The sequence below is a fragment of the Bradyrhizobium sp. USDA 4449 genome (assembly GCF_054056275.1).
On the sequence record NZ_JBSRYD010000001.1, the window covers coordinates 5566694 to 5623015 of the forward strand.

Sequence of the window (56322 nt, forward strand, 5' to 3'; positions counted from 1 at the left end):
GGTGCGGACCAACCTAAGCTTCCTGGAAGCGCTCGTGCGCGCGGCTCGCTCTCGCTTGGCCATGTTGCTGGACCGACTTACTGAATTGCAGGCCGGGACAAGCGCCCCGAGCGGCGGGAATTCTCGTGACTTCAATCCAGGCGACCGCGGGTATGTTCTGGCTGGTGCAGCCGAGGATTTGATCGCCATTGTCACGGTGATGGACCGGATGGTCGGCGAGCTGCTGTTGGAGTCGACGCGATCTCCGGCATCTGCCGGACATTTGTCCAGCAACGTCCTCAACGTCAACTTTCGACAACGGCGATTGCCGGGCGGGCGAAAGCAGAGCAATCCGTCGCCCGCCGCTGCCGATGAAACCGTGAGGCGGACGACATGCTTGATGATTTCGTTGCTGGAGGTCGTAACCGCATTGGAAGAAGCGGTTGCGCAATTGCATCCGCTGAATGCCGCAGAAAGGGCGGACAATCGATAGCAACCGCTGCGTTGGTGCCAAGGCCGCGCCAATCTTACATGCGCGTTCGGTCGAGCGCGCATGTCGGGGCGGGTATGCGAGCGCCGCCCGCGTCGCTGTCGCTCAGCGGAGATGGACGTCATTCGCCCGTCACCTATGCTCTCTCTCTCTCTCTCCAAGGTTGCACCATGCGAGGCGATCGGGCCCGCGCAAGCGACATGTTGCCCTATAACGATAGATAAAATATTTTTTACGATCGGTAAAGACGTTTTACAAGCATGTTTTCACGATCCCGAACGGAGCTCGGCCAACTCTGCGAAGCAACTCAAAGTAGAGTTTGCGGTCGAGCCCGAGCGCCAGGAAAGTTCAGGCTGTTCGGCTCGCTGGAAGCTAAGAGGGCAGGAAAAAGCGCGATCGAAAAATGGGCTAGGCGCCTGATCTGGTGGGGGGCCGGATCGTCGGCTGATCGGTGGCTTCGAGCCCAAGTCCGCCAAAAACCAGCTGTGCGATCGTCGCTTTTGCAGAATCGAAATCTGCCTCTTCCAGCTGCCTTTTGCCCTTCATGATGATCATCTGGCTCGAGAAGTCGGCATAAGCCTGGGTCATTGCCCAGATGCAGAAGAAGAGATCCACCGCGCTGATCGAGCGAATGGACCCGCTCGCCGCCCATTGCTCCAGCGTCGCGACCTTGTCGAGCAGCAATGGAGTTGAGACCTTCTCGATGAAGCTGCCGATGAATTGTGCGCCGCTGATGATTTCGTTTGCATAGATGCGCGACAGATGAGGGTGATCTCGCGAAAAATCGAGTTTTTTATGGATATAGCGCATGAGGATGGTCTTGATGTCGGACGTCGTGTCCAGATTATCCATGTCCCGCGCCCACATATTCATCGCGCGTTCCAGCACTGCGCGGTACAGATCCTCCTTGTCCTCGAAATAGTAGTATATGTGCGGTTTTGCGATCGATGCCTTCTTGGCAATCAGAGCAGTCGTCGCCCCGCGGTAGCCGAAATGCCCAAATACGAACTCGGCCGCATCAAGGATCTTTTCTTCGACGTCAGGGCCCGGCGCAGCAGCCTTGCGGCCGCCTTTTGGCGTGCGGCGGATTCGAAAGAGCTTGAGCTTGTCGGAAGGCGTGGCAGTCATAGGGCCTCGTCGGGAGCGTAGCCTCCGGAAGGAAGGCTGAAAGGCAATGTTTGGATCGGGACCGGCGATTCCCAACGCAGGTTGCCCTTGCCGTCCAGTATTTTCAAGCGGTTAGGCTGGGTGATGGTAGGATCGAACAGCTTTCGAGCACACCGTCGGCAGCGCCATATCAGGTACTTCGGGCCGAGCGCCAACGTCCTGGAGTTGTTCCCACCCTGGCGGAGAAGGCTCTCGTGAAGTGACTTTGATCGGCAAAACCGCACCTGATTGCGATTTCAGTGAGCGACAATGTCGATCCGATCAGCAAAGCCTTGCTTTCCTCAATGCGCTGATCGATCAGCCAGCGATGTGGCGGCGTCCCTGTGCTGACCTTGAAAGCGCGGGAAAAATGCGCTGCCGACAGACCGCATTCGCTGGCGATGCGCGCGAGAGAGACCTCTCCATCGAGATGGGAGCGTATCATATCTTTCGCGATCCGAAGTTGCCACGCCGTCAATCCGCTGCGGCGCAAGCGATCAGGCGCCAGGATGCTGGTGTACGTGCGAAGGAAATGGGTGTTGAGCGCCATCGCAACGTAGCCGACAAACAGCTCGTTCGCCTCATGCGGCCTCTCGAGCGCTGGCAACAGGCACTTGCCAAGATGCGTCACGATGGGATCGCGGATGTTTGTACCGCTCTCAACGTCGAACTGGACGCGAGCCGCATCGAGCTCGGCTGCAACGCCACTCAAGGCGCTATGCGGCAAATAGAGATAAATAAAATCAAATGGATCCTGGAATCGAACCACGGTCTCGCATCGCAAATCGTAGATGCTGGCTTCATCCATCAACGATCCTTTGGGTGCGTGGCGCCCGTCAATCCATGCCTCTGCCCTTTGATTGCGCAGTCGCAGACAAAGTGCAAATGCCTCATCTGGAGGAGAGGGCAGGGTTGGATCGCTATCTCGGCCGAAATGGGCCATGCGCACCGCCGCGAACGTTCCCTTTTGCAGGGATTTCACGAGTCCCGTTCGGGGCTGCTCGATCATCCCGAATAGTTTGGCGAGTCGGTCGCCGTAAAGTCCAACGTCATTCATGCTTTACACTCAATACGTCACCGGCAATGATTCCTGTTCGCCGGCCTCTCCGAATAGCAATTTTAGGTTGCGGTGAGTCGGACACGGCAGACGATGACGTTCCCGCGAATCCGACAAGCTCGGGCCGGCTTTGTAGTCGGCAACATGTGATTTTTGTTGGCTTATCTTTGCCCGATCGGCTTTCGAGGCGCGCATTGATCAATCGTGGCTCAAGACGTTCAAGCGCATTGTTTGAGGCGCACCTAAAGTTGCGTTGCCATTATCGCATGGCGGCCTCTGGAGCAAATGATGTACTTCACACTCATCAGGTCGAAGGCTGCATCGGAATCGATGCAGGCCAACCTGTCATTGCTGGAAGCGCTTGTTAGAACCGCTCGATCGCGGTTCTCGACGTTGGTGGCTCAACTTTCCGACCTGCACAATCAATCTTTGCACTTCGTGCTTAGGGAGAGCGTCGACCCCGGCAGGCACAATGGTCATGGAGATAGCCTCGCCTGTGTCGCGCGGGATACGATCGCCGTCATCAAGGTTATGGACCGGATGGCCGACGAGCTCTTGGGCGAGTCAAAGCAATCCTTGTCGTCAGTTGGATACCTCTCGGGCAATGTCCGAGAGATCGCCTTCGGGGGGTGGCGCCTGCTTTGTGGGCAGACGTCGAACGATCTCCGCGCGGTTGCCGTCGAAGAGAAACTTCGGCGGATGCCGCGCCTGGTGATCTCACTGTTGGAGGTGGCCACGATCCTGGAGGGGACCGTCACAGATCTTGTGGCAATCGTGGAGAGCAAAACGACCGAGGGGGAAAATCGGGTCTTGAAAGACCTCTGTTTCATTCGATCATCTGCCGACTGCAATCAGAGCGATCCAGCTCGGCCCCGCGGAAGCATTCCGGCCTGACCGAGAGTCAGTGCGGTTTCCTCGAGTTGGCCATTGGATCTGGCTTGGCGTGACCTCCCGCCATATTGGCATCTCATGTGACTGAGTGTGTGCATGCAAAGGGGGCGTTCGAATACTGTGCGCGTCGGGAAAGACAACACCTGACGTCGACTTTGATGCGGCGGGTGCCGAACCAAAAGCTTTGCGATTGGATCCGCCGGCATTGCCCGAGCTCTGGATGTCGGGAGGTGGAGGTCTCGCGCCATCGGACTCATTTCCAGCCGCAGACGGATGCACCCGTGCGCAACGCCTTCGATCTCGCCGCGATCTGTTGGCACGATCATTCAGCGCTGGCCGAGATCGCGCAATCGCCTGCCATTGCCGATCATGTCGTGTCGTCTGCGCTGAACCGGCTGAATCTCGCCAAGCACCAGTATCAGGCCGACATCAGGAGCCTGATCAATGCGAGTCCGCGGGGCGAGGAAATCATGGACAGGGCTTGTGGGATTGCGTTGGAGGGGCTTGCGGAAATCAGCGGATTTGATCCCCCGAAAGTGAGACCGGCCGAGCGTTGAGTGCACTGTCATCGTAATCGCAACCGCCACCAAGGAAAGGTTGCGCGACGATCAATCGCTCATCGTTGCGTGCGGCGTCAGTAGTTGGGAAAAAATGGCAAAGCTGCGGCTGTCAACGATTCATCGAGGTAGAATGCCACTTACCCCCGTAATAAACACAATACTGTTTTGGGGTTCTGGGTGCGTATTTGGAGGACCATCATGGCAAGTGTCGAACAATTGCACAGACGGCAAGGCGTAAACCTGGTTCAGCTCGAAGCGGACATTGCCTCGGTACGCTCGGGAAGTTCTCTGACATCCATTGCTTTACCTGATTACGTCGAGCACACCGAAGGCGTCACGCGCGTCGGCGCCCTCAGTGCGGAGGCGGTCATCCGCGACTATGAGTCTGCTGCGAAAGAGATCGAGGCCATGGGCAGCGAGTTGATCGACGCCGCGCAAAAGTGCGAGGCGCTGACAGCTCAGGTCCATGATGCCATTGCCTTCATGCGGGAAACGGCGACGGGCTATCGTGAAGAGGGGCGGAAGATCTTCAAGCGCATCGAAGAATGCGCGCTGTTCACCGAGGACGTCCGCAAGACGTGCGAACAGGTGAAACGCAGAATGGCGGCAGGCTCGGTCGGCCCGTCTTCCGATGAGGAGGTTGCACCGGAAGGCTCCGAGTTGACCGGGATCGCCGCGAAGGTGACGATGAGCGAAGTCCGGTGAGACGGTCATAGGTCCGTCGGGTGGGCATGGCGCATGTGCGCCTTTGCCCACCCCGCGGCGCTAATGGCGTGCGTTATGCGGGCTCACCAATCCAGATCGCCGTAGGGGTCGCCCATATAGGGCGGCGGCATCCAGGGTCCTCGCGGCGGTCTGGGTCGCCGTGGTGGTGAGGGCTCTGGCACGTGCGGCCGTGCACGCGCAGCCGCATCATTGGTCGCACTGCGCACGACGGGCTTTGCGGCCACAGGCGCGGATGACGTCGATGGAGCACTCAGTTGTGTCTGCAGCGCGTGGACCTGTGCGGCGAGGCGCGCATTCTCCGCCGTCTCCTTCTCCTGCGCGGCCTTGAGCTGTTGAATGGTGTCGGCCTGCTCACGCAGGGTCTGTTCGTTGCGGCTTTTCAATTGTTCGAGCTTGCCGTTGATGCTCGCAAGCTCGCTCGTGATGGACTTGAGCGATTGCGCGAGATCGGACGATGACTCCTCGGGCACGGTGGCGGCAGGCTTCGGGGCGCTTTCGGTTTCCTTCGCGACGGGTGCTGCGGGCACCACGCTCGGCTCATCCGCAGCAGCCAGCACCACGGCCGGCGGCTGCGCCGGAGTGTCCGCCGCGGACGCTTGCGCGGGTTGGCTCGCGGCCGGAGCCCATCGTGCCATGAGCGACCTGCTGATCGATTTGGCCTCTTCGCGATATTGCGAAGCGAACGCGGCACCGAGAAGGCCGATCGCCAGCACGAGGCCGACCAAGGCGCGCATCATGGTCCGATCTCCCTTCAAGCCTTGATCGCGCGGCTTGGTCCTCAAGACCTTGGCCTCCGGCGTCGGCGTCTTGTTTCCGGAAGTGGCGGTTGCCGTCGCGCTGGCGCTGGCGTGCGAAGCCCGTGGACCTTCGCTGTTGTGTTCCATTCCGGAAACCAGCCGGTCCAGCCGCGCGAGGTCTTGCTCTGCGCTCTTGATCCGGTCGTAGGCCCGCGTCAGCCCGTCGTCGGCGCGCGCCTCGTCCGGTGTGGCAGTATCGGGATTGGCCGTATCGCGATTGCCGGCATCAGGCTTCACGGTATCAGGCTTCAAGGTATCAGCCTTAGTATCAGGCTTGGCCGTATCAGGCTTGGCAACATCAGCGTTGGGGTCATTCGCGTCAGGCACCGATGCGCTCTCCATCCGGTCGGGCGTCAATGGGATGGCAGTCCCGATCGTGGGAAGGATAGGTCTCGCAGCTGTCCGACACAACGCGCGCGCACAGGAAAAATTATGGCGGGCTCGGCTCCGCGCCGTCGGAATACGCCAGCTGTCGCTAGTGACGTGTCGCGCGGACTTCGAGCGTGGTCTGGGTGGGCCTGGTCACGAATCTCTCAAAGTGCATGAACATTTGTCTGCTCATTTGTTCGTGCAAGCCGGCGATCTCCCGGGATTCAGCGACGAACGAGTCACACGCCTGTTTCGCGTACTCGATCTGAAGCTCGAAGGCCTCGACGGGTGAGCGCGCCGTCGCGAGCTTTCCCAGGAGGGCCCAGGCGCGCTCAAGGGAGTTGCTGATGTAGCGGCTGTAGGCATCGGCAATTGCCTGCGGGCAGGCCTGCGATGGTTCCACAGGTGCGACGGGGGCGCTGGCAACGATCTCCATCCCGGGCGGCAAGGCTGCAGCTGAGGATAGCTCCGCACTCATCTGGTGGGTGGTCTCAACGTCCGGCCTGTCTTCTTGCTCTTGCTTGTTCCCCTGACTGATCTCCGCCGCGGCATCCGGCGATTGATGTGCTGCCGTTGCGTGTTGTTTGTCGGCCTCGGTGCGTTCCGCGGCCTTCTTTTTCCCGCCGCGCCGGCCGGATTTTCCGCCTTGCTTATTTTTGATTGAACTCAACATCGCAAATGGCTCCTCAATATCGCTGAAGCCGCAAGCCTCCGTCGCGTTTGCGCTGAAATCGCGATTATCAGACGTCGCTTGGGTGGCCGCCATGTGGTGAGATTTTGCCTGAGACCGGCGGCTCGGTCGATCGACCATCCGGCGCGCCCATCGCCGTCGTCGCAACAATCAATAGCGGCCGCCGCTGCCCTTTTGCTGCGTGATCCAGGCCGACAATGTTTTCGGGGCCGGTTTCGCAGTCCGGCCCGGCGATGCCTTCGGATTATCGCGGACGCCTTTCATCGGCCGGGTGCGCGGCGCTTCCGTCTGCCTGGCGCCCTTCAAGGCAGCCGCCGATGCCTCTGCGGCTTCCTTCTCAAGGCGCAGCTGTTTCAATCGCGCCATCTTGAGGCGCTCTGCCTCGACTTCGGGTCGTTCGGCGAGCAGGGGCCTGTGTTGAGCAAGCTCGGCCGTAACGAGGACCCCGAGAATGCTCGTCTCGCCGAGCGCCTTGCAGGCCTCCAACCGATGCAGTCCCTCGACCAGAACGAGGCGGTCTCCGTCGAGCCTGACGGAAATGGGTTCCTGTTGTCCGATGTCCAGAATGCTTTGCGCGACCTCCGCGACGGTCTCGGGCTTGATGGCCTTCTTCTGCTTCGTCGGAACGAAGATCTTTTCGATGGGGAAGCTTTCCGGTTTGGGCATAATCTGACTCCGCATCCACCGAGCCCGTCGGAACCCATGCCGGTGATGTCGGGAGTTTAAGGGCGAAGGGCTCGGTCGCAAAGGCAATTTCGGCGCGGGGCGCGTGTGAGGAACGAAATGCGAAAGTGTTCGATTGACTGGCATCATCTCACGCTCAAAGGAGACACCGATGGAACTGTCCGGGAAGAAGATCGCTATTCTGGCGACCAACGGCTTCGAGCAATCGGAGCTCGAAGTGCCGCGTGATGCCCTCAAGGCTGCCGGTGCGACTGTGGAGATCATTTCGCTGCAGCCCGGCGAGATCAAGGGCTGGGACAAGAAAGACTGGGGCCGCCCCGTCAAGGTCGACAAGACTCTCGATCAGGCCGCTGCGGGCGACTATGACGCGCTCGTGCTGCCCGGCGGCCAGATCAACCCTGACCTGCTGCGTGTCGAGCCGAAGGCGCTTCAATTCATCAAGAGCGTCTTCGATGCCAAGAAGGTCGTCGCCGCGGTCTGCCACGCGCCCTGGCTGCTGGTCGAGACGGGGATCGCGAAGGGCCGCAGGATGACGTCCTACAAATCGATCAGGACCGACGTCGCCAATGCCGGGGCGAAGTGGGAGGATTCGGAGGTCGTCGTGGACCAGGGCGTCATCACCTCGCGCAACCCCGGTGACCTCAAGGCCTTCAGCGCAAAGATCATCGAAGAGGTGAAGGAGGGGCGTCACACGCAGCGCAGCAGCGCAGCGTAATCGCGATTGCGGCGACGGTGCATTTGATTGAGGCTTCACCCCCGGTGCCAGATGGGGAGGTGGCGGATTTAGTGCACTGTCACCGTAATGCCCAACCTAATGCTAAGTGTCGGCAGAGGAATTGAAGGCCTCGTGTGTTGCTCTCATCTGAATCACGAGAGCTGCAATCTTGGTCCGCCATATGAGCTCCGAGGTCCTATCAACGAAAAAGGGGGCAGTGAAGCTGCCCCCTTGCTCGATCATGCTGCGGCCAGAGAAAACCACCGCCGTTGAATGAAATCGGATGACTCGGGCGGTATGTTCAACCAAGCAGCATTATTGTTCGTTGAGTCGACGATGTAGATGCTGTCGTTGGCGTCAATTGCCCTGGCGAGGATGTTTCGCGCCTGTTCAGCGGTGTAGTTGCTTCTAACATACCAGAACGAGTAGTGAATTTTCGCCCAGGCGCCAAGGCTCTGAACCGCCGCGATGATGGTGTGATAGTTCCTTCCCGGGTCGTGAAGGTCGTAGGAGATATGCAGATTATTCGCCATATGCGAACCTCGCTGTAGAAAACGCTAAGGCTCCGCTAGACGCCGGAAGAAAGAATCGCTTAACTGCTCGTGCCACGGAGAGGAAGCTCTGCTTTCTCGACGTCCCCGTAAGTACCTTAGCTGGTCTTCACGGGCCCAATGCCGAGGCTTGCCTCGGCATTGGTGTCTCTTGAACTCGAATCACCGTACCGGCACCAATCTAGCCGCGTCGATTCGAGGTAGTCGAAACAGTCCGTCGCTTATCCACGACTTTGTTTTGCGGTCTGAGGTCGGGCTACATCTCGGTGATCTCGCCGCACTCATCGCACTTTAGCAAAACTCCGATATGAAGCAGTGTGAAGCTGCGGCATTTGTCGCAGGCATCCCCCGTGTACCGAGGGAAGAGAGGGTGCTTGCTGGCAAGCGCATCTTTCAAGCGGCGCTTTGCCACCGTGTCGCTAACGACGCAAAGACCTGCAATCGTATCTTCGTCACGCAAGCGGAGCGCTACGTGATCGGGGGCGAGAAACAGGTCTGCAAAGGCATTTGCCTGTGCTTCGGCGGATTCTTCTTCTTCGACAAATTTGAGAACAGCGTCTTTGTCGTTAGAGAATGCGACGGCGCGTCCGTCGTGTAACACGATGTGCCCGATCTCGTGAGCTAAGATAAAGCGCGCATACGGTTCACCCGCCCCGGCGTCATCCCATATCCGTTGCACTATGTGCAGCGTTGGCGGATTGAACGTTACGCAAGCTCCCTCGGGGAGGTCCTCGGGGCTACAAAATTCTACGTGCAGCTTGCCCTTGCCGCGCAAATGCTTGGCGAGGACTTGGAGAACAAAGGTGCAGATGTTGAAGCTGTTGACGCCGTGTCGGTCCGCGATCAACCACCAGCTCAATGCCACGCGAGCGATATCCTCGCGAGATTGATGCCGGACTTTGTGATCGCGGAGCGTCAATTGTTTCGCCTCAGCTACATCCGGTCGTGCTTCCGCAGGTGTCGCACTTCATACAAGTGCCATTCCGCACCAGCGTGAAGTTTCCGCACTCCGAGCACATCTCACCCTCGTAGCCTTTTGCCTTAGCTTCGGCGCGGCGCTCGGCCTTGCTAGGGGCTGCGACGGTTGCAGCACTGCCAGCCTTGCTCCACTTGAGGGCCTCGAGCTTCTCCGTTGGCGACAGATCGGTCTGTGTTCCCTGCTTTAGCGCGACGGCGCCTTCAACAATTCCTTCAGCCCTCGCTTCGGGAGATGAGAACGCCATGCGCGGACCATCCGAAGTCTTGGCGAGTTCGGCTATGCTCGAGCCGCCGCGCATCACGACGAGGTTGTCGGTGCGGGAGCGGGTGAGGCCGCGCGAGACCAGCTTGGTGGCGTGGTTGGGCTCGTCCGGCTCCTTGCCTTCCTCGACGCCCTTGCCGAGCGCGTCGAAGCCGGTCTCGTTCGGATCGACATGGGCGAGATCGAAGCGCGACATGTAGCTCACCGCGAGCTCGCGGAAGACGTAGTCGAGGATCGAGGTCGCGTACTTGATGCTGTCGTTGCCCTGCACGGGGCCCGCCGGCTCGAAGCGGGTGAAGGTGAAGGCGTCGACATACTCATCGAGCGGCACGCCGTATTGCAGACCGAGGGAGACCGCGATCGCAAAATTGTTGATGAAGGAGCGGAGCGCCGCGCCTTCCTTGTGCATGTCGATGAAGATCTCGCCGAGACGGCCGTCGTCATACTCGCCGGTTCGCAGGTACACCTTGTGGCCGCCGACGACCGCCTTCTGGGTGTAGCCCTTGCGGCGATCCGGCATCTTCTCGCGCTCGCGCATCACGATGATGCGCTCGACCAGCTTTTCGACGATCTTCTCCGAGACCTGGGTCGCGCGCGCGGCCATCGGCTTCTCGTAGAGCGCCTCGACCGCATCGTCCTCGTCGTCGTCATCGCTGATGAGCTGCGAGTTGAGCGGCTGGCTGAGCTTGGAGCCGTCGCGATAGAGCGCGTTGGCCTTCAGCGCCAGTTTCCACGACAGCATGTAGGCGGACTTGCAGTCCTCCACAGTGGCGTCGTTCGGCATGTTGATGGTCTTGGAGATCGCACCCGAGATGAAGGGCTGGGCGGCCGCCATCATGCGGATGTGGCTCTCGACCGAGAGATAACGCTTGCCGATCTTGCCGCAGGGGTTGGCGCAGTCGAAGACCGCGTAGTGCTCGGCTTTGAGGTGCGGAGCACCTTCCACCGTCATCGCGCCGCAGATGTGGACGTTGGCGGCCTCGATCTCGCGCTTGGTGAAGCCGACGGCCTGGAGCAGGTCGAAGCCGGGGGCCGCGATCGCCTCGGCACCGATGCCGAGCTGGTCGCGGATGAACTCTTCGCCAAAGGTCCATTTGTTGAAGGCGAACTTGATGTCGAAGGCGGTCGGCAGCGCCTTCTCGACCTTGGCGATGGCTTCATCCGTGAAGCCTTTGGCCTTGAGGGTCGAGGCGTTGATGCCGGGGGCGTTGGAGAGCGAGCCGTGGCCGACGGCGTAGGCTTCGATCTCCGCGATCTCGCTCTCGCGATAGCCGAGCGCGCGCAGCGCCGACGGCACCGCGCGGTTGATGATCTTGAAGTAGCCGCCGCCGGCGAGCTTCTTGAACTTCACCAGCGCGAAGTCCGGTTCGATGCCGGTGGTGTCGCAGTCCATCACCAGGCCGATCGTGCCGGTGGGCGCGATCACCGTGGTCTGGGCGTTGCGATAGCCGTGCTGTTCGCCGAGTTCGAGCGCCGCATCCCAGGCCGCCTTGGCGTGGGTGACGATGTCCTGTTGCGGGCACGAGGCGTGGTCGAGCGGCACCGGGTTGACGGAGAGCGCCTCGTAACCGGAGGACTCGCCATGCGCGGCGCGGCGGTGGTTGCGGATCACGCGCAGCATGTGCGCGGCGTTCTTCTTGTAGCCGGGGAAGGTGCCGAGCTCGGCCGCCATTTCCGCCGAGGTCTTGTAGGTGATGCCGGTCATCACAGCGGTCAGCGCGCCGCAGAGCGCGCGGCCTTCCTTGCTGTCATAGGACAGGCCCATGGTCATCAGGAGGCCGCCGATATTGGCGTAGCCGAGCCCGAGCGTGCGGAACTCGTAGGAGAGCTCGGCGATCGCGCGCGACGGGAACTGCGCCATCATCACGGAGATTTCCAGCACGATGGTCCAGAGCCGGCAGAGGTGCTCATAGCCCTTCACGTCGAACTGTTTTGTCGACGTATTGTAGAAGGTCAGCAGGTTGGCTGAGGCCAGGTTGCAGGCGGTGTCGTCCAGGAACATGTACTCCGAGCACGGGTTCGACGCGCGGATGTCGCCCGAGGCCTTGCAGGTGTGCCAGTCGTTCATGGTGGTGTTGAAGTGCAGGCCGGGGTCGGCCGACGCCCAGGCGGCGTAGCCGATCTTCTCCCAGAGGTCGCGCGCCCTGAGCGTCTTCGTCACCTTCTTGGAGGTGCGGGCGTTCAGGTTCCAGTCGCCATCGGTTTCGACGGCGCGGAGGAAGTCGTCCTTCAGCGAGACCGAGTTGTTGGAATTCTGTCCTGACACCGTGAGATAGGCTTCGCTGTCCCAGTCGGTGTCGTAGACGTCGAACTGGATGTCCTTGTAGCCTTGCTTGGCGAACTGGATGACGCGCTTGATGTAGTTGTCGGGCACGAGGCTGCGGCGCGCGAGCTTGATTTCACGGCGCAGGGCAGGGTTCTTCTCGGGGTCGAAGCAATCGTCGCCGGAGCCTTCGCAGTTGACGCAGGCCTTCAGCACCAGCTTGAGGTGCTTCTGGTTAATCTTGGAGCCGGTGACCAGCGCAGCAACTTTCTGCTCCTCCTTCACCTTCCAGTCGATATAGGTCTCGATGTCCGGGTGATCGACGTCGACGACGACCATCTTGGCGGCGCGGCGGGTGGTGCCGCCCGACTTGATCGCGCCGGCGGCGCGGTCGCCGATCTTGAGGAAGCTCATCAGGCCGGACGAGCGCCCGCCGCCGGAGAGCTTCTCGCCTTCGCCGCGCAGGCGGGAGAAGTTGGAGCCGGTGCCGGAGCCGTATTTGAACAGGCGCGCTTCGCGGACCCAGAGATCCATGATGCCGCCTTCGTTGACGAGGTCGTCGCCGACGCCCTGGATGAAGCAGGCGTGCGGCTGCGGATGCTCGTAGGCCGACTTGGACTTGGTCAGCTTGCCGGTGAAGGGGTCGACGTAATAGTGGCCCTGGCCGGGGCCGTCGATGCCATAGGCCCAGTGCAGGCCGGTGTTGAACCATTGCGGCGAGTTCGGCGCGACCATCTGCATGGCGAGCATGTAGCGGAGCTCGTCGTAGAAGGCCTGTGCGTCCTCGTCGGACGAGAAGTACTTGCCCTTCCAGCCCCAATACGTCCAGCAGCCGGCGAGGCGGTCGAACACCTGCTTGGCGCTGAGCTCACTGACATAGCGCTCTTTCTCAGGCAGCGCTGCAAGGGCATCGGTGTCGGGCACGGAGCGCCACAGGAAGGAGGGGACGGATTCCTCCTCGACCTTCTTCAAGCGCGCGGCGACGCCGGCCTTGCGGAAGTATTTCTGGGCGAGCACGTCGGAGGCGACCTGCGACCATTCGGCCGGGACCTCGACGCCATCCATTTTAAACACGACCGACCCGTCGGGATTCCGGATCTCCGAGGTGGTCAGGCGGAACTCGATTCCCGCATAAGGTGACTGTCCTGCCGTGGTGTGGCGCCGCTCAATCCGCATGGTCTTGCCCCGTCCTTTTCTTTGACCTGACCGCCTCTCGTTGAAGGCGTCCCGGTCGCTATTTCAATTCGCGTTTCCCTTGGGCCCTGTTGGCCCCTCAGGCACCGCAGTTCAGCCGGTGGATCCGGCCTGTTTCTCCCGGGGATGTCGGGTGCGTGCACCTCTCATCCGCCGGCTTGCCTGGACACATCCGCCCCCAAGGGGATGAGCCCGACATGCGTTCAAACGCCCCACACCATCACAACGTCTAACTTCACGCGCGTGCACCGGCGTGAAATTTGCCATCCGAGCCTGTTACCGGCCCGTTCTGGCGCCCGAAAAGTCTGCTCACCAGGGCAGACAAGCCCTTTCCCGCGGCCTTCGTCTGGCTTGGCGGAGTGGCGATTTGCGAGACCCTTGGGGGGAGTGCCGGCGGGACGCAAACTCACTCGCGCCGAACGGATCGAAAGCTAGGACTCTCCAAAGCGCCCGTCAAGAACTAGTGCGAGTTCCTGAATCAAATACTAAATATGGTGGATTACGGGGGATAACAGGGGCAAGGCCGCGCCTGTTGTCGAGCCAAGTATCAGTGAGTCCTCAGGGATTCCCAACCGAAAAAATTTGCATCCCGTGATGATCCAGACCCTTCATCCCGCTGTTCACAGGGCAGCTATATTTTTGCCCGAAAGGATTGCGTCAGCAGGACTCACGTAGTGCTACGGAAGGTAAGGGCAGGCATGCCCGCCGAGGTGGTGGTCCCGTCCCCGAATCCGCGCCAAGCTGAGGGTTCTGATTTGCCGGACTGCCTCCATGCTTGATTCGACCAAACCGGTGCTGCGGCCGCGCATCGCCCCGGCCGGCCTGATGTTCCTCGCGATCACCTCGATCGGATGGGGGTTCAATTGGCCGGTGACGAAATTCCTGCTCTCCGAGCTGCCGCCGCTGACGCTCCGCGGCGTCACCGGCGTGCTCGGCGCGCTGCTGCTGGCCGCACTCGCGCTGGTGCGCGGCGACAGCCTGACGGTCGCGCGCGCGGTCTGGCCGCGGCTGATCACGGCAGCCGTCCTCAACGTCACCGGCTGGATGGTGCTGATGGGGCTCGCGCTGCTCTGGCTGCCGGCGAGCGAGGCGGCGCTGATCGCCTACACCATGCCGGTCTGGGCCTCGCTGATCGCCTGGCCGGTGCTGGGCGAGCGGCCGACGGTGCTGCGCACGATCGCGCTGGTGATGGCGTTTGCCGGGCTCGCCTCGATCATGGGCGGCAACGGTATTGCCGCCAGTGCCGAGAAGGCGCCCGGCATCATCATGGCGCTATCAGGCGCCATCGGCTTTGCCGTCGGCACGGTGTTCTCCAAGAAATACCCGATCCATCTGCCGCCGATCACGGCCGCCGCCTGGCAGATCGGGATCGGCTGCCTGCCGATCTCGGTCATCGGCCTGCTCATCGAAACCTCGCATCTGGACAAGGTGACGCCAACAGGCTGGTGGCTCCTGGTCTATTCGACCGTGGTGCAGTTCTGCATCGCCTATGTCAGCTGGTTTGCGGCACTGGCGCGGCTGCCGGCCTCCGTGGCGGCGATCGGGACGATGGCGGTGCCCGTGATCGGCGTGGTGGCGTCAGCGATCGCGCTGCACGAGCCGCTCGGGCCGGGGCAGATCGCCTCGCTGATCTTTACCCTCGTGGCCGTGGTGCTGGCGACGCGCTAAGGGCAGGATAGGCCCCTGCAAACAGGCCGCGCCTGCTCGCCTGCAGGGACTCCGCGAACAACCGGCTGAGCGGCGGAAGTCCGATGCGCCTTCTTGATCAGCGCGACCGGCCACGAAAAGTTGCTGTCGCTGATCCTGCCGCTGCGCAGCGAGGGTTCGGCGAGGATTTCGTCTCCTCCTGGCTCTGTCGCGGGGAAGAGAAGCGGCTCGGCCTGCAGGCCGGCACGTCGGTCGATCTCGTCGACGATCAGGAGTTCACGACACCGTTTCTCTTTGCCGCTTCGGCGGTCATGACTATAGCTTGCGTTTGTCTCGGCATTTTCCCGCTGTAGCGAGGTGACGAATGCGCACGATCAGATTGGGAGCAGGCGCCGGCTATTCGGGCGACCGCATCGAACCGGCCGTCGAGCTCGCGGAAAAGGGCGGGCTCGATTATCTGGTGTTCGAATGCCTCGCCGAGCGCACCATCGCGCTTGCGCAGGCCGCGCGGCTGAAGCATCCCGACGCCGGGTTCGACCCGTTGCTGGAAGCGCGGATGAAGGCGGTGCTGCCGGCCTGCCGCGCCAACGGTGTCCGCATCGTCACGAACATGGGCGCGGCCAATCCGGAATCCGCCGCGCGGACCACCACGGCGATCGCGCGGCAGCTCGGGGTTCATGGGCTCAAGATCGCCGCCGTCACTGGTGATGACGTGCTGGGCGATCTGAGGAACTCCGATCGTCCTCTCGACATCGGCTGCACGGTCGACAGTCTGGGCAATCGCATCGCGTCCGCCAATGCCTATCTCGGCGGCGCGTCAATCGCGCAGGCCTTGCAAGATGGGGCCGACGTCGTCATCACCGGTCGGGCCGCCGATCCCTCGCTTTTCCTCGGTCCGTTGATCCACGAGTTCGGCTGGGCGATGGACGATTGGCCGCTGCTGGGAAAAGGCATTCTGGTTGGCCATCTCCTGGAGTGCGCGGGTCAGGTCACCGGCGGATACTTTGCCGATCCCGGATACAAGGACGTCAGGGATCTTGCCCGTCTCGGCTTTCCGATCGGCGAAGTGCGCGAGGACGGGGATCTGGTGCTCACCAAGGTGCCGGGATCCGGCGGGCAGGTCACGGCCGCGACGGTCAAGGAGCAATTGCTGTACGAGATCCACGATCCCGCCCGCTATCTCCAGCCTGACGTGGTCGCTGACTTCTCGCATGTCCGGGTGGAAGAGATTGGCGAGGATCGCGTCCATGTCTTCGGTGCGACCGGCACACCGAAATCAGGCGAACTCAAAGTTTCGGTCGGCTACATCGACAGTTATGTGGGCGAAGGCCAGATCTCCTATGCCGGGCCAGGCGCCCTCGAGCGCGGACGGCTGGCGCTCGAGATCGTGCGGGAGCGGCTTGCGATCGCGGGCGTGGAGACCAGTGAACTCAGGTGCGATCTCATCGGCTCGAACGCACTCCATGGCGAGCGCCTATCGCAGCAAGCCCGACCTTACGAAGTGCGTGTTCGTGTGATCGGTCGCACCGCAACGCTGGCCGAAGCCCGGCGTATCGGCGAGGAGGTCGAGACCCTCTACACCAATGGTCCGGCCGGAGGCGGCGGCGCCTGGAAATCGGCCCGTGAAGTCATTGCCGTGGCATCGACCCTGATTCCTGAAGCTGCCGTACGCACGGCCATCCAATACTTCAACACGTGAGCGTGAAACGCGACACGCTCGCGATGAGCAGAGGGTGACAGCATGAAACTGCGGGACATCGCGCACTCGCGCACGGGAGACAAGGGCAACACGTCAAACGTCTCCCTGATCGCGTACGACCCGAATGATTATGGCCTGCTCTGCGACTACGTAACGGCCGAGCGAGTCAAGCACCTGTTCGACGGCATCGTCAACGGTGAGGTGACGCGATACGAATTGCCCGAGATCGCGGCGCTGAACTTCGTCATGAGCGAGGCGCTTGGCGGCGGAGTGACGCGATCCCTTGCCATCGATGCACACGGAAAGTCGCTCAGCTCGGCATTGCTGAACATGGACCTTCCCGATGACGTCAGTTCCACTTCGAACGAGTAGCTCATGATCAGACCCTTTCTGTCGTTTCCGCCATCGGAGGGAGACAAGATCCTCGTCGATCAGGGCCGGGTTCTGATGCCGGATTGAGCTTACGCGGGCCGAACGTGTGCGCCCGCGTTCAAGACGCCGCCATGCCCCCATCGCCGTCCAACGCCTTGCGGATCATCTCGGCGAGCTGGTTGCGGCGATAAGGCTTCGTCAACAGCATCACGCCGTCGTCGAGCTTGCCGTGATGGACGATGGCGTTGTCGGTGTAGCCGGAGGTGTAGAGCACCTTGAGGCCCGGCCGGCGCTTCGCCACCTCGTCGGCGAGCTCGCGGCCGCTCATGCCGCCCGGGATCACGACGTCGGTGAAGAGCAGGTCGAAGGCCTGGCCGTCCTCGATCATCTGCAGCGCCGCCTTGCTGTCGCCGGCCGCCACTGTCTTGTAGCCGAGGCTCTGCAGCTGCGCAGTGACGAAATTGCGCACCAGATTGTCGTCCTCGACGATGAAGATGGTCTCGGCGCCGCCTTCGGCCTGCGCTGCGGCTGACGCTGTCGTTTCGGCCGTGCCGTCGCCTGGCGGCAGATACAGCTTGATCGTGGTGCCGTGGCCTTCCTCGCTATAGATCTTGATGTGTCCGCCGGACTGCTTGACGAAGCCATAGACCATGGAGAGGCCCAGGCCGGAGCCCTTGCCGACCTCCTTGGTGGTGAAGAACGGCTCGAAAGCCTTGTCCTGAACGCTCTGCGGCATGCCGATGCCGCTGTCGCTGACGGCGAGCATCACGTAAGCGCCGGGCCTGACGTCGGCATTGGCCTGCGCATACGCCTCGTCCAGGACGACGCGGCGCGTCTCGAGCAGCAGCTTGCCGCCATCAGGCATGGCGTCGCGGGCGTTGATCGCCATGTTGAGAACGGCGTTGGTGAGGCGCGACGGATCGATGTGCGAGGTCATCGTTCCCTGTTCCAGCACGGTCTCGATCTGGATCTGCTCGCCCAGTGTCGGGCGCAAGAGTTTTGCGATGTCGGTGATGGCGGCGTTGATCTCGATGTCGCGCGGCTGCAGCGGCTGTTTTCGCGCGAATGCGAGTAGGTGCTGAATCAGCTCGGCACAGCGCTCCGCGGCATCGTCGATCAGCCGTGCTGTGCGCTGCAGCTCGGGCTGGCCCTTCAGGCCTGCCACCAGCGTCTCGGTATTGCCGGAGATCACCGTCAGCATGTTGTTGAAGTCGTGCGCGACTCCGCCGGTCAGCTTGCCGATCGAATCGAGCTTCTGCGACTGGTAAAGTTGCCGCTCGGTTTCACGCGACGAGGTCGCGTCATGATACACCAGCACGGCGCCGGAGATGTTGCCTTGCCCGTCGCGCATCGGCCGGCCGCTGATCATCAGATGTCGCGGATTGTCGCCGCTGTGCGGGCGGACGATCATCTCGAGAGCTTCGAACTCGTCGCCGCGCAGGACTCGCACGGAGGGCAGCTCGTCGGCCGTGAGCGGCGTGACGCCGTCGCCCTGGAATACGTCGGATAGCGCACGCAGATTGCGCAAGTTCATGCCGGCGCGATGCAGCAGGATCCGCTCGGCCGCGGGATTGGACAGCAGGACCGTGCCTTCCTTGTCGATCACCAGCACCGCTTCCGCCATGCTGCGGAACGTGCTCTGGAGCACGTTGACCGACAAGCGCAGCTCGTCGTGGGCGGTGACGAGGTGCTCGGTGCGTTCGGCGACGGCGGCCTCGAGCGCCGCCTTGGCAGCTTGCGTTTGCTCGAGCGAGCTCTGAAGCTGCACCGTGGTGCGCCGGCTCTCGCGCATCACCATCAGGACCAGCAACAGGATCACCAGCGCGCCCGCAACGTCGATGCCGAGCAGCACGATGCCGGTGCGGCGCGAATCCATCGATCGCGCGCTGAGCAGCCGTTCTTCGCCCGAACTCAGATGGTCGAGATTGCCCATCACCGTGTCCATCAGGCCGCGGCCTTCGCCCTTGCCATTGAGTGCGGCAATGCCGTCGCCGTCATTGGTGGTGCGCAGCCGCATCGCCTCTGCGGCGATCTCGATCCGACGCAACGCCAGCGGTTCGGTCGCCTCCAGCAACGCGACCTGATCGGAATTATCGTGAACGCTGCGCTTGAGGTCGGCGAGCGCGGGCGCGATCTGGGCCCGCGCCGCCTGAAACTCGTCGTTGAAGCTCTGGCTGCGATAGATCTCGTAGCCGCGCGCGGCGCTCTCGGCGCGCCGCATCAGCAGGCGCAGGTCGGAAATCTTCTTCAGCACCTCGACGGTGTGATTGACCCAGGCCGCATCGGACCGCGACTCGACGTCGAGGCCGATTGAGGCGGCGGTGATCAGCAGGAGGATGGCAAGTCCAGCACCGAGAATGACGCGCTGCGAAGGGATCAAGGTGCTTCTTTCTTGTCCTTCGGCGGCGCGGCCTCACCGAGGGTTTCCCGGATCGTGGTCAGCAGGACCTCGGGCGTGAACGGCTTGCGCAGGCAGCGCGTCGCGCCAAGCTCCAGTGCCATGCGGAGAAAGTCCGGAGAGGGCGAGGCGGATGAGGCAAAGGCGTAGCCCGACATGGCAATCAACGGGATGGCAGGCGCGCGCTCATGGAAGATGCGGATGGATTCGAAGCCGCGCATATGCGGCATGAAGATGTCGACCAGCATCACATCGAACGTCTGCGCTTCGAGCGCAGCAAGCCCTGTCTCGCCACCGTCGGTGAGCGTGACATCGAAGCCCTGGCGCTGCAGGAGGACCTCGATGGTCGCGCCGACCATCGGATCGTCATCGACCACGAGAATACGCGGCATGACCCTTCCTAGTAGATCGAAGTCCCCACAGCGATTGGTGATATAGGCGAATCGTGCGCCGGGTCAATTTTCGATTGGCCAGGAATCGCTATGCATCGCGGCATGCATAGCGCCCCGTTTGGGTTCCGATCGCTGCGAGGTGTTGCAGCTGAATCTCGAAGGAATTCAATGACAGGTTGAGGCAAATCCGCGCGATCAACGAAAGCTGTTTCGTCACATGGCAAAGATAGCGACCGATGCCGTGTGCTGTGGGCGATCGATATTCGCTCTCATTCCCCCGCTTGCCGGCGCCGACCAAAAGCCTGCGCGGCACCCATGACCGGCGCCGCGCAGGACTGACATGCGTCAGGCCGCGTTACGGGCAGGGATGGCGCAGGCCGTCATAGCCGAGATAGGTGCCGGACGCCGGGTCGTAGGACCGGTAGCGTTGCGCGCAATAGGCCGCCGCATCGCCGCCGCCGTCGGGGACCACAGCGACGGCCGCGCCGTCGTCATAGTATCCGTCGTCGTAGTAGGAATCGTCGTAATACGGACCGCCGTAATAGGCATAGGAGCCAAGGCCGCCGACCGCAGCGCCTGCCGCGAAGCCCGGCCAGAAGCCACCACCGCGATGGTGATGCCAGTCGCCGCCGCGCCAGTTGCCGCCATTCCAGGTGCCGCCGGCCGCCGCGAAGTTGCGGCCGCCGCCGTTGAAGGTGGTTCCACCACTATTGAAGGTGGCTCCCCCGCTCGGGCGCACCGCCGTGCTGGCTGCGAAATTGCCGCTGCCACCACCTAACCGGGCGGCGCCGCCAAAGTTGCCACCGCCCACGTGGGCAGCGCCACCGCCGAAATGTGCTCCGCCGCCGCTGAAATGGCCGCCGCCGAAGCCGCCGTGGCCGCCACGGCCCTGGGCAAAGCTCGGGGTTGCCATCGGAATAACGAGTGCCAGCGCCGCGGCCGCACCCAAAACTCTCAGACTGTTCATGTTCAAACTCCTTTCCCGCGAAGCAAATCCCTTGAAAGGGCACCGGTTCCTTGGGATCACGTCGGTTTGCGCATGGGCGTAGATTTCCCCTCCACGCTGGCCCGGCATGAATGGATCGCGATCGATTTGCGGCAGCATGGATTGCCGCTGCCACCGCGTTTGGGCTGGGCACCGCCGCGCCGGTCGAACTGGACATTTGGCCGTCCGGATGGCATCAGGACCTCACGAAGCAGGGCCCTTGCCGCATGAAACAATTCTTCCTGAAGCTCTTCACCTGGTGGAACGGCCAGACCTTTGGCACGCAACTCTGGACCTCCAGGTTCGGAGAACTGGTCGGTCAGGACGAGCAGGGTAACCGCTACTACCGCACGGCCGGTGGCAAGATCGACCCCACGCTCGGCTTCGAGCGGCGCTGGGTGATCTATAACGGCTATGCCGAAGCCAGCCGCATTCCGCCGGCCTGGCACGGCTGGATCCATCACGTCGTCGATGTGCCGCCGACCGAGCTCAACTATCAGCCGCGCGAGTGGGAAAAGCCGCACCAGCCGAACCTCACCGGCACGGGGAAGGCCTACCGTCCGTCGGGCTCGACCTTGGCCAGCGGCAGGCGGCCGAAGGCCACCGGCGACTACCAGCCCTGGACGCCCGGCTAACCGCGCCTTCCTTGGTCAGCGGATCGGATGCACGCGCATCCGCATCGCGTCGCTGTGGACAACGGGAACAGCGGGGATGCCGGCTGCGCGGGCGTTGCGTCTGCGCGAGCGATGCGGCTCAATGAACCCATCTTACGGAGATGGGAGACCATCGCGTTCGGTTCGGGCAACAGTTCGCGACTGTCCCGAAATGCAGCGGCCGCCGAGGAAGGACTCGATCGGGAGATAGGCCCCCGGTCTGGGAGTTCCGACATCGCCCGATGAGAATGTGCGCCGCCGTGAGACAGGAAAGGCCGCTTGGGAAACCGAGCGGCCTTTTTCTGTCGTCACATCACCCGCGCCGCTGCGCGCTTCACCGCATCGAGACGGCGGGCTTGGAATGGCGCGACGCGCTCCTTCATGAGCGCGATCACCTCGGCCGGAGCGGTCTCCGGCGAGCCGGCGTTGAATGGCGGCGCGGGATTATATTCGAGGCGGAGCTGGATGGCCTCTGCGGTGGTGCGATCGACGAGCAGCGACACCAGCGTCAGTGCGAAATCGATTCCCGCTGTCACGCCCCCGCCGGTCACGCGGTTGCGATCGATGCAGACGCGCGTCTTCGTCGGCGTCGCGCCGAACAGCGCGAGCATCTCCATCGCGCTCCAATGGGTGGCGGCGTTGTAGCCCTTCAAGAGTCCGGCTGCGCCCAGCACCAGCGATCCCGTGCAGACCGACGTGACGAATTTGGCGCCCGCCGCCTGTTTGCGGATGAAGCCGAGGGTCTCCTCGTCATCGAGGAGCGCGTCGGTGCCGAAGCCGCCGGGAATGCAGATCACGTCCAGTTGCGGGCAGTCCGCGAACGTCATGCTCGGTGTCAGCATCAACACGGAATCGCTCGGCACGGGCTCCAGCGTCTTCCAGATCAGGTGCACGGTCGCGCCGGGGACGGACGAGAACACCTGCAACGGGCCGGTGAAGTCGAGCTGCGTGACGCGCGGGAACACCAGAAGGCCGATCTGGAGCGGTGCCGACATGAGAACCTCCGAACAAAAGCTTGACGTGCGCAGGATGGCATGATGCCTTCATGTCAAAAATGGCGTATTTCCCTCAGATTCGGACATGACCATGATCGGCATCCTGATCTTCCCGGACTTCCAGCTGCTCGATGCGGCCGGCCCGATCTCGGTGTTCGAGATCGCCGCACGCGCTAGCGGCAAGCCGCTTGCGCTGCGGGTGCTCGCGCTGAACCCAGGAGCCGTGCGCTCGTCCTCCGGCGTCGAGATGATGGCGCGCGATTTCAAAGCGGCGAACGCGATCACGACGCTGGTCGTGGCGGGCGGTGCGGGCGTCTCGGCTTCGGCGCGCTGTCCTGTGACGCTCGCCTTCGTGCAGCGGCTGGCCAGGCGCGGCGTGCGGATCGCCAGCGTCTGCTCGGGCGCCTATGTGCTTGCGGAGGCCGGCCTGCTCGATGGCCGCCGCGCCACCACGCATTGGGGCCGTACGCGCGAATTCGTGGCACGCTATCCGAAGGTGAAGTTCGAGCCGGACCAGATCTTCACACGCGATGGCAATATCTGGACGTCCGCCGGCATCAGCGCCGGCATCGATCTCGCCCTCGCGATGGTCACCGAGGATCATGGCGAGGAGATCGCGCAGGCGACCGCACGCCAGCTCGTGCTCTATCATCGCCGCAGCGGCGGCCAGTCGCAGTTCTCATCGCTCCTCGAACTGAAGACGCCGAACGGCCGCTTCGGCGCGCTGTTGTCGTGGGCGCGGGAAAATCTCGACGCGCGGTTGACGGTGGAAAACCTCGCCGATCGCGCCGGCATGAGCGCGCGGCATTTCGCGCGCGCTTTCGCTGCGGAGACCGGTACGACGCCGTCCAAAGCGATCGAGCGGTTGCGGATCGAGGTCGCCCGCGAACGCGTGCAGTCCTCGCGCGAGGCGATCGAACGCGTCGCCGAGACCACCGGCTTCGGCGACCCCGAGCGCATGCGCCGCGCCTTCATCCGCGCCTTCGGCCAGCCGCCGCAGGCACTGCGGCGCGCGGCGCGGGCGGGGTAGGGGGCGCGCGGTCGTCAGGCCAAGGCCTTGCCGACCTCGCGACCGACGGCTGCGATCACATCGTTTCGTCCATTGGGATCAAGCGATGCGCCGGTGAGATAGACCGCGATGACGAGCGGCGACCGCTCGGGCGGCCACACGATGGCGACGTCATTGGTGGTGCCATGTTCGCCTGCTCCTGTCTTGTCGCCAACACGCCAGCCTTGCGGCAGGCCGGCACGCAAACGACTATCGCCGGTCTTGTTTGCGATAAGCCATTTGCCGAGTTGCTCGCGCCCCTCCGGGAGGAGGACGTCGCCGATCAGCAGGCGCCTGAAGTTAGCGGCCATTGCATTCGGCGTCGTGGTGTCGCGAAGATCGCCCGGGGCCGCTTCGTTCAGTTCGGTTTCAATCCGGTCCAATCTTGTCATCTGGTCGCCGAGGCTTCGCGCAAAGCTGGTCAAGCCGGCGGGACCGCCAATGTTTTTCAGGAGTGCGTTGCCGGCGGTGTTGTCGCTCATGGTAATGGCCGCCTCGCAAAGTTCGCGAAGCGACATTCCGTCGCCGCCGACATGCTTGCTCGTGACGGGCGAGTACTCGACGAGATCGGCCTGCTCGATACGAACGCGCCGCTCGAGTCCTTCCAGCTTGCTGCCCACGTCCTTTAGTATTGCTGCCGCCGCCAGGACCTTGAATGTGCTGCACATGGGAAAGCGTTCGTCCCCCCTGTGATGGAACGGAGTGCCCGTCGTGGTGTCGAGCACGGAGACACCGAGCCGGCCTCCGCTCTTCAGTTCCAGTTGCTTGATGGCTTCGACGAGCGCTGCGGTTCCACCTGGCGCGGCCCCCGAAACATCAGGCAGCAAGAGACTTCCCGCGACCGCAAGTGCAGGTGAGCCGAATTGACGTCGTGTGAGCATCGAGATCTCCCGTGAATTGCGGCAGGTTTTTGCGTCGCGCTCCGGCAATTGACAAACGATGCTTCGTGAGGCCATCCATAAGTAAAACTTGGATCGGAAAACTTGGATCGGAAAACTTGGATCGGACTTGGCCCGTCGCCCTGCCAGTATTTCGAATCTGCCCCTGAACGCGCTTCGCTCATTCGAAGCGGCCGCGCGCCATCTCAGCTTCACCAAGGCCGGTCTCGAACTTCGCGTGTCGCAGGCCGCCGTGAGCCAGCAGGTGCGCACTCTGGAAGAGAGCCTGCGCGTCAAGCTCTTCAAGCGGCTGACCCGCGGGCTTGCTCTCACGGAAGAAGGCGAGGCGCTGCAGCCCGTCATCGCGAGCGCCTTCGGCCAGATCAGTCAGGTCCTGGATCGGTTCGAGAACGGCCGCATGCGCGAGAGTCTGGCAATCGGCGTGGTCGGCACGTTCGCGTCGGGCTGGCTGCTTCCGCGCCTCGGCAGCTTCACCTCGGGCCATCCGCACATCGACGTCAGGATCTTCGCGAACAACAACCGTGTGGACCTCGGCGGCGAGGGATTGGACTACGCCATTCGCTTCGGCGACGGCGCGTGGCACGGGACCAATGCCGAGCGACTGGTCGATGCGCATTTCACACCGATGTGCGCGCCTGATGTCGCCAAGCGCCTCAAAAGTCCAGTCGACCTCCACAAGGAAGTGCTGTTGCGGTCGTATCGACCGGGCGAGTGGGCGCACTGGTTCGAGATGGCAAAATGCAGGCAGCCGCGGATGACCGGCCCGACCTTCGATTCTTCGGTCTCGCTGGCGCATGCGGCAGCGCAAGGCGCGGGAGTTGCGCTCTTGCCGGTCGTGTTGTTTGCGGACGATCTGTCACGCAAGCGGCTGGTTTGCCCCTACGACGCCCGGGTCTTCCTGGGATCCTATTGGCTGACGTCGCTGAAATCAAAACGGCATTCGCAGGCGATGAAGGCCTTTCGCGACTGGATCCTGGCGGAGTGCGACAAAAAGAGGCTCCGCAATCCATGAGACCTACGGGCCGCGCGGGCCAATCTGCAGGCCCTATGTGACGCGGCCTGGAGGCGCCGCGGCGGCGCTTCCGTGCGCCGTCAGCCGCCGCGCGATGGGCATCAGCAGGTAGGGCGCAAGGTGGATCGGAAACTGCGTCATCGCGAAATAGAGCCAGGTGGTGGGCGGCAACGCACCTGCGGTCGCGGCCAGCATCAGGCCGAGATTGCGCTGCGACACCATCAGGGCGAGCGCCAGCGCACGCTCATAGCCGACGCGGCGGAACAGCAAGGTCGTGACGGCGAGTAGCGTGAAATAGGCCGCGAAGGCGAGCGCCGCGATGCTGATCGTGAAGAGCGGATTTGCGACGACATCGTGCGCCACGTCGCTCATGATTGCGGATGCGAAGATCAGGAGAATGATGATATTGAGGCCGTCGATCGGCTGCTTGTGATGCTGGATCGCGTCGGTGCCGAAGACCCATCGGATGAACGTCGCCGCGAGCAGCGATGTCGCGAGAATCCCGAGCAGCTTCAGTCCCAGGGCGAGCGGCGAGATGCTCAGCATGCCGCCGAGGAAGAGGCCTGCAAACAGCGATGCAGTGAAGGGAACCACGGCGGTCGCCGTCACCAGCGTCACCAGCACAAGGGTGGCATCGAGACCCATCAGCGCTGCGAGCGCTGGTGCTGCCATCATCGGCGAGGCGATGCTCTGGAGGATCAAGGCGAGTGACAGGCCGGGCGCGTGATCGGCGAGCCCCGTGAGGTGTGCGGTCAGCCCGACGATGACAGGCACGCCGATGGTGGTCCAGGCCGTGGCGGTCGCCACCAGCGCCGGCCGGCGCAGATGGCCGTACAGCGCCACCAGATCGACCCGCATGAAGGAGATGCAGAGCAGGCACAGGATCGCCTCGGTGATGTAGGGCCGCAGCAGCACACCGAGCGGCGGCACCGCCATCGCGATGAACACGACGGACGCCACCGCGCGCGTCCCCTGGCCGCCAAGCCAGCTCAGGCCGCGGAGCGGAAGGGCGACGATGGTTTGGAGGGCGGAGGGCATGCGGAGGAACGCGTTATCAGTCCGGTGCTGTGGTCAGGATCCCTGGGACTGAAGATCATCCCCCTCGACTATCTCATCCGTGGCCCGGTCTGGCCAGACAGCGGCGGGCAGGGCCGGAATGCCGCCCTTTCCCCGCCGTATTCGGCGTGTTAACCCGGGGCCTGCGAGCGGCGGTATCCCCTGTAGAATGTCCAACAAGCCCGATTCGCTGTTGAAGCCGCGCGAGATGTTCAAAAGCTTTACCCTGACAGGCCTTGCGGTATTGCTGGCCGCTACCGCGCTGACGGTTGCGACGCCGGCCCAGGCGCAGATCGGCACGATCTTCTCCGATCCGCCACCGCGGCCGCCGGGGACGATCCCCCGTGGCGGGCAACCGATGCCGCAGCCGACCCCTGATGACGACGAAGAAGTCCCGGAACTGCCGCCGCAGGGCCGCGTGCTGCCCTCTCGCCCGATGCCGCCGGCTCGCCAGGGTAATGTCATGCCCGGACCGGTCGAGACCCAGCCGCTGGCCCCACCACCGGGCACCAGCGTCGCTCCACAGAACCAGCCGCCGGCCGTCGCGGTTGCGCCGCCGGGCGGGCCTGCTCAGCCGGGACAGCGCCAACCCCAGCAGAAGGGCGCTCCCCAGCAGGGTGCCGTGCCGCAGGCCCCCGCAAGCCTCCAGCCGGGCGACGAGGTCGTCACCGAGCCGCCGGCCCAGAAGATCGTGAACAAGAAAGCCACTTTCTCGGGCCTGGACAAGATCACCGGGCGCATCATCAATTTCGACGAGGAAATCGGCGAGACCGTGCAGTTCGGCGCGCTCCGCGTGAAGACCGACGCCTGCTATACGCGGCCTGCGACTGAAGCCGCAAATACCGATGCGTTCGTCGAGGTCGACGAGATCACCTTGCAGGGCGAGGTGAAGCGGATCTTCTCGGGCTGGATGTTTGCGGCGAGCCCCGGCCTGCATGGCGTCGAGCATCCGATTTACGACATCTGGCTGACCGACTGCAAAGAGCCGCAGCAGACCGTTGCGACCGCTGCGCCCGATCCCGCGACCAAGCCGGCCGCCCCGCCACCGCCGCCTCCGGCGCAGAAGAGGACCGCGCCGAAGCAGGCCGTGCAGCGGCCGCCGCAGCAATTGCCGCCGGTGCAGCAGCAGCCTGCGCCGCCGCCACCTCCTCCGCCGCCGGAGCAGCGGCCCGGTCTGTTCGGCATTCCCGGGTTTGGCCGCTAGAGCATGATCCGGAAAAGTGTGCAGCGGTTTTCCGAAAAGATCATGGCAAACAATAAGCTAAAGTGCGATGACGATTCATCCTAATCTCATCGCGCTTTAGGAGATTGTCGTTTGCCTATTGCCGCGAGGCGATGATCTCGAGCGCGCGCGTGCCTGGAACCGGATCTCCACTGGACAGCCGCAGGAAATCGCCGGGCTCACCGGCGAGCGCCTTGTCGAGCAGCGCGGTGTAGCGCCGTCGGGAAATCTCGGCCGCACCAAAGCTCTTCAGGTGCTCGGTGACATATTGCGTGTCGAGCAGCTCGAAGCCGCCATGGATCAACCGCGCGACCAGATGCACCAGCGCCACCTTCGAGGCGTCGCGCGCGGTGTGGAACATGCTCTCCCCGAAGAAGGCGCGCCCCAGGCTCACGCCATAGAGGCCGCCGACGAGGTCGTCGCCCTGCCAGGCCTCGACGCTGTGACAATGGCCGAGCTCGTAGAGGCCGCCATAGAGGTCGCGGATGCGCCTGTTGATCCAGGTGTCCTCGCGCCCGGCCTGCGGCGCGGCGCAGCCGGCGATGGTCGCCTTGAACGCGGTATTGACGGTGACGCGAAACGCATCAGAGCGCACGGTGCGCGCAAGTCGCGAGGCGACGCGAAAGCCATCGAGCGGGATCACGCCGCGCGTTTCCGGTTCGACCCAGAACAGGGTCGGGTCGTCGGCGCTCTCGGCCATCGGGAAGATGCCGCAGGCATAGGCGCGCAGCAGCACGGCCGGCGTAATTTCAGACGAGGCGGAGTCGCGCGAAGTCATGGTGCGCAATGATAGCAGGATCGCAGCGCGCGTGCGATGGGGATCAGCCCGCAGCGGCCGTGTTCGCCTTGCCTGATACGGCCGGCGTGCGGAGGAACCGAAGGATGATGCGGGTTCCGGAGTGGTCGGGATCGCGTTCGACGGTGGCATCGAGCTTGGTGGCCATGGCCGCGACGATGCGTTGGCCCATGCCGGTGGAACGCGGGTCGGCCTTGACGTTGTCACCGACGCCGTCGTCGCTGATCGACAGCAGCAGATCCTCGCCCTGCGAGGTCAGCTCGACGTGAATGGGCCCGGCGCCGTCGGGATAGGCGTATTTCACCGCGTTCATGACCAGTTCGTTGACGATGATGCCGACCGCAACGGCGCGGTCCGGATCGATCTCGATCGGCTCCGCCTTCACCGTCAGGCGCGACATCCGGTTGCCTTCGGCGGATCGCCTGAGATCCTCGAGCAAGGAGTCCAGGTACTGGTTGAGCACGACGCTCTTCAAGTCTTGTGAGGTGTAGAGGCGGCGGTGCACCTGCGCGACGGCGGCGACCCGACCCATCGCGTTGGTCAGCGCGGCCTTGACCTCGTCCTGGGCGGCAGAGCTCGCCTGCAGATGCAGCAGGGAGGCGATGATCTGGAGCGAATTGCCGACGCGGTGATTGACCTCGCGCAGCAAGAGCTCGCGTTCGGCGGCCAGCGCCGCATAGCGGTCGCGCGAGGCATGGATCTCGGCCTCGGCCTCTTCGCGCGCCCGCTGCAATTCGGCCTGGCGCAGCGCGCCTTCGGCTGCGACATGCAGCAGAGGGATGAAGTCGCCCTTGACGTCCTTGACCAGGTAGTCTGCCGCGCCCGCCTTCAGCGCGGTGACGGCGATGCTGGAATCCTGCGAGGCCGTGACGAACACCACCGGTGGGGCTCCCGGGATTGCCATGATCTGCTCCAGCGTCTCGATTCCGTCGAGGCCGGGCATGTATTGATCAAGCGCCACGACATCGATGCCTCCCTTGGCGCTCGCGTCGCGGATGCGCTCCAGGCCTTCCTCGCCGCTTGCGGCGTGAATGACCTTGTAGCCGCGCCGCGTCAGGCCGCGGTCGACCAGCCGCGCCAGCGCGCCATCGTCATCGATGTAGAGCAGTGTGGGCGTGCGCTGGTTCATGGGGCGGCAGGCGGGACCTGGATGACCGAGAAGAACAGGCCGAGTTGCCGGATGGCATTGGCGAAATTCTCGTAGTTGACGGGTTTGGTGATGTAGACGTTACAGCCGAGTTCGTAGCAGCGCTTGATCTCCTGGCTGTCGTCGGTCGTGGTCAGCACCACCACGGGTGAGGCCTTGAGATATTTGTTCTCCTTGATCTGCCTGAGGATATCGATCCCGGTCATGTCGGGCAGGTTGAGATCGAGCAGGATCAGGAGCGCATTGCCCTTCTGCACGAGACCGCTGCCATCAGGCCCGAACAAGTGCTTCATCGCATCGGTCCCGTTGGAAAACGAGATGATCTCGTTGTTCACCCCCGAACGGCGGATGTTGCGCTCGATCAGGCGCGCGTGTCCCTCGTCGTCCTCGATCATGATGATGCTGACGGGCAGAGTCATTTGTCGGGCTTCCGGTTGCTGACCTTCCAGGCGATAGGCAGCGTGATTGTGAAGGTGCTGCCTGCGTTCAATTCTGACGATACCGACATCGTGCCGCCGAGGCGGCGCACAAGTGCACGCACGTGCGCAAGACCGATGCCCTGGCCAGGCTTGTCCTGGGTTCCCGCACGCCGGAACAGGTCGAAAATCCGCTGATGATCCCTCGCGTCAATGCCGCGGCCGTTGTCGCTGATTTCAAAGATAGCGTAACCGAGCTTGGTGCGCCCGCGAATTCTGATCTCGCCGGGCACCCCGTTCTTCAAATACTTGATCGCGTTGTCGATCAGATTGGAGAAAATCTGCTCCAAAGCAAGCCGGTCGCTGACGATCTCAGGCAGCGGTTCGATGTGGATCTCGGCATGCGCTTCGGCAGCCTGATGGGCCAGCGAGGACACAATGGTCTCGATGAAGTCGCGGGTTTCGATCTTCTCCGGCTGGAACTCGCGCCGGCCCTCGCGGGTGAGGTTGAGGATGGCCGAGATCAGCCGGTCCATTCGCCCGATCGAGGATTTGATGAAGCCCAGCGCTTCGGCAAAATCCTCCGACAGCTGCTTGTCAGGACCGTCGAGCGCGATCTCGGCGGCATCGACCGGCGGTCCGCCCGCCGGCACGCCCGCGAGCCCTCCGATCCGTCGAAAGATGTCCTTGCCCAATTCCTCGAGCTCGCTGGTGAAGCCCATGATGTTGACCAGCGGCGAGCGCAGGTCATGGCTGACGATATAGGCAAAGCGCTGGATCTCGTCGTTGGCTTCGCGCAGGTCTGCCGTGCGTTCGTCGATGGTGGTCTCCAGATTGAGATTGGAGTCCCGCAGTCGTGTCTCGGCCTCGTCACGGGCGCGCGTGGAGCGTCGCACCAGCCAGATCGAAATCAGGGCCAGCACCACGACGAGGCCGGAGCCGATTCCGGTCATCGATGCGGCGAGCGTCTGGCTGCGGTCGGCGTTCTCCGAGCGAAGCCGGAAGAGGCGCTCCTCCTCCTGGATCATGGCGCCGGCGACGGTGCCGATGACGGCGGTGGTATTGGCCGAAGCGGCCTCGCGGACCAATGCCGCGGCCTTGTCCGGCTGGCCCTTTCGGACGAAATCCATTTCCTGGGCGAATTGGCCAAGCCGGATTTCGATTGCCGCGCTCAGTTTCTCGATGTTCTCGCGCTGGGCGGGATTATCGCCGATCAGATGGGTGGCCCTGTCGAGCGCGGGGATGATCGCGGCGACGGCCTTGTCGTGGTCTGCCTTAAAATCCGCCCCCTGGGTCAGGAGAAAGCCCCGCGCACTGCTTTCGGCGCGCCGGATTTCGAGCAGCAACGCGTTGACCTGGTTCTCCACCTCCAGGGTGTGAACCACCCATTTGCTGTCCTGCCGGGCCTTGTTGACGAGATAGACCGATCCGGCACTGATCACGGTCAGCACCAGAAGTCCCGCCGCGAACAGCAGAATCTGCCAGACTGCGCGCCGGCGCCGTTCCCCAGCCGTCACGGTCATGGCTCGTTACGCATCGCGGAGTTCAAAATGCCCCCCTTGGACCTCTCCCAACCGTCGAGAACGCGATTGGGGCCAGAGGGTTCCACGGGTCGGAATTATTTCCCGGAGGGCTCCGTCTTGCCGGCGAGATACTGCTCCAGCCAGTGGATGTGGTAATCGCCGTCAATGATCGAAGGTTGACGCACCAGGTCGCGGAACAGCGGCAGCGTGGTCTCGATGCCATCGACCACCATCTCGTCCAGCGCACGGCGCAAGCGCATCAGGCATTCGGCGCGCGTCTTGCCGTGGACGATCAGCTTGCCGACGAGCGAATCGTAATACGGCGGGATCTGGTAACCCTGATAGACCGCGGAATCGATGCGCACGCCGAGACCGCCGGGCGGATGGTATTGCGAGATCCTGCCGGGCGAAGGGCGGAAGGTCTGCGGGTTCTCCGCATTGATACGGCATTCGATGGCGTGGCCGATGATCTGTATCTCGTTCTGCTTGGCCGGCAGCTCGCCGCCGGCAGCAATGCGGATCTGCTCCAGGACGAGGTCGATATCGGTGATGCTCTCGGTGACGGGATGCTCGACCTGGATGCGCGTGTTCATCTCGATGAAGTAGAACTCGCCGTCCTCGAACAGGAACTCGATGGTGCCGACGCCGAGATATTTCATCTCGCGCATCGCCTTCGCGCAGGTCTCGCCGATCTTGGCACGCGCAGCGGCCGCCAGCACGGGCGAGGGGCCTTCCTCCCAGACCTTCTGGTGGCGACGCTGCAGCGAGCAGTCGCGCTCACCGAGATGGATCGCGCCGCCGCGGCCGTCGCCGAGGATCTGGATCTCGATGTGGCGCGGCTTCTGCAGGTATTTTTCGAGATAGACGGAGGCGTCGCCGAAAGCGGATTTCGCCTCATTGGCCGCCGTCGACAGCGCGATCTGGAGATCGGCCTCGGTTTGCGCGACCTTCATGCCGCGGCCGCCGCCGCCCGCAGCCGCTTTCACCAGCACCGGGAAGCCGATCTTCTTCGCGATGGCCATCGCGTCGTCGTTGGGGCCGACAGCGCCGTCGGAGCCCGGCACCACGGGGATGCCGAGCCGCTTGGCGGTCTTCTTGGCTTCGATCTTGTCGCCCATCAGGCGGATGTGCTCGGCCTTGGGGCCGATGAATTGCAGGTTGTGCTCGCCGAGAATCTCGGCGAAGCGCGCGTTCTCCGAGAGGAAGCCGTAGCCGGGATGCACCGCATCCGCGCCGGTGATCTCGCAAGCTGCGAGGAGCGCGGGGATGTTGAGATAGCTGTCCTTCGATGGCGGCGGCCCGATGCAGACGCTCTCGTCCGACAGGCGCACATGCATGGCGTCGGCGTCAGCGGTGGAGTGCACGGCGACAGTCGCTATCCCGAGCTCCTTGCAGGCCCGCAGGATGCGAAGGGCGATCTCGCCGCGATTGGCTATGAGGATCTTGTCGAACATGTTGTCCTGCAGCGCATGGCGAGTGGCGAATGGCGAGTAGGGAAGGCTGAGGCCAATCGCTATTCGCTATTCCCCAGTCGCGTCACTCAATAATAACCAGCGGCTCGCCGAACTCGACCGGCTGGCCGTCTTCGACGAGGATCTGCGTCACCGTGCCCGCGCGGGGCGAGGGGATCTGGTTCATGGTCTTCATCGCTTCGATGATCAGGAGGGTCTGCCCGACCGAGACCTTCGAGCCGACTTCGATGAACGGCTTGGCACCGGGCTCGGGCGACCAATAGGCGGTGCCGACCATCGGCGAGGTCACGGCGCCCGGATGTTTGGAGATGTCCGCAGCGGCGGCTGCAGGTGCCACGGCGGCGGGCGCTGCAGGGAGCGCGGGCGCTGCGGCTGCGACCGGCATCGGCATGGTCGCCGCGACGCTGAGGTTGCGGGCGACGCGCAGACGCAGGCCGGCACGTTCGATCTCGATTTCGGTGAGGCTGGTCTCATCGAGCAGCAGAGCGAGCTCGCGGACGAGCGCGGAATCCTCGCTGGAAAACTTTGCTGCTGCTTTGTCGTCTGGCTGGCGCGCCATGTTCTATGATCCGAATGTTCTGTGTGAAGAAGGAGCGTCAGGCTTTGGGCTTGATGCCGAGCTTGGCGGCAAGGCCCTGAATCGCAAGGCGATAGCCCTCGATGCCGAAACCGCAGAGCGAGGCGAAGGCCGCGCGCGCGGTGTAGGAGTGGTGACGGAAACTCTCGCGGGCATGGATGTTGGTCACGTGCACTTCGACGGTCGGGATCTGCACCGCGAGCAAGGCGTCGTGCAGCGCGATCGAGGTGTGCGAATAGCCGCCCGCGTTGATGATGATGCCCTTCATCTTGCGCCCATGCGCCTCGTGGATGAAATCGATCAGCTCGCCTTCACGGTTGGACTGCCGGCAATCAGCCTTGAGGCCGAAGCTCACCGCGGTCGCCCGGCAAAGTGCCTCGACGTCCGCCAGCGTGGCATGGCCATACTTCTCGGGCTCGCGGGTCCCCAACATGTTGAGGTTCGGGCCATTGAGAACGAGGATCGTGTCGGTTGCTGGATCGGCCATTCCTGTCCCGGAAAGGTGTTTCGGCGTGGCGGGGTTATAGGTAACAAAGCGCCTGAGGGGAAGCCTTGAAGGGCCTCCCGGCCCGGTTCAGGTACCTCATCCGGCCTGCAAAAACCTGTGCGGAAGCCGCGGAAATTGCTTGTTAACCAGTTCAAAGCATGACTGTCGCCCAACGCAAAGGGGCGGGCATCGCTGCCCGCCCCTGAGCGCGCTGGCTATCGCCTTAGGTGTTCAGGACAGCCACGATCTCGTACGTGTCCGGATTGATGACCACGATCTCGTCCTTGACCAGGACGTACTTGTAGGTCCGCCATTCGGGATAGATCGTCACGACCCGGGACGGCAAGGCGTGCAGCTCGATACCCTCGCGCGGAATACGGGTGCCGACCGAGACCGAGAAGTTCGCGTTGGTCACCGGGCGCACGTGCTCCTCGCGGATCACCGAGGTGATCTGCGTGCGCTGCTCGGTCGAGAGCTTGGCGCCGGCGCCGGCCTGGCCGACGGTCGTGTTGGTGCTGCTCTGGCCCTGCGCATTCTGGTTGGTGCGCGTCTCGGTGCCCTGCTGGTTCTCGGCATTGTTGGTCGAGGCGCCGGTCTTGCTGCCCTCAGCCTTCATGTCCTTCTGGTCTTTGCCGGACTTGCTGATGTCCTGGCTCATGCTCTTGGACTTGTCCTGCTGACCCTGCGCACGTTCCTCGCTGCGCTGGCCCTTCGCGGCGCCGGACTTCTCCTCGGCCGCGTTCTTGTTCATCTCACGGCCTGAGCGCTCGTCCTTGGTCGCGCCCGAGGACTTCTCCTCGGCCGAGGTGCCGGACTTCATGCTGCTGGAGCCGCCCGCCTGGCCGACGGTGCCTTTCTCATGGGTGGATTTCTCATGGGCGGATTCCTTGCCCATCGAGCCGCCGCGCTCGGCAGCGCCGCCTGACGACTGCGAGTGCTCCATCGGCTGCGCTCCAGCGCCGCCGCTCTCGTTCTTCATCGTGCCTTGTGCGTTCGCCAATCCGGTGCCCGCCAGGAGCGCGACTACGGCAACGGAGATCATAAAGCGATTAGACATCAAATTCTCCTCACGTGTTTCTTTTGCGTCATTGCCCGCGCCACCAACGAAAGGAGGTTTGAGTTGTTCCGGAACATCTGCTGTTCCCCGGTATTTGTTTCCTAAATACGGGATGAACATCCCCGCCGGATTCGGGCCAGGATTTGCTGCAGCGCTCGGCAACGAAAAAGGCCGGCTTTTCAGCCGGCCCGCATGATGTGTGGAGTTGCAAAAGTCTGATCAGCAGGTCGCTTTGCCGCAGCGGGCGACGCCGATCTTTTCCTTGAGGCCCTCCAGGCCGACGGCGCCGACCACGATCTGCTTGCCGATCACGTAGCTCGGCGTCCCGTTCATGCCCATCGCTTCAGCGAGCTTGAAGTTCTCCTCGATGGTGGCGCGCACCTCGGGGCTCGCGATGTCCTTCTCGATCTTCGCAGTGTCGAGGCCGGCTTCCTTGGCGGCCTGCATGGCGCGCGCCTTGTCGGCCGGACCGCGGCCGCCGAGCAGCTTCTGGTGGAAGTCGAGATATTTCTTGCCGGAGGGATCCTGCATGCGCACGGCGACCGCGACCTGCGCGGCCTCGACCGAGCCCTGGCTCAGCACCGGAAATTCCTTCAGCACGACCTTCAGCTTGGGATCGGACTTCAGCAGGTCGAGCATGTCGCCCATTGCCCGCTTGCAGTACCCGCAATTGTAATCGAAAAACTCGACGAAGGTGACGTCGCCGTCCTTGTTGCCGAGCACGACCTGGCGCGGCGAGTTGAAGATCGCATCCGAGTTTTGCGCGACGCTGGCCTCGTGCTTCTCGGACTCGGCCGCGGCCTGGCGCTTGCTGAGCTCGGTCATGGCCTCCTCGAGCACCTCGGGATGGGTGACGAGGTAGTTCTTGATGATCGCCTCGATATCGGTGCGCTGGGCATCCGAGAAGGTCTCGGCCGAAGCCGGTCCCGTTGCGCCGAAAATGGCGAGCGCAAACAGCGCGGGAGCTAGCAGGCGCAGCGAAGGCATTGGCAAATCCTCTTATCCAGAGCAGGTTTCGAAAAAGTCCCGGCGGGCTTATGCCGGTGCGTGACGTCAAGTGCCGGTCGTCGTGTCAGGCAGTGATGGGTGCCTCTCGTCTAGTTGCGCGGCGGTTTCGAGGCCACGATGTCGTCGGCCTTGACCCATCCGGGCGTGCCGACGGCGAAACGGGTTTTCGCGCGCGTGGCGAGCTCGCGAGCGGTCTTGTTGTCGCCGCGCAGGTAAGCGGCTTGGGCGGAGGCGAGATCCGCCTCGGCATAGTCTCCCTTCCGGCCATAAGCCATCGCGAGCTGGGTGTAGCCGATCGGCGCCTCGGGCTCGCGCGCCACCGCCGCACGGAGAATCCTGATGGCATCGTCCGTGTAGGCCTTATTATCGGTTCCAACCAGAGCCTGCCCAAGTAACATCTCGATGAGGGCCGCATTGTTCGAGAGCGCGACAGCCTTGCGCAGGGGGGCGATCGCATCGGCCGGCTTGCCGCTCTCCAGCAGGGCCTGGCCCTTGACCTCGTAGAAATACGGGTTGTTCGGCTGCACTGCGATCAGCGCGTCGACCTGGGCCAGCGCGCTGCGCAAATCGCCATGCAGATAGGTGCTGATCGCCCGGGCATAGCGCGCCGGCAGGGTGTCATTGGTGAGGGGATAGCGACGGTAGACCGTCTCGGGCCGTTCCATGAAGGCCGAGATCTTGGCGCGCACCATGTCATGGCGAAGCTGAAGCGCGGGATCGTCCTTCTTGTCCCAATAGGGGCTGGTGCTGGCGAACTCCTGGAGCGCTGCGACGCGCTCGGCGGGCATCGGGTGCGACTGCAGATAGGGATCGGCGCCGCGCGCGGCGAACAGGCTCTCGCTGGTGAAGCGCTTGAAGGTCTCGTACATGCCCTTCGGCGACTGTTGGGTGGCGGTCAGGAATTTGACGCCGGCGCGGTCGGCGTTCTCCTCCTGCTGGCGCTGGTAGGACAGCAGCGAACGGCGGATCATCTCCTGCGGACCGGCGATCGCTGCCGCGCCGGCATTGGCGAGGCCGTTATTGCCGCCGCGGCTGGCACCCGCCGCGATGGCGCCGGCGCCGAGCAGCATGGCGATGATCATCTGGGTCTGGGCGCTGGCGAGCTGCTCGCGCAGCTTGGCCAGATGGCCGCCGGCCAGATGGCCGGTCTCGTGAGCGAGCACGCCGATCAGCTGGTTCGGGGTCTCCGACTGGAGGATCGCGCCGTAATTGACGAAGATGCGACGGCCGTCGGCGACGAACGCGTTGAACGAGCTGTCGTTGATGATCACCATCTGGATGTTCTGCTTCTCCAGACCCGCAGCCCGCAGGATCGGGCGCGTATATTCGCGCAACAGCTGCTCGGTTTCGGTGTCACGCAGGACCGGGGGGCCTTTGCCTTCTTGCGCCCGGGCCGCGGAGAACGGTGACAGGACCATGGCCGCTGCCGTGACAATGGCGGTCAGCGCCGAGGCCTTCTTGCGCAATGCGATCTGGAGCAACATCAAACGGTCTGGATCAAACGGGCTTGGAATGCAGTCTTATGCTGGGTTTTGGCGATTGGCGGCGGACCGGATACGCGATATGCCCTTATGAGCCGTATAATGCGGCTAGTCTGGGGCGCAAGCGCCCTGTTTTGCGGACCGGACGGACCGGTGTGCCAGCGAAATAGCAGAAACCGATGCACGATGCGACATTGAGGAACCGGGCGGGGCAGTGGCTCGAGCCGTCCCGCCGTAGTGATGTTCCCCCGTTCATGGTCATGGACGTGATGGCGGCTGCCGCGCGGATCGAGGCTGATGGCGGCCATGTCATCCACATGGAGGTCGGCCAGCCCGCCGCGGGCGCTCCGAAGACGGCGATTGCGGCCGCGCAGGCGGCGCTTGCAACGGCGCGGATCGACTACACCTCGGCGCTCGGCATCCCGAGCTTGCGCGAGCGCATCGCGCGGCATTATCGCGATGCCTATGGCTGCATCGTGAGCCCCGACAGGATCGTGGTGACCACCGGCTCTTCCGGCGGCTTCATCCTGGCCTTCCTGTCGATGTTCGAGCCCGGCGATCGCGTCGCTGTCACGGTGCCGGGCTATCCGCCGTACCGCCACATCCTCACCGCGCTCGGATGCGAGCCGGTGCTGATCGAGACCACCGACGAGACACGCCATGCGCTGACTGGCGAGGCGCTGCTCGCTGCCCATCGCAAGGCGCCGCTGAAGGGCGTGCTGGTCGGCAGCCCCGCCAATCCGACGGGAACGATGATGTCCCGGGAGGCGCTCGCCGGCCTCATCGCCGCCGCCGAGGATGCCGGCATCCGCTTCATCTCCGACGAGATCTATCACGGGCTCGATTACGCGTTTCCGGCAGTGACCGCAGCGGCACTGTCCAAGGATGCGCTCGTGATCAACTCGTTCTCGAAATATTTTTGCATGACGGGCTGGCGCGTCGGCTGGATGGTCGTGCCTGACATTCTGGTGCGTCCGATCGAGCGGCTGCAGCAGAACCTCTCGATCTCGGTGCCGTCGCTGTCGCAGATCGCGGCCGAGGCCGCCTTCGACGGTGCGGCCGAGATGGAAGAGATCAAGCACGGCTATCAGGAAAACCGGCGCATCCTGATCGAGGGATTGCCGAGGGCGGGCCTCGCCAAATTCCTGCCGGCGGATGGCGCATTCTACCTCTATGCCGACGTCTCGGATTTCACGTCGGACAGCTTCGATTTCGCCAAGGAGATGCTGGAGAAGGCCCACGTTGCGGCGACGCCCGGGGTCGATTTCGATCCAATCCACGGTCGCTCCTTCGTCCGTTTCTCCTATGCGCGCTCGGCCGCGGAGATGCGGGAGGCAGTTGACCGGATCGCTCACTGGCTTAAATAGCCGGCAGTTTTCGCGACACTTCCGGAGTTCATCTTGTCTGACCGAACCGTCCAATCCGCCGCCACGCATTCGCCTCTTGCCGCAATGATGTGGCCAACACGGCCAGGAGAAGCTGTCAGCGCCTTGCGTGCTGTCGTGATGATTGCGCTTGGTACCGCAATGATGGCGCTATCAGCAAAGGTGAATTTGCCGCTGCCTTACGTGCCGATGACGTTGCAGACGTTGGTCGTGCTGGTCATCGGCGCGGCTTATGGCTGGCGCCTTGGCAGCGCAACCATGATTGCCTATCTCGCCGAAGGCGCGATGGGATTGCCGGTGTTCGCCGGCCCGGTTGGTGGAATTGCGCCGCTGGTTGGCCCGACCGCCGGCTATCTCTTCGGCTTCGTGGCTGCGGCCTTCATCACCGGCTGGCTTGCCGAGCGAGGCTGGGATCGCAATGTGGCGCTGCTGTTTGTGGCGATGGCAGTCGGCCACGTCGTTATTTTCATCGGCGGTTTCGTCTGGCTGGCTTGCGGCATCCACCTTGGTGCGGAAAAGGCCTGGCTGGTCGGCGTTGCGCCCTTCATCCTGGCCTCCGTCATCAAGAACGTGCTCGGGGCGGCCCTTATGCCGGCGGGGCGTCGGATCGTTGATCGTCGCGGTTAATTTCACCGCGCGGAATGTTCCAATTGACAGAGCCAGCCAAATTGAATTTGGCTGGCTCTGAGCTTTAAGGGGGGAGGAAAAAAACAATGACAACGACAACGACAACGGTGGCCGCCGCGCCCGCCGCACCTGCTGCGGCCAAGCCGTGGTATAAAATTCTCTACATCCAGGTGCTGATTGCCATCGTGCTCGGCGCGATCGTCGGCTGGCTCTGGCCGTCGGTCGCGACCAACGACTGGATCAAGGCGCTCGGCGACGGCTTCATCAAGCTGATCAAGATGGTGATCGCTCCGATCATCTTCTGCACCGTGGTCTCCGGCATCGCGCACATCCAGGACGCCAAGAAGGTCGGGCGCATCGGCGTCAAGGCGCTGGTCTATTTCGAAATCGTCTCCACTTTCGCGCTCATCATCGGCCTCATCATCGGCAACGTGGTGAAGCCGGGTGCAGGCTTCGGCAATGCCGCCGCCAACGCGCAGGCCGTCGCCGGCTATGCCAAGCAGGCCGAGGGCCAGAAGAGCGTCGACTTCATTTTGCACATCATTCCCGACACCGTGGTCGGCGCTTTCGCCCAAGGCGAAATCCTCCAGGTGCTGCTGTTCTCGGTACTGTTCGGCTTCGCCATCATGGGGCTCGGCGAGCGCGGCCACGTCATCCGCAGCTTCATCGACGACGCCGCGCATGCGGTGTTCGGCGTGATCTCGATCGTGATGCGCGCCGCGCCACTCGGCGCGTTTGGTGCGATGGCCTTCACGATCGGCAAGTTCGGCACAGGTGCCATCCTCAATCTGATCGGCCTGATCGCGACGTTCTATCTGACCGCGGCATTGTTCATCGTCGTGGTGCTCGGCACCATCGCGCGCTTCGCCGGTTTCTCGATCTTCAAATTCCTCGCCTACATCAAGGACGAGCTGTTGATCGTGCTCGGCACCTCGTCGTCGGAAAGCGCGCTGCCGACCTTGATGGAGAAGCTGGAACGGCTCGGCTGCTCCAAATCGGTGGTCGGCCTCGTGGTGCCCACGGGCTATTCGTTCAACCTCGACGGCACCAACATCTACATGACGCTGGCGACGCTCTTCATCGCGCAGGCGCTCGGCTACGATCTCACCTTCAGCCAGCAGCTCACGATCCTGGTCGTGGCGATGCTGACCTCGAAGGGAGCCTCGGGCATCACCGGTGCGGGCTTCATCACGCTGGCGGCGACGCTGGCCGTGGTCGATCCGCGCCTCGTGCCCGGCATGGCGATCGTGCTCGGCATCGACAAGTTCATGAGCGAGTGCCGCGCGTTGACCAATCTCTGCGGCAACGGGGTGGCCTGCGTGATCGTCGCCTGGTGGGAGGGCGAGCTCGATCGCGACAAGCTCAACGCGCGGCTGAGCCGGCAGATCGATCCGACGGACATGGAAACCGCCGTCACGACGGACTGATCTGCGTGCGAGCTAGAACCGCTCCGGCCGGTACGGCGCGGGGTCGATCGACGGCGTCTCGCCGTTCATCATCTCCGCGAGCAGGCGTCCGGTGGCGGGGCCGAGCGTGAAGCCCTGGTGACCGTGGCCAAAGTTCACCCAGAGACCGGGGTGACGCGAGGCGCGGCCGAGCACGGGCAGCATGTCGGGCGTACAGGGGCGGGTGCCGAACCATGGCTCCGGTTCGGCGCGCTTGCCGAGATCGATCAGCTCGCGCGCGGAGGCTTCGGCGCTGGTGAGCTGCACCGGCGTTGCCAACGCATCCGGTTCCGTCAACTCTGCGCCCGTAGTGATGCGGATGCCCTTGGCCATTGGTCCCATGGCGTAGCCCTGGCCCTTGTCGACCAGCGGCAGATCGAGCGAGGCGCCGCCGGTGTAGTGCATGTGGTAGCCGCGCTTGCGCACCAGCGGAATGCGGTAGCCGAACTTGTGCAAGAGGTCCGGCGACCACGGCCCGAGCGTCACGACGGCGTTGGCTGCATCGAGGCGGCCGCTGTCGGTGTCGACAGACCATCCGGTTGCCGTCTGCTGCAGCGACTGCGCCTCGCCGAGCACGATGCTGCCGCCGGATCGTTCGAACAGGTCGGCGTATGCGGTGACGAGCGCACCGGGATCGGACACGGTCCAGGTGTCGAGCCAATGGATCGCGCCGGGAAGATCGTCGCGCAAAATAGGCTCCGCCTTGGTCAACTCGCGGCCCGAGAGCACGCGAAAATTCACGCCGAACTCGCGGCGGTCTTCCTCCGCCGCCTTGATCGCCTGGTCGAAGGAGGTGGCGTCGCGATGCAGCACGCGATAGCCGGCACGCCGGATCAGATTGTCGGCATGGGCTTCGCGGATGAGCACGTCGTGCTCGGGCGTCGCAGTAGCGATCAGGCGCGACCAGGCCGCGATGGCTTCGCGATGCCGCTTCGGCGCCGAATGCCACCAATAGCGGAGCAGCGGCTCGATGTGACGATGCAAAGAGGACAAACTGTAGCGCACGTCGTTGGTGCGGCCGGTCGCGATGTTCAGGAGCGTGGCAAGGTCACGCGGCATCGGGTACGGCCGCATGGCTTCGGCCTGGATCATCCCCGCATTACCGTAGCTGGTTTCGCGGCCCGGCTCCCTGCGGTCGACCAGCGTGACCGTCCAGCCACGCTGCCTCAGATGCAAGGCGGCGCCGACACCCACCATGCCGCCGCCGAGAATGATTGCGCTTTTCATCGGCAGAATTCTCCTGTCAGGCCGGCTCTAACGTGAGCTTGGACTGCGCCGTGTTGATGGTCGTTGCGACGAGGACGGACAGCGCCGTCATCGCGACCAGGAAGCCGAAGGCCGCGTCGAACGATCCGGTCCCGGTCACGATGAAGCCCATCGCGGCCGGTGCAACGAAGCCCGCACTCTGGCCGCCGAGATTGACCATGCCGATCCCCGATCCGATCTGGTCGTCACGTAGCAGTTTGGTCGGGAGCGCAATCACCGAAGCGAGCACAAAGGATTTGAAGAAGTAGACCACCGATTGATAGACGATCAATGCGGTGATCGTCTCGGCCTTGTACATCGCGTAGAGGAAGATGCCTGTAAATGCGGAGCTGCCGATAAGCAGATATTTTTCGCGCTCGGCAAAGAAGGTGGTCATCACCCAGCCGCCGATTGCGGTTGCGAATGTCGCCATCATGAAGGGGATCGGTGCCACCACGCCGACCGTCTTGAGGTCGAGCCCGCGCTGCTGGAGCAGATAGAGCGGCATCCAGGAATCCAGGCCCTTGTTGACGCAGCTGAGCCCGAACCACACCACCATCAACTGCCAGAGCAGCGGATTCTTCATCAGCTCGCGCATCGGCGCCCGCGGCTTTGCCGTCACGGGTCCAACGCCGATCCGTGCGAGATGCGGCACGGAGACGAAGTAAATCAGCGCAAACAGGATACCGGCGATGCCGATCGCATTGAAGGCATGACGCCAGCCCATCCAGAGGATCAGCGGCGCCATGATCAGCGGCGCGACCATGCTGCCGGCATAGTTCGACGACAGCAGCAGGGCCGACATTTTGGGCCGGCTGTCCTTTTTGAACAGCTCCGCTATGGCGCGGATGCTCGCCGGCGGAAAGCCGCCCTCGGCGATGCCGAAGATGAAGCGGATCGCGATCAGCGAGGTCAGCGACCAGGCGAGGCTCGTAAACGACGTGAACAGCGACCACATCACGATGGTGACGATGACAACGTATTTCGAGCCGAAGCGGTCGGAGAGCCATCCGCCCGGCACCTGCATCGCGGCATAGCCCAAGAAGAACGCGCTGATGACGATGCCGAGGTCGGCAGCCTGCAGATTGAAGTCCTTGCCGATCTGCGCCAGCGCCAGCGAGATTGCGGCGCGGTCGATGTAGGAGATGCAGTAGGCGAGATAGAGCAGGACGAAGGCGACCATGCCAGTCCTGCGGTTCGACGATTCGGCCATGCTGATCTCCGCGATGCCGGCGCCCCGGCGGTGATGGCTACTTGTTTGATCTAGTCCCAGGTGAGGAAGCCCGGCGTCGAGGACAGCGGCGGCGCGGCCGCGAGCCGTGCGAGGTCGGGAACAGGCCGACACATCTGTGGATCGCTTGTGAACGCAGCCTCGATGCTCGCGGCGACCGAGAGCACGATCGCATCGCCGCCGCGCGGGCCGACGATCTGAAGGCCGAAAGGCAGGCCGGCCTCGTCACGGCCGAGTGGGATGCTGATCGCGGGGTGGCCGGGGAGCGTCACGGCGTAGGCGAGCGCGAGCCAGTGGAAGTAGGATTGCGTCGGCGTCCCGTCGATCTCGGCGGGATAGAGCTCCGACCATGGCCGCGGGCTGAGCGTGATGGTCGGGCTGATCAACACGTCGTGGTCTTGGAAGAAGCTCTGAAAGGCGCGATAGATCCGCGTCTGCGTGGTCGCGGCGCGCCCGTGATCTTCGAGCGTGTAACTCAGGCCTTCCCTGACATTGGCGCGGACATTGGGGCCGAGCATCTCGGGCCGCTCTTGGTAATTCTCGCCATGCATAGCCAGGAACAGGCCGGCGCGCAGCACGGCGAAGGCATCGTCCGCCCCGGTGCAATCGGGCGTCGCCTCGCGACATTCGGCAAACAGCGGTGCGAGCTTGCTCACGCGCGCGCGAAACACACGGCGGATCGCCTGCTCGGTCGGCGCGAAGCCGAAGTCTTCGGTGAAGGCGAGGCGGAGCTTGCCGAGCTCTGCGGCACGTGGCGCGGCCCAGCGTTCGGCGCGTCCGCGCAAGGGCTCGCCGGGAAGCGTGTAGGCGAGCGGATCGCGGGCATCGTCGCTCGCCAACACCGACAGCATCAGCGCGGCATCAGCGACGTTGCGTGCCATCGGTCCATCGGTCGACAGATTGGACCAGCCGAAGGCCCGCTTCTCGCTCGCCACGAGGCCGTAGGAAGGACGCATGCCGACGATGCCGGCATAGCCCGCGGGATTGCGCAGGGATCCGCCCGTGTCGGAGCCCGAGGCAAGCGGAGCCATGCCACAGGCGAGCGCGACCGCCGATCCGCCGGAGGAACCGGCCGCCGAGCGCATGGGATCGAACGGATTGCCGGTCGCGCCGAAAACGGGATTGCGCGTGTTGCCGCCCGCCGCCCATTCCGGCGTGTTGGTCTTGCCGAAGATGATGGCGCCCGCGGCACGCAGCCGGGCGACCGAGCCCTGGTCGGCGGCCGGGACATTGTCGCTCAACAGGGGACTGCCGTAGGTCGAGCGCATCCCGGCGGTGTCCTGCGTGTCCTTGATCAGGACGGGGAGCCCGTGCAGCGCGCCACCATCCTCACCGCGCAGGATCGCGGCCTCAGCTGCCTTTGCGGCGGCGCGCGCGCCGGGCTCATCGAGCGTCACGACCGCGTTGACGGCCGCGTTGGTGGTGGCGATGCGGGACAGGCAGGAGTCGAGCAGCTCGACGGGCGAGATTGTCCGCGCGGCCAGCAGGCGGCGCAGCTCAACGGCACTCGTGTCGCAAAGTTGGGACAATGCCAAGCCCTTTCAAATTGTGAAAACGGTTTAGCATATCGGAAAGTGCGTGGGGCGCACCAATGTTCGTCAAAGCCGGCTAATTCTTGCACAAATCCCGGAATCGATGCCCGAGACGGTACCTAGAAGAGGCTTCCCGGGAGCATTTGCGCCAAAAGAGATTAGATGGATCAGCCAATATTTTTTCCCGGCAGCGTGCTAGGATTGCTGCATGAGCGAGATTACGACGCCCGAAGGTGCCAATTCCCAGCTCGGCCAGTGTCTCAAGGCGGCGCGCCAGGCGCGTGGCCTGACGCTCAAGCAGGTCGCCGAGCGGACCGGCATGGCGCTGTCGACCCTGTCCAAGGTCGAGAATGGCCTGATGTCGCTGACCTATGACAAGCTGCTTCAGCTCACCTCCGGCCTGAAGATGGAGATTGCGGAGCTGTTCAATCCGGCGGTCGGAGCACCTGTGCAGGGCCGGCCGGTCACCGCGCGGCGGAGCATCAGCCGGGCCGGGCAGGGGCAGCTGATCAATACGAAGTTCTACACCTACACTTATCAATGCACCGACCTGATCGGCAAGCGCATGGTGCCGATCGTGGCCGAGGTCCGCGCGCGTTCGCTGGACGAGTTCGGTCCGTTGCTGTGTCATGCCGGCGAAGAGTATTTTCTGGTGACGAGCGGGCGCGTCGCTGTGCACACCGAGTTCTACGCGCCGGAGATCCTGGACGAGGGTGACGGCATCTATCTCGACAGCACCATGGGCCATGCCTACCTCAACGCCGGCGAGGCGGCATCCGCCAAGGGCGTTTGTCTCTGCACCAGCGAGGCGCCCGATCTTTACGATCAGCTTCGCCAGATCGCATCGCGCGACGTGGCGCCGCTCGGTGAGGACGAACTGCCGCCGCAACGTTCCGGTGAGGCATGAAAGGAAAAACGCCCGGCTTTGGCCGGGCGTTTTTTTATTTGGCGGGTTGCTCTATTCGCCGCCGCCAAAGCGGCGCGACCACCAGCCGGCGCGCCGCGGGGCCGCCGGCGGTTCGGCTGCCGCTTCCGGCGTCGGCTCAGGCGCGGGCGGCGCAACCGGCTCCGGCGCCGTCGCAATCGGCGTTGCCGGCTCGCTCGGGCTGCTCGACGGGAAGCTCACCTTCTCACGAACGGTGGAGCGGCGCCGCGTGGTCTTGTCGTCCACTGCGGGCTCTTCTTCGGCGATAGCAGCCGGTGGCGCTGACTGGACCGGCGTTTCAACCGGCGCCTGATGGGACTGGGGCTCGGGCTGAGACGTTTCAACCGGGGCGATGTGCTCCGAATGCGCAATGGACGGAGCGGTCTCGCTGCCGGCACCGTCGAAATCGGCCACCGCGTCGGCCGCTTCCGACGGCGGATTGCCGCCGAGCTCGTCGCCGATGGAGCCGGCGAGACCATCCTCGGCACCGCCACGACGACGACGTCCACCCCTGCGACCACGCCGGCGACGGCGATCGCCGCTGCCCTGCTGCTCGCCACGGGCGGCCTGTTCCTCGCCTTCCTCACCGTCCTGCTCGGTGTCGGCTTCCTCTTCGCCTTCACCGGCCGCTACGGCCGCTTCAGGCGAAACGGGAGCGCCATCTTCGCGCGCCTCGCCGTCGCGCTGGCCGCCGCGACCGCGCCGACGGCGGCGACGCTTGCGGCGATGACCGTCCTGCTCGGGCGACCCATCGCCTGCGGCCTGCTCCTCGGCGAGACCTTCCGTCTCCTCGGTCTCGACCTCGGATTCGGTCTCCAGGTCAAAGCCGTCGTCATCGTCATAGGCCTCTTCGGCCAACGGCGGCGGGCTTGCGGCGACCTGGGCCGCGAGCAGCGCCTTAGCGGCCTCGAGCGTATGTACTTGCTCGCCACGGTCGATCAGATAGGCCTGCGGTCCGCTGACGCTGGGGTCGGCGATGACAGACAGCGTGACCTTGAAGCCGTTCTCGAGGTCGCGCAGATGGCCACGCTTGTGGTTCAGCACATAGAGCGCGACGTCGGTGCGGGTGCGGACCACGAGATTGTGGGTCGCGCCCTTCATCAGGATCTCTTCCAGGCCGCGCAGCAATTGCAACGCCACCGAGGACACCGAGCGGACATGGCCGGTGCCGCCGCAATGCGGGCAGGGATCGGTCGAGCTCTCCAGCACGCTGGCGCGGATGCGCTGGCGCGACATTTCCAACAGGCCGAAATGCGAGATGCGGCCGACCTGGATGCGCGCGCGATCCTGCCTTAGGCAATCGGACAACTTGCGCTCGACCGCACGGTTGTTGCGCTTCTCGTCCATGTCGATGAAGTCGATGACGATCAGGCCGGCGAGGTCGCGCAGGCGAAGCTGGCGGGCGACCTCTTCGGCCGCTTCCAGGTTGGTCTTGAGCGCGGTGTCCTCGATATGGTGCTCGCGCGTCGACCGGCCGGAGTTGACGTCGATCGAGACCAGCGCCTCGGTCTGGTTGATCACGATGTAGCCGCCGGAGCGGAGCTGCACGGTCGGCGAGAACATCGCATCGAGCTGGCTCTCGACGCCCATGCGTGAAAACAGCGGCTGACCGTCCCGATACTGCTTCACCGCGCTGACATTGGCGGGCATCAGCATCTTCATGAAGTCGCGGGCTTCGCGGTAGCCGGAGTCACCGGCGACCTGAATTTCGTCGATCTCCTTGTTGTAAAGGTCGCGCAGCGAGCGCTTGATCAACGAGCCTTCCTCGTAGACGAGCGTCGGGGCCTGCGACTTCAGCGTCAGGTCGCGCACCGTCTCCCACATCCGGATCAGGTACTCGAAGTCGCGCTTGATCTCGGGCTTGGTGCGGGCGGCCCCAGCAGTGCGCAGGATGATGCCCATGCCCTCGGGCACGTCGAGGTCCTGCACGACTTCCTTCAGGCGCGAACGATCCTGGGCCGAGGTGATCTTGCGGCTGATGCCGCCACCGCGGGCGGTGTTCGGCATCAACACGGCATAGCGGCCGGCAAGCGACAGATAGGTCGTCAGCGCAGCGCCCTTGTTGCCGCGCTCTTCCTTGACGACCTGCACCAGCATCACCTGGCGCCGCTTGATGACTTCCTGGATCTTGTACTGGCGGCGCGGACGGAAGGTGCGCTCCGGCACTTCCTCGAGCACGTCGTCGCCACCCACGGATTCGACGACTTCCTCTTCAGCTTCCTCGCCGTCTTCTTCGTCCTCGTCGTCTTCCCCGGCTGCGTCCGCAGCCTCGCCGTGCGGCGCGTCGGTGATCTCGCCGGCGGCGTAAACGGCATCGGCCGGTTCCCTGACCGATGTCACGGCCTCGGCAAACGTCTCGGGATGCGCTTCGAAAGCGGAGGGTTCCTGAGGTTCAGTGACGGTCTCGGCCGCAACCGCGGGGTCGGCGCCCACAGCCGCGACAGGGGCGGGCGTCTCGTCCGCATGATGATCGTGGTCGTGGTGATCGCTATCGTGGTCGTGGTCATGACCATTGTCGTCATGATCGTGCGCGTGATGGTGCTCATCATGCTCGTGATCATCGTGCTCATGATCGTCATGCCCGTGATCGCTGTGATCATGGTCTTGATGATCGTGGTCGTGACCCTCGTGCTCGCCGTGATGCTCTGCATCGGCGTGCAGGTGCTCACCCTCCTGTGGAGCGCCGACCGTGTCCTCCGGCCGGGCTTGGCCTTCCGCCTGGGCCTCCGTCGGCTGGGCGAGCGGATCGGCGCCCGCGCCAAGACCCTCGACGAGGTCGCTGCGGACGCGCTCGCCATGACCACGGCGGCGGGCATTGCGGTGACGCGAGCGGCGACGGCCGTGGGAGCGGTTTTCGCTCTCTTCCTCGGCCTCGCGATGGGCCTGTTCCTCGGCCTCGATCAGCGCCTGACGGTCGGCAACCGGAATCTGGTAATAATCGGGATGGATTTCGCTGAAGGCGAGGAAGCCGTGGCGATTGCCGCCATATTCAACGAAGGCGGCTTGGAGCGAGGGTTCGACCCTTGTGACCTTGGCGAGGTAGATATTCCCGCGCAGTTGCTTGCGTTGCGCGGTCTCGAAGTCAAACTCTTCGACGCGATTGCCGCGGACCACGACGACCCGGGTCTCTTCCGGGTGGGTGGCATCGATCAACATCTTGTTGGGCATGTCTTAACTCTTGGCGGCGGCGGGCGCGATCGACCGTGGGCGCGAAGAGCGCTGCCGGGTGACGCGACGGTCCACCTGATTCGGGGGTGAGGGGAAGGCAGAAACGCCGTCTCTCGCGCCTTGCCGAATCGGAAGCCGGAGGACCGCAGCGGCGCGCGGGATTTTTATTCCGCAGCGTCGCGAATGGTCCTTCAGAATTCGTCGGCACAGTCTGGCGCATCAAGCGTCGGCCCGTATGAAACATTGGGCGGAGGGGCCGCCCCTTAATCAGTTGCTGCTGGCCAGGCATGGCGCGTGCGCGCTCGCCCTGGATCAAGAACCGCCCCCTCGGGATTAAGGGACCGGGTAACCGGTCGCGTCGCTGTCGAAACCGTCCCGGAAACACTGTGGTAACCGGAAACCGTCCGCCGCCGGGGCTTGCCCCGTTCCACCTCGTTGCCGCGCACTGCGCTGGTCTTAGAGGAGAACAGAAAACGCTGGAATTCCCGAATCTTGGGAGCTCCGGCGCTGCACCGGGAGGCTGAATGCGACACAACCGGAAATTATTGGCCGTCAGCATTCCGTACATACGAGGAATGGGACATCCATGCAAGGGAGCGTCGCACACCGGTCACAGTCAGGGAGTTTCGCGCTTCCGTTATTAAGGATCGATTAACCCTGTGGTTCTATTGCGTTAAAGAGGCTGCTCGGAGGCACGGATTCGGTGGCGAGCCGCACAAATCAACGGGTTTTGCTGGGATTTGCGCTGCTTTGCGCCGCAGCATTGCCGTATGCCGCATACTCGGGACTGAGCGCGGCGGAGAGCCCTGCGCAAGCCCCCGTCGCGGCTGCGAATTTTCCTGTCGCGACAGCGGCGCGCCTGGCCGGCGACGGGAAGCAAACGCGTTTCATTCTCGACCTCGACCAGACCATCAGCTTCCGCGCCACGACGCTCGCCGATCCCTACCGGGTGGTGGTCGACGTTCCCCAGGTGAATTTTCAGTTGGCTCCCGGCACGGGGGCCGGCCGAGGACTCGTCAAGGCCTTTCGCTATGGGCTCGTGATGCCCGGAGGCTCGCGAATCGTGTTCGACCTGACCGGGCCCGCCAAGATCACCAATTCCTACGTGCTCGAGGCGGCCAATGGCCAGCCGGCCCGGTTGGTGCTGGAGCTGGAGGAGGTCGATCGCGCGGCCTTCGTGCAGACACCCGCCGCGGAGAATCGCCCCGAGTTGCGGCCGACGATGTCAGCCGCGCCGCCGGCAACGGCTCCTGCCTCGCCGGATCCGGCGCAGCACAAGCCGGGAGCGCCTTCCGACGGCCGGCCGGTCGTCGTGATCGACCCCGGCCATGGCGGCATCGACAACGGGACCCAGTCGAGCGGCGAGAGCGAGAAGAACCTGGTGTTGGCGTTCGGCCTGGCGCTGCGCGACCGCTTGGAAAAGTCGGGTAAATACCGCGTGGTGATGACGCGGGACGACGATACATTCATCCCGCTCAACGACCGGTCCAAGGTCGCCCGCAATTTGAATGCCGCGCTGTTCGTCTCGATTCATGCCGACGCGCTGCCGAAGGCCGAGGGTGACGCGCAGGGGGCCACGATCTATACGCTGTCGGACAAGGCATCCGACGCCGAGGCCCAGCGCCTTGCCGATGCCGAAAACCGTGCCGATGCGATCGCCGGCTTCAACCTTGCGGAAGAGCCGACCGACGTTGCCGACATCCTCATCGACCTCACGCAACGGGAAACCCGCACCTTTTCAAACCGTTTTGCCCATCTCCTGATGGGCGAAATGAAGACGACGGTGCGGATGCACAAGCATCCCCTGAAGTCGGCCGGCTTTCGGGTGCTGAAGGCTCCGGATGTGCCCTCGGTGCTGGTCGAGATCGGCTACGTGTCCAACAAGGGCGACCTCGAGCACCTCGTGTCAGAGGGCTGGCGCTCCAAGGCCGTCGGCTCGATGGCGCAGGCGATCGACACGTTCCTGGCCAAAAGGATAGCGACAGCGGGGGCCAGCAATTAAGGACGGCATATCGGTTCCGCTGTTAAGCCCTAGTTTGGCCACAGCGGACGCCTTATAAAAAACGGCGCAGGGGGTTCCGGAATCGACGAGGATCCCGTTCGGCGAGCGTCATTCGGTCCGGCAATTGATGGTATTGAGTAGGCCGGTGAATTCGCGACGTAAGGACGGCGCCCGTTTGGGGCGCTTTGGGCTGATCCTGGGATTGAACGGATAAACACATAATGCGCTTGCTTGTGCGGTTCATGGGCTTCCTGTTCGCTGCGGGAACGGTGCTGTTCCTTGTCGGTGTCGGTGCCGTGGCAGGCCTGATCTGGCATTTCTCCAAGGACTTGCCCGACTACTCTCAGCTTCAGGATTACGAGCCGCCGGTGATGACCCGCGTGCACGCGGTCGACGGTTCGTTGCTCGGCGAATACGCCAAGGAACGACGGCTCTACCTGCCCATCCAGGCCGTGCCGAAGCTCGTGATCAACGCGTTCCTCGCGGCCGAAGACAAGAATTTCTACGAGCATGGTGGCATCGACTACACCGGCATGGCGCGTGCAGGCGTGCTTTACTTGCAGAACTTCGGTTCCAACCGCCGCCCGCAGGGTGCCTCCACGATCACCCAGCAGGTCGCCAAGAACTTCCTTCTGACCAACGAGGTCTCCTTCTCGCGCAAGATCAAGGAAGCCTTGCTCGCGATGCGCATCGAGAAGACCTATTCGAAGGACAAGATTCTCGAGCTGTATCTGAACGAAATCTATCTCGGCCTCGGCGCCTACGGCATCGCTGCCGCCTCGCTGGTCTATTTCGACAAATCGGTGAACGAGCTCACCGTGGCGGAAGCGGCTTATCTGGCGGCGCTGCCGAAGATGCCGGCGACGCTGCATCCGGTACGCAACCGCGACCGCGCCATCGAGCGCCGCAACTACGTGATCGACCGTCTTCAGGAGAACGGCTGGATCAAGCAGGCCGACGCCGACAAGGCGCGCAAGGAGCCGCTGGTCGTTACCAACCGTAGCAATGGCGCCCACACCTTCGCCGGCGAATATTTCGCCGAGGAAGTCCGCCGCGACATCTTCGAGCGCTACGGCGAGAAGAAGCTGTACGAGGGAGGCCTCTCGGTCCGCACCACGCTCGATCCGAAGATCCAGGTCATGGCACGCAAGACCATGGTTGCCGGCCTCGTGAATTATGACGAGCAGCAAGGCTATCGCGGGCCCATCAGCAAGCTCGATATTTCGGGCGACTGGGGCGTGAAGCTCGCCGAGATCAAATCGCTGTCCGACATTTCGCCGTGGCGCATGGCGGTGGTGCTGGAGACCAGTGATCAGTCGGCGCGCATTGGCTTCCAGCCGAATCGCGAGCTCGGCGGCGCGGTCAGCAAGCAGCGCGAGACCGGCCTCATCGCGCTTGATGGCGTGCGCTGGGCGAAGGCGGCGCAGGGCAACGCCAGGGGCAAGACGCCCAGCTCGGTCGCGCAGGTGCTGCAGCCCGGCGACGTGATCTATGCGGATCCGCTCTTTACGAAGGAGGGACAGCCGGTCGAAGGCCAATACCGTCTGCGCCAGATCCCCGAGGTCTCGGGCGCGATGGTGGTGATGGACCCGTGGACCGGCCGCGTGCTCGCGATGGTCGGCGGCTTCTCGTTCGACCAGAGCCAGTTCAACCGTGCCACGCAGGCCTACCGGCAGCCGGGTTCGTCATTCAAGCCGATCGTCTATTCGGCCGCGCTCGACAACGGCTACACGCCGTCGACCGTGGTGCTCGACGCGCCGATCGAAATCGACCAGGGCCAGGGCGCTGGAGTATGGCGTCCGGAAAACTTTGATGCCGGCAAGTATATGGGGCCGATGACCTTGCGCAATGCGCTGAGGTTGTCGCGCAACACGGTGACGGTGCGCCTTGCGCAAGACATCGGCATGCCCCTGATCGGCGAATACGCCCGCCGCTTCGGCGTTTACGACGAATTACCGAACTATCTCTCCTATGCGCTCGGCGCCGGTGAGACGACGGCGATGCGCATGGTCACGGCCTATTCGATGCTCGCCAATGGCGGGCGCCGGGTGAAGCCGACTTTGATCGACCGGATCCAGGACCGCTACGGACACACCATCTTCAAGCACGACCAGCGCGAATGTCGCGGCTGCGACGCGCCCGGCGGCTGGAAGAACCAACCCGAGCCGCAGCTGATCGACCGCCGTGAGCAGGTGCTGGATTCCATGACCGCGTATCAGATCACCGAGCTGCTGGAAGGCGTGGTCCAGGCCGGTACCGCAACTGTCGTGAGGGAGGTCGGCAAGCCGATTGCCGGCAAGACCGGTACGACGAACGAGGCCAAGGACGCCTGGTTCGTCGGGTTCTCGCCTGATATCGCCGTTGCGATTTACATGGGCTACGACAAGCCGCGCTCTCTCGGCAGAGGCAATGCCGCCACCGGCGGCCATCTCTCTGCCCCGATTGCGCGCGATTTCTTCAAGCTCGCGCTCGCCGACAAGCCCGCCGTTCCCTTCAAGGTGCCGGCCGGCATCAAGTTGGTTCGCGTCGTCGCCAAGACCGGCATGCGCGCCGGCCCCGGCGAAACCGGTGGAACCATCCTGGAAGCTTTCAAGCCGGGCACAGCGCCGCCGGACAACTACTCTGTCATCGGCGTCGCCGACGCCGACGGACGCGGTGGTGTGCCAGCGCCACAGCAGGCGCCGGACTCCGGATTCTTCATGCGGCCGGGTACCGGCGGGCTCTACTAGGGGCCTAGGATAAGAGCACCGGCTTTGAGTTCCGGCGGTTGCGCTTTGCAGCCGCCGCCGCTACATCCCCCATCTGAATTGTACGCGGGATTCCGCGAGAGCTGAGAACGATATGCGCGCCGAAATCGAACGGTTGGTAGAAGAGATCAAGCAGTCAGTCGGGCTGCTGAGGAGGCATCTTTGACGTCGAGAAATCGACGGCGCGCCTCGCTGAGCTGAACAAGCTCGCAGAAGATCCCAATCTCTGGAATGATCCGCAGAAAGCCCAGAAGCTGATGCAGGAGCGCACCTCGCTTGAGGACTCGCTCTCGGGCATCGGCAAGGTCGAGCAGCAGCTCGAAGATGATATCGGCATGATCGAGCTCGGCGAGGCCGAGGGCGATGCCGGCGTCGTGGCTGAAGCGGAAGCCGCGCTCAAGAACCTCAAGAAGGAAGTGGCCCGCCGCGAGCTTGAGGCGCTGCTGTCGGGCGAAGCCGATCGCTTCGATTCCTATCTCGAAGTCCATGCCGGCGCCGGTGGAACCGAGAGCCAGGACTGGGCGCAGATGCTCTTGCGCATGTACACGCGCTGGGCGGAGACCCACGGCTTCAAGGTCGAATTCCTCGAAGAATCCGAGGGCGAAGAGGCCGGCATCAAATCCGCGACCATCCAGGTCTCCGGCCACAATGCCTATGGTTGGCTGAAGACGGAAGCGGGCGTGCATCGCCTCGTGCGCATCTCGCCGTTCGATTCCAACGCGCGGCGGCACACCTCGTTCTCGAGCGTGCAGGTGTTTCCGGTCATCGACGACAGCATCAAGATCGACATCAAGGAATCCGACGTCCGCACCGACACCATGCGGTCGGGCGGCGCGGGCGGCCAGCACGTCAACAAGACCGAATCCGCAGTGCGGCTGACGCATATCCCGACCGGCGTTGCAGTGGTCTGTCAGGCCGGACGCTCCCAGCACAAGAACCGGGCGCAGGCCTGGGACATGCTGCGCGCGCGCCTTTACGAGATCGAGCTGAAAAAGCGCGAGGAGAAGGCCGCCGCCGACCAGGCCGCCAAGACCGATATCGGCTGGGGCCACCAGATCCGCTCCTACGTGCTCCAGCCCTATCAGATGGTGAAGGATCTGCGCACGGGCGTGCAGACCTCTGACACATCAGGCGTGCTCAACGGCGAGCTCGACGAATTCATGGCCGCGACCCTGGCGCAACGCGCCTTCGGCACCACCGGCGCCGATATCGAGGATGTGGACTGACCATGCCCCGGATCGCCTTCATCGGATTGGGGCGGATGGGTCATGGCATGGCGGGCCGCTATCTCGATGCGGGCTTGACGGTGACGCTGTGGAATCGCAGCAAGTCAAAAGCAGAAGACCTGGTCGCACGCGGCGCGACATGGGCGACCTCGCCTGAGGACGCCGCGATCGATGCCGACGCTGTCGTGACCATGGTTGCCGACGACGAGGCTTCGCGCGCGGTCTGGCTCGGGCCTGATGGCGCGGCGAAGACGGCCAAATCAGGCACCATCGCCATCGAATGCTCCACGGTTTCCTATGACCATGCGCGCGAGATGAGCCGCGAACTCAATGCGCGTGGCCTGATCTACATCGATTGCCCCGTGACGGGATTGCCGGATGCGGCCGCGAGCGGAAAGCTGACGCTGCTGGTTGGCGCGGATGCCGCCGACCTCGAACGCGCGCGCCCGTTCCTCGAACCGATCGGCTCGACGATCCGCCATTTCGGCGCGGTCGGCTCCGGCACGGTCTACAAGCTCATCAACAATCTCATGGGCGCGATCCAGATCGCCGGTCTGGCCGAGGGCCTTGCGATTGCCGAACAGGCCGGGCTCGACATGAAGCTGGTGCTCGACTCCATCCAGGCAGGGGTTGCCGCGAGCCCGCAGGTGCAGCGCCATTCCAAGCGCATGGTCGCCCGCGACTTCGGCGGCGCGACCTTCACCGCCGCGCTGCGGCACAAGGATGCCGCCTACGCCGTGAAGCTCGCCGAGACCCTGCTCGCGGACAAGCCGTTGGTTGCCCGCGCCGCCGTCGAGGCTTACGCACAAGCGAAGGCTGTGATGCCCGACGAGGATGAAGGCAAGATGATCGAGCTGGTGTCGCGGCCGAAGAAGCCGTCTTAACTGGAATTGAGCAGGGCAGCCTCGATCGGAACGCTGTCTCGGCATTGCCCTCGTGGCTGTCGCGGCGACCGTTGTGGCCGATATCGTGGGGGATGCCCGCGTACGCCGATCCTCTTGAGCAGACTTGTAGCGGCTGGAAGCCGTTCCTCGTAATCGGGCCGCGCGTCGAGTAAATTCCGGCTCTCGCGTTTCATGCTGCGGAAAATCCTG

50 protein-coding genes are annotated in these 56322 nt (G+C 63.7%); 22 read left to right on the forward strand and 28 right to left on the reverse strand.

The genetic code is table 11. The features are described 5' to 3' along the window. The first annotated feature begins 55 nt into the window (after positions 1–55). Entirely contained in the window at positions 56–472 is a 417-nt protein-coding gene (locus ACVIIW_RS26030; RefSeq protein ID WP_456703351.1) for a hypothetical protein, read from the forward strand. Positions 473–877: 405 nt separating this feature from the next. Here ACVIIW_RS26030 and ACVIIW_RS26035 read toward each other — a convergent pair whose 3' ends face one another. Together ACVIIW_RS26035 and ACVIIW_RS26040 are read right to left on the reverse strand one after the other, a co-directional pair. Continuing rightward, on the reverse strand, positions 878–1597 hold the full coding sequence (locus tag ACVIIW_RS26035; protein WP_456703352.1) for a TetR family transcriptional regulator C-terminal domain-containing protein: 720 nt from the start codon (positions 1595–1597) through the stop codon (positions 878–880). Between the two features lie 169 nt (positions 1598–1766). Then, positions 1767–2672 (reverse strand): helix-turn-helix domain-containing protein, encoded by a 906-nt coding sequence (locus tag ACVIIW_RS26040; RefSeq protein ID WP_456703353.1) that lies wholly within the window; start codon positions 2670–2672, stop codon positions 1767–1769. Positions 2673–2960: 288 nt separating this feature from the next. On the opposite strand from ACVIIW_RS26040, the gene ACVIIW_RS26045 reads away from it, so the two are divergent. From ACVIIW_RS26045 to ACVIIW_RS26055, 3 genes are all read left to right on the forward strand, one after another. After that, complete coding sequence (locus ACVIIW_RS26045; protein ID WP_456703354.1) at positions 2961–3566, forward strand: hypothetical protein; 606 nt, start codon at positions 2961–2963, stop codon at positions 3564–3566. A gap of 278 nt (positions 3567–3844) precedes the next feature. After that, positions 3845–4120 carry a hypothetical protein gene (locus ACVIIW_RS26050; RefSeq protein ID WP_456703355.1) on the forward strand — a complete coding sequence of 92 codons (276 nt, stop codon included), beginning with the start codon at positions 3845–3847 and terminating at the stop codon, positions 4118–4120. A 201-nt stretch (positions 4121–4321) separates the two neighbouring features. Then, the gene (locus ACVIIW_RS26055; RefSeq protein WP_456703356.1) at positions 4322–4828 is read left to right on the forward strand and encodes a hypothetical protein; all 507 of its coding nucleotides are present in this window, start codon (positions 4322–4324) and stop codon (positions 4826–4828) included. A gap of 83 nt (positions 4829–4911) precedes the next feature. Here ACVIIW_RS26055 and ACVIIW_RS26060 read toward each other — a convergent pair whose 3' ends face one another. The 3 genes from ACVIIW_RS26060 to ACVIIW_RS26070 all read right to left on the reverse strand — a co-directional run bounded on the left by ACVIIW_RS26060 (position 4912) and on the right by ACVIIW_RS26070 (position 7372). After that, complete coding sequence (locus ACVIIW_RS26060; protein WP_456703357.1) at positions 4912–5973, reverse strand: hypothetical protein; 1062 nt, start codon at positions 5971–5973, stop codon at positions 4912–4914. A 148-nt stretch (positions 5974–6121) separates the two neighbouring features. Then, on the reverse strand, positions 6122–6781 hold the full coding sequence (locus tag ACVIIW_RS26065; RefSeq protein WP_456703358.1) for a phasin family protein: 660 nt from the start codon (positions 6779–6781) through the stop codon (positions 6122–6124). A gap of 75 nt (positions 6782–6856) precedes the next feature. Then, positions 6857–7372, reverse strand: a complete 516-nt coding sequence (locus tag ACVIIW_RS26070; RefSeq protein ID WP_456703359.1) for a chromosome partitioning protein ParB — start codon at positions 7370–7372, stop codon at positions 6857–6859. A gap of 169 nt (positions 7373–7541) precedes the next feature. Here ACVIIW_RS26070 and ACVIIW_RS26075 point away from each other — a divergent pair, with 169 nt between their 5' ends. Further along, positions 7542–8105: a type 1 glutamine amidotransferase domain-containing protein gene (locus ACVIIW_RS26075; protein ID WP_456703360.1), complete on the forward strand. Its 564-nt coding sequence runs from the start codon at positions 7542–7544 to the stop codon at positions 8103–8105. A gap of 239 nt (positions 8106–8344) precedes the next feature. Here the strand turns inward: ACVIIW_RS26075 and ACVIIW_RS26080 are convergent, their stop codons facing one another. From ACVIIW_RS26080 to ACVIIW_RS26090, 3 genes are all read right to left on the reverse strand, one after another. Beyond that, positions 8345–8638 (reverse strand): hypothetical protein, encoded by a 294-nt coding sequence (locus ACVIIW_RS26080; RefSeq protein ID WP_456703361.1) that lies wholly within the window; start codon positions 8636–8638, stop codon positions 8345–8347. A 274-nt stretch (positions 8639–8912) separates the two neighbouring features. Continuing rightward, positions 8913–9575 carry an ImmA/IrrE family metallo-endopeptidase gene (locus ACVIIW_RS26085; protein WP_456703362.1) on the reverse strand — a complete coding sequence of 221 codons (663 nt, stop codon included), beginning with the start codon at positions 9573–9575 and terminating at the stop codon, positions 8913–8915. Positions 9576–9585: 10 nt separating this feature from the next. Beyond that, on the reverse strand, positions 9586–13335 hold the full coding sequence (locus ACVIIW_RS26090; protein WP_456703363.1) for a vitamin B12-dependent ribonucleotide reductase: 3750 nt from the start codon (positions 13333–13335) through the stop codon (positions 9586–9588). A 789-nt stretch (positions 13336–14124) separates the two neighbouring features. Between ACVIIW_RS26090 and ACVIIW_RS26095 the strand changes: the two genes are divergently transcribed. From ACVIIW_RS26095 to ACVIIW_RS26110, 4 genes are all read left to right on the forward strand, one after another. Next, complete coding sequence (locus ACVIIW_RS26095) at positions 14125–15021, forward strand: DMT family transporter (protein ID WP_456703364.1); 897 nt, start codon at positions 14125–14127, stop codon at positions 15019–15021. A gap of 83 nt (positions 15022–15104) precedes the next feature. Then, positions 15105–15353 (forward strand): hypothetical protein, encoded by a 249-nt coding sequence (locus ACVIIW_RS26100; protein WP_456703365.1) that lies wholly within the window; start codon positions 15105–15107, stop codon positions 15351–15353. 11 nt (positions 15354–15364) lie between these two features. Further along, positions 15365–16699, forward strand: coding sequence for an acyclic terpene utilization AtuA family protein (locus ACVIIW_RS26105; protein ID WP_456703366.1), 1335 nt, complete (start codon positions 15365–15367; stop codon positions 16697–16699). Between the two features lie 42 nt (positions 16700–16741). Further along, positions 16742–17071: an AtuA-related protein gene (locus ACVIIW_RS26110; protein ID WP_456703367.1), complete on the forward strand. Its 330-nt coding sequence runs from the start codon at positions 16742–16744 to the stop codon at positions 17069–17071. A gap of 118 nt (positions 17072–17189) precedes the next feature. On the opposite strand, the gene ACVIIW_RS26115 is transcribed toward ACVIIW_RS26110, so the two are convergent. The 3 genes from ACVIIW_RS26115 to ACVIIW_RS26125 form a co-directional block, all read right to left on the reverse strand. Then, positions 17190–19451 carry a CHASE3 domain-containing protein gene (locus tag ACVIIW_RS26115; protein ID WP_456703368.1) on the reverse strand — a complete coding sequence of 754 codons (2262 nt, stop codon included), beginning with the start codon at positions 19449–19451 and terminating at the stop codon, positions 17190–17192. Further along, positions 19448–19861, reverse strand: a complete 414-nt coding sequence (locus ACVIIW_RS26120) for a response regulator (RefSeq protein WP_456703369.1) — start codon at positions 19859–19861, stop codon at positions 19448–19450. Before ACVIIW_RS26120 ends, ACVIIW_RS26115 begins: the two co-directional genes overlap by 4 nt. A 355-nt stretch (positions 19862–20216) precedes the next feature. Next, a complete protein-coding gene (locus ACVIIW_RS26125) occupies positions 20217–20828 on the reverse strand; it encodes a BA14K family protein (protein WP_456703370.1) in 612 nt (203 codons plus the stop codon). A gap of 245 nt (positions 20829–21073) precedes the next feature. Between ACVIIW_RS26125 and ACVIIW_RS26130 the strand changes: the two genes are divergently transcribed. Continuing rightward, entirely contained in the window at positions 21074–21481 is a 408-nt protein-coding gene (locus tag ACVIIW_RS26130; protein WP_456703371.1) for an NADH:ubiquinone oxidoreductase subunit NDUFA12, read from the forward strand. 326 nt (positions 21482–21807) lie between these two features. Here ACVIIW_RS26130 and ACVIIW_RS26135 read toward each other — a convergent pair whose 3' ends face one another. Beyond that, complete coding sequence (locus ACVIIW_RS26135; RefSeq protein WP_456703372.1) at positions 21808–22494, reverse strand: DJ-1/PfpI family protein; 687 nt, start codon at positions 22492–22494, stop codon at positions 21808–21810. A gap of 91 nt (positions 22495–22585) precedes the next feature. Here ACVIIW_RS26135 and ACVIIW_RS26140 point away from each other — a divergent pair, with 91 nt between their 5' ends. After that, positions 22586–23524 (forward strand): GlxA family transcriptional regulator, encoded by a 939-nt coding sequence (locus ACVIIW_RS26140; protein WP_456705272.1) that lies wholly within the window; start codon positions 22586–22588, stop codon positions 23522–23524. A gap of 14 nt (positions 23525–23538) precedes the next feature. Here ACVIIW_RS26140 and bla read toward each other — a convergent pair whose 3' ends face one another. Beyond that, positions 23539–24423: a class A beta-lactamase gene (gene bla / locus ACVIIW_RS26145; protein ID WP_456703373.1), complete on the reverse strand. Its 885-nt coding sequence runs from the start codon at positions 24421–24423 to the stop codon at positions 23539–23541. Positions 24424–24571: 148 nt separating this feature from the next. On the opposite strand from bla, the gene ACVIIW_RS26150 reads away from it, so the two are divergent. Beyond that, the gene (locus ACVIIW_RS26150) at positions 24572–25453 is read left to right on the forward strand and encodes a LysR substrate-binding domain-containing protein (RefSeq protein ID WP_456705273.1); all 882 of its coding nucleotides are present in this window, start codon (positions 24572–24574) and stop codon (positions 25451–25453) included. 33 nt (positions 25454–25486) lie between these two features. Here ACVIIW_RS26150 and ACVIIW_RS26155 read toward each other — a convergent pair whose 3' ends face one another. After that, on the reverse strand, positions 25487–26491 hold the full coding sequence (locus tag ACVIIW_RS26155) for a Na+-dependent transporter (protein WP_456703374.1): 1005 nt from the start codon (positions 26489–26491) through the stop codon (positions 25487–25489). A 187-nt stretch (positions 26492–26678) separates the two neighbouring features. Between ACVIIW_RS26155 and ACVIIW_RS26160 the strand changes: the two genes are divergently transcribed. Continuing rightward, positions 26679–27713 carry a DUF2155 domain-containing protein gene (locus tag ACVIIW_RS26160; RefSeq protein WP_456703375.1) on the forward strand — a complete coding sequence of 345 codons (1035 nt, stop codon included), beginning with the start codon at positions 26679–26681 and terminating at the stop codon, positions 27711–27713. Positions 27714–27828: 115 nt separating this feature from the next. Here ACVIIW_RS26160 and aat read toward each other — a convergent pair whose 3' ends face one another. The 10 genes from aat to ACVIIW_RS26210 all read right to left on the reverse strand — a co-directional run bounded on the left by aat (position 27829) and on the right by ACVIIW_RS26210 (position 37698). Then, positions 27829–28509, reverse strand: coding sequence for a leucyl/phenylalanyl-tRNA--protein transferase (gene aat / locus ACVIIW_RS26165; protein ID WP_456703376.1), 681 nt, complete (start codon positions 28507–28509; stop codon positions 27829–27831). A gap of 43 nt (positions 28510–28552) precedes the next feature. Next, positions 28553–29656, reverse strand: a complete 1104-nt coding sequence (locus ACVIIW_RS26170; protein ID WP_456703377.1) for a sensor histidine kinase — start codon at positions 29654–29656, stop codon at positions 28553–28555. Further along, positions 29653–30093 carry a response regulator gene (locus ACVIIW_RS26175; protein ID WP_456703378.1) on the reverse strand — a complete coding sequence of 147 codons (441 nt, stop codon included), beginning with the start codon at positions 30091–30093 and terminating at the stop codon, positions 29653–29655. Before ACVIIW_RS26175 ends, ACVIIW_RS26170 begins: the two co-directional genes overlap by 4 nt. Then, positions 30090–31613, reverse strand: a complete 1524-nt coding sequence (locus tag ACVIIW_RS26180; RefSeq protein ID WP_456703379.1) for a sensor histidine kinase — start codon at positions 31611–31613, stop codon at positions 30090–30092. The genes ACVIIW_RS26175 and ACVIIW_RS26180 overlap by 4 nt, the downstream gene beginning before the upstream one ends. Before the next feature lie 95 nt (positions 31614–31708). Further along, positions 31709–33067: an acetyl-CoA carboxylase biotin carboxylase subunit gene (accC, locus tag ACVIIW_RS26185; protein WP_456703380.1), complete on the reverse strand. Its 1359-nt coding sequence runs from the start codon at positions 33065–33067 to the stop codon at positions 31709–31711. 82 nt (positions 33068–33149) lie between these two features. Continuing rightward, on the reverse strand, positions 33150–33644 hold the full coding sequence (gene accB, locus ACVIIW_RS26190) for an acetyl-CoA carboxylase biotin carboxyl carrier protein (protein ID WP_456703381.1): 495 nt from the start codon (positions 33642–33644) through the stop codon (positions 33150–33152). A 37-nt stretch (positions 33645–33681) separates the two neighbouring features. Next, positions 33682–34149, reverse strand: coding sequence for a type II 3-dehydroquinate dehydratase (gene aroQ, locus ACVIIW_RS26195; protein ID WP_456703382.1), 468 nt, complete (start codon positions 34147–34149; stop codon positions 33682–33684). Positions 34150–34372: 223 nt separating this feature from the next. Next, positions 34373–35206, reverse strand: coding sequence for a DUF1236 domain-containing protein (locus ACVIIW_RS26200; protein ID WP_456703383.1), 834 nt, complete (start codon positions 35204–35206; stop codon positions 34373–34375). Positions 35207–35425: 219 nt separating this feature from the next. Next, a complete protein-coding gene (locus tag ACVIIW_RS26205) occupies positions 35426–36193 on the reverse strand; it encodes a DsbA family protein (RefSeq protein ID WP_092229072.1) in 768 nt (255 codons plus the stop codon). A gap of 110 nt (positions 36194–36303) precedes the next feature. Further along, positions 36304–37698, reverse strand: a complete 1395-nt coding sequence (locus ACVIIW_RS26210) for a M48 family metalloprotease (RefSeq protein ID WP_456703384.1) — start codon at positions 37696–37698, stop codon at positions 36304–36306. 176 nt (positions 37699–37874) lie between these two features. Between ACVIIW_RS26210 and ACVIIW_RS26215 the strand changes: the two genes are divergently transcribed. From ACVIIW_RS26215 to ACVIIW_RS26225, 3 genes are all read left to right on the forward strand, one after another. Continuing rightward, the gene (locus ACVIIW_RS26215; protein WP_456703385.1) at positions 37875–39062 is read left to right on the forward strand and encodes a pyridoxal phosphate-dependent aminotransferase; all 1188 of its coding nucleotides are present in this window, start codon (positions 37875–37877) and stop codon (positions 39060–39062) included. 87 nt (positions 39063–39149) lie between these two features. Beyond that, positions 39150–39707 (forward strand): biotin transporter BioY, encoded by a 558-nt coding sequence (locus ACVIIW_RS26220; protein WP_456705274.1) that lies wholly within the window; start codon positions 39150–39152, stop codon positions 39705–39707. A gap of 86 nt (positions 39708–39793) precedes the next feature. Next, the gene (locus tag ACVIIW_RS26225) at positions 39794–41134 is read left to right on the forward strand and encodes a dicarboxylate/amino acid:cation symporter (RefSeq protein ID WP_456703386.1); all 1341 of its coding nucleotides are present in this window, start codon (positions 39794–39796) and stop codon (positions 41132–41134) included. 12 nt (positions 41135–41146) lie between these two features. Here the strand turns inward: ACVIIW_RS26225 and ACVIIW_RS26230 are convergent, their stop codons facing one another. The 3 genes from ACVIIW_RS26230 to ACVIIW_RS26240 are packed head-to-tail and all read right to left on the reverse strand — an operon-like array spanning position 41147 to position 45157. Then, positions 41147–42379 (reverse strand): NAD(P)/FAD-dependent oxidoreductase, encoded by a 1233-nt coding sequence (locus ACVIIW_RS26230; protein WP_456703387.1) that lies wholly within the window; start codon positions 42377–42379, stop codon positions 41147–41149. 16 nt (positions 42380–42395) lie between these two features. Beyond that, positions 42396–43610: an MFS transporter gene (locus ACVIIW_RS26235; RefSeq protein ID WP_456703388.1), complete on the reverse strand. Its 1215-nt coding sequence runs from the start codon at positions 43608–43610 to the stop codon at positions 42396–42398. 50 nt (positions 43611–43660) lie between these two features. Further along, positions 43661–45157 carry an amidase gene (locus ACVIIW_RS26240; protein WP_456705275.1) on the reverse strand — a complete coding sequence of 499 codons (1497 nt, stop codon included), beginning with the start codon at positions 45155–45157 and terminating at the stop codon, positions 43661–43663. A 211-nt stretch (positions 45158–45368) separates the two neighbouring features. Here ACVIIW_RS26240 and ACVIIW_RS26245 point away from each other — a divergent pair, with 211 nt between their 5' ends. Continuing rightward, positions 45369–46067, forward strand: coding sequence for a helix-turn-helix domain-containing protein (locus ACVIIW_RS26245; protein ID WP_456703389.1), 699 nt, complete (start codon positions 45369–45371; stop codon positions 46065–46067). A gap of 51 nt (positions 46068–46118) precedes the next feature. Here the strand turns inward: ACVIIW_RS26245 and ACVIIW_RS26250 are convergent, their stop codons facing one another. Continuing rightward, positions 46119–48518: an Rne/Rng family ribonuclease gene (locus ACVIIW_RS26250; protein ID WP_456703390.1), complete on the reverse strand. Its 2400-nt coding sequence runs from the start codon at positions 48516–48518 to the stop codon at positions 46119–46121. 30 nt (positions 48519–48548) lie between these two features. Between ACVIIW_RS26250 and ACVIIW_RS26255 the strand changes: the two genes are divergently transcribed. The 5 genes from ACVIIW_RS26255 to ACVIIW_RS26275 all read left to right on the forward strand — a co-directional run bounded on the left by ACVIIW_RS26255 (position 48549) and on the right by ACVIIW_RS26275 (position 56112). Next, positions 48549–49343 (forward strand): hypothetical protein, encoded by a 795-nt coding sequence (locus ACVIIW_RS26255; RefSeq protein ID WP_456703391.1) that lies wholly within the window; start codon positions 48549–48551, stop codon positions 49341–49343. Positions 49344–49956: 613 nt separating this feature from the next. Beyond that, positions 49957–51255 carry an N-acetylmuramoyl-L-alanine amidase gene (locus tag ACVIIW_RS26260; RefSeq protein WP_456703392.1) on the forward strand — a complete coding sequence of 433 codons (1299 nt, stop codon included), beginning with the start codon at positions 49957–49959 and terminating at the stop codon, positions 51253–51255. A gap of 221 nt (positions 51256–51476) precedes the next feature. Further along, on the forward strand, positions 51477–53984 hold the full coding sequence (locus ACVIIW_RS26265) for a penicillin-binding protein 1A (protein ID WP_456703393.1): 2508 nt from the start codon (positions 51477–51479) through the stop codon (positions 53982–53984). A gap of 112 nt (positions 53985–54096) precedes the next feature. Further along, a protein-coding gene (gene prfB, locus ACVIIW_RS26270) for a peptide chain release factor 2 (RefSeq protein ID WP_456703394.1) occupies positions 54097–55228 on the forward strand; the annotation gives its coding sequence in 2 pieces (ribosomal slippage) (positions 54097–54165 and positions 54167–55228; 1131 coding nt in all). Between the two features lie 2 nt (positions 55229–55230). Then, positions 55231–56112, forward strand: coding sequence for an NAD(P)-dependent oxidoreductase (locus ACVIIW_RS26275; RefSeq protein WP_456703395.1), 882 nt, complete (start codon positions 55231–55233; stop codon positions 56110–56112). Positions 56113–56322: the final 210 nt, after the last annotated feature.

What these genes read in the sequence shown, in the direction of transcription:
- ACVIIW_RS26035 (WP_456703352.1), bottom strand. Translation starts at nt 1,597, where the DNA reads ATGACTGCCACGCCTTCCGACAAGCTCAAGCTCTTTCGAATCCGCCGC.
- ACVIIW_RS26040 (WP_456703353.1), bottom strand. Translation starts at nt 2,672, where the DNA reads ATGAATGACGTTGGACTTTACGGCGACCGACTCGCCAAACTATTCGGG.
- ACVIIW_RS26045 (WP_456703354.1), top strand. Translation starts at nt 2,961, where the DNA reads ATGTACTTCACACTCATCAGGTCGAAGGCTGCATCGGAATCGATGCAG.
- ACVIIW_RS26055 (WP_456703356.1), top strand. Translation starts at nt 4,322, where the DNA reads ATGGCAAGTGTCGAACAATTGCACAGACGGCAAGGCGTAAACCTGGTT.
- ACVIIW_RS26065 (WP_456703358.1), bottom strand. Translation starts at nt 6,781, where the DNA reads ATGGCGGCCACCCAAGCGACGTCTGATAATCGCGATTTCAGCGCAAAC.
- ACVIIW_RS26070 (WP_456703359.1), bottom strand. Translation starts at nt 7,372, where the DNA reads ATGCCCAAACCGGAAAGCTTCCCCATCGAAAAGATCTTCGTTCCGACG.
- ACVIIW_RS26075 (WP_456703360.1), top strand. Translation starts at nt 7,542, where the DNA reads ATGGAACTGTCCGGGAAGAAGATCGCTATTCTGGCGACCAACGGCTTC.
- ACVIIW_RS26080 (WP_456703361.1), bottom strand. Translation starts at nt 8,638, where the DNA reads ATGGCGAATAATCTGCATATCTCCTACGACCTTCACGACCCGGGAAGG.
- ACVIIW_RS26090 (WP_456703363.1), bottom strand. Translation starts at nt 13,335, where the DNA reads ATGCGGATTGAGCGGCGCCACACCACGGCAGGACAGTCACCTTATGCG.
- ACVIIW_RS26095 (WP_456703364.1), top strand. Translation starts at nt 14,125, where the DNA reads ATGCTTGATTCGACCAAACCGGTGCTGCGGCCGCGCATCGCCCCGGCC.
- ACVIIW_RS26100 (WP_456703365.1), top strand. Translation starts at nt 15,105, where the DNA reads ATGCGCCTTCTTGATCAGCGCGACCGGCCACGAAAAGTTGCTGTCGCT.
- ACVIIW_RS26105 (WP_456703366.1), top strand. Translation starts at nt 15,365, where the DNA reads ATGCGCACGATCAGATTGGGAGCAGGCGCCGGCTATTCGGGCGACCGC.
- ACVIIW_RS26110 (WP_456703367.1), top strand. Translation starts at nt 16,742, where the DNA reads ATGAAACTGCGGGACATCGCGCACTCGCGCACGGGAGACAAGGGCAAC.
- ACVIIW_RS26120 (WP_456703369.1), bottom strand. Translation starts at nt 19,861, where the DNA reads ATGCCGCGTATTCTCGTGGTCGATGACGATCCGATGGTCGGCGCGACC.
- ACVIIW_RS26125 (WP_456703370.1), bottom strand. Translation starts at nt 20,828, where the DNA reads ATGAACAGTCTGAGAGTTTTGGGTGCGGCCGCGGCGCTGGCACTCGTT.
- ACVIIW_RS26130 (WP_456703371.1), top strand. Translation starts at nt 21,074, where the DNA reads ATGAAACAATTCTTCCTGAAGCTCTTCACCTGGTGGAACGGCCAGACC.
- ACVIIW_RS26135 (WP_456703372.1), bottom strand. Translation starts at nt 22,494, where the DNA reads ATGTCGGCACCGCTCCAGATCGGCCTTCTGGTGTTCCCGCGCGTCACG.
- ACVIIW_RS26140 (WP_456705272.1), top strand. Translation starts at nt 22,586, where the DNA reads ATGATCGGCATCCTGATCTTCCCGGACTTCCAGCTGCTCGATGCGGCC.
- bla (WP_456703373.1), bottom strand. Translation starts at nt 24,423, where the DNA reads ATGCTCACACGACGTCAATTCGGCTCACCTGCACTTGCGGTCGCGGGA.
- ACVIIW_RS26155 (WP_456703374.1), bottom strand. Translation starts at nt 26,491, where the DNA reads ATGCCCTCCGCCCTCCAAACCATCGTCGCCCTTCCGCTCCGCGGCCTG.
- ACVIIW_RS26160 (WP_456703375.1), top strand. Translation starts at nt 26,679, where the DNA reads ATGTCCAACAAGCCCGATTCGCTGTTGAAGCCGCGCGAGATGTTCAAA.
- aat (WP_456703376.1), bottom strand. Translation starts at nt 28,509, where the DNA reads ATGACTTCGCGCGACTCCGCCTCGTCTGAAATTACGCCGGCCGTGCTG.
- ACVIIW_RS26170 (WP_456703377.1), bottom strand. Translation starts at nt 29,656, where the DNA reads ATGAACCAGCGCACGCCCACACTGCTCTACATCGATGACGATGGCGCG.
- ACVIIW_RS26175 (WP_456703378.1), bottom strand. Translation starts at nt 30,093, where the DNA reads ATGACTCTGCCCGTCAGCATCATCATGATCGAGGACGACGAGGGACAC.
- ACVIIW_RS26180 (WP_456703379.1), bottom strand. Translation starts at nt 31,613, where the DNA reads ATGACCGTGACGGCTGGGGAACGGCGCCGGCGCGCAGTCTGGCAGATT.
- accC (WP_456703380.1), bottom strand. Translation starts at nt 33,067, where the DNA reads ATGTTCGACAAGATCCTCATAGCCAATCGCGGCGAGATCGCCCTTCGC.
- accB (WP_456703381.1), bottom strand. Translation starts at nt 33,644, where the DNA reads ATGGCGCGCCAGCCAGACGACAAAGCAGCAGCAAAGTTTTCCAGCGAG.
- aroQ (WP_456703382.1), bottom strand. Translation starts at nt 34,149, where the DNA reads ATGGCCGATCCAGCAACCGACACGATCCTCGTTCTCAATGGCCCGAAC.
- ACVIIW_RS26200 (WP_456703383.1), bottom strand. Translation starts at nt 35,206, where the DNA reads ATGTCTAATCGCTTTATGATCTCCGTTGCCGTAGTCGCGCTCCTGGCG.
- ACVIIW_RS26205 (WP_092229072.1), bottom strand. Translation starts at nt 36,193, where the DNA reads ATGCCTTCGCTGCGCCTGCTAGCTCCCGCGCTGTTTGCGCTCGCCATT.
- ACVIIW_RS26210 (WP_456703384.1), bottom strand. Translation starts at nt 37,698, where the DNA reads ATGTTGCTCCAGATCGCATTGCGCAAGAAGGCCTCGGCGCTGACCGCC.
- ACVIIW_RS26215 (WP_456703385.1), top strand. Translation starts at nt 37,875, where the DNA reads ATGCACGATGCGACATTGAGGAACCGGGCGGGGCAGTGGCTCGAGCCG.
- ACVIIW_RS26220 (WP_456705274.1), top strand. Translation starts at nt 39,150, where the DNA reads ATGTGGCCAACACGGCCAGGAGAAGCTGTCAGCGCCTTGCGTGCTGTC.
- ACVIIW_RS26225 (WP_456703386.1), top strand. Translation starts at nt 39,794, where the DNA reads ATGACAACGACAACGACAACGGTGGCCGCCGCGCCCGCCGCACCTGCT.
- ACVIIW_RS26230 (WP_456703387.1), bottom strand. Translation starts at nt 42,379, where the DNA reads ATGAAAAGCGCAATCATTCTCGGCGGCGGCATGGTGGGTGTCGGCGCC.
- ACVIIW_RS26235 (WP_456703388.1), bottom strand. Translation starts at nt 43,610, where the DNA reads ATGGCCGAATCGTCGAACCGCAGGACTGGCATGGTCGCCTTCGTCCTG.
- ACVIIW_RS26245 (WP_456703389.1), top strand. Translation starts at nt 45,369, where the DNA reads ATGAGCGAGATTACGACGCCCGAAGGTGCCAATTCCCAGCTCGGCCAG.
- ACVIIW_RS26255 (WP_456703391.1), top strand. Translation starts at nt 48,549, where the DNA reads ATGATGATCGTGGTCGTGGTGATCGCTATCGTGGTCGTGGTCATGACC.
- ACVIIW_RS26265 (WP_456703393.1), top strand. Translation starts at nt 51,477, where the DNA reads ATGCGCTTGCTTGTGCGGTTCATGGGCTTCCTGTTCGCTGCGGGAACG.
- ACVIIW_RS26275 (WP_456703395.1), top strand. Translation starts at nt 55,231, where the DNA reads ATGCCCCGGATCGCCTTCATCGGATTGGGGCGGATGGGTCATGGCATG.